The 57671-nt window shown below is 56.9% G+C and carries 48 protein-coding genes and 2 pseudogenes (1 of these 50 running past the window's edge); 28 read left to right on the top strand and 22 right to left on the bottom strand.

The features are described 5' to 3' along the window. A protein-coding gene (gene clpB, locus VB780_RS18795) for an ATP-dependent chaperone ClpB (protein ID WP_323352708.1) crosses the window boundary here: on the top strand, positions 1-1106 show its 3' end. It extends 1597 nt beyond the left edge of the window; only the last 1106 of its 2703 coding nucleotides appear in the window; the start codon falls outside the window, past its left edge; the stop codon is at positions 1104-1106. On the opposite strand, the gene VB780_RS18790 is transcribed toward clpB (VB780_RS18795), so the two are convergent. After that, on the bottom strand, positions 1078-1770 hold the full coding sequence (locus VB780_RS18790) for a class I SAM-dependent methyltransferase (protein WP_323352707.1): 693 nt from the start codon (positions 1768-1770) through the stop codon (positions 1078-1080). The genes clpB (VB780_RS18795) and VB780_RS18790 overlap by 29 nt on opposite strands. Before the next feature lie 462 nt (positions 1771-2232). Here VB780_RS18790 and VB780_RS18785 point away from each other — a divergent pair, with 462 nt between their 5' ends. Next, positions 2233-2418 (top strand): DUF4278 domain-containing protein, encoded by a 186-nt coding sequence (locus VB780_RS18785; protein ID WP_323352706.1) that lies wholly within the window; start codon positions 2233-2235, stop codon positions 2416-2418. Positions 2419-2599: 181 nt separating this feature from the next. After that, entirely contained in the window at positions 2600-4675 is a 2076-nt protein-coding gene (locus tag VB780_RS18780; RefSeq protein ID WP_323352705.1) for a transporter substrate-binding protein, read from the top strand. 27 nt (positions 4676-4702) lie between these two features. Here the strand turns inward: VB780_RS18780 and sufR are convergent, their stop codons facing one another. Further along, positions 4703-5365 (bottom strand): iron-sulfur cluster biosynthesis transcriptional regulator SufR, encoded by a 663-nt coding sequence (gene sufR, locus VB780_RS18775; protein ID WP_323352704.1) that lies wholly within the window; start codon positions 5363-5365, stop codon positions 4703-4705. 202 nt (positions 5366-5567) lie between these two features. Here sufR and VB780_RS18770 point away from each other — a divergent pair, with 202 nt between their 5' ends. The 5 genes from VB780_RS18770 to VB780_RS18750 all read left to right on the top strand — a co-directional run bounded on the left by VB780_RS18770 (position 5568) and on the right by VB780_RS18750 (position 11096). Next, entirely contained in the window at positions 5568-5927 is a 360-nt protein-coding gene (locus VB780_RS18770) for a ferredoxin-thioredoxin reductase catalytic domain-containing protein (RefSeq protein ID WP_323352703.1), read from the top strand. 69 nt (positions 5928-5996) lie between these two features. Next, the gene (sufB, locus tag VB780_RS18765; protein WP_323352702.1) at positions 5997-7436 is read left to right on the top strand and encodes a Fe-S cluster assembly protein SufB; all 1440 of its coding nucleotides are present in this window, start codon (positions 5997-5999) and stop codon (positions 7434-7436) included. Positions 7437-7681: 245 nt separating this feature from the next. Continuing rightward, positions 7682-8470, top strand: a complete 789-nt coding sequence (sufC, locus tag VB780_RS18760) for a Fe-S cluster assembly ATPase SufC (protein ID WP_323352701.1) — start codon at positions 7682-7684, stop codon at positions 8468-8470. Further along, positions 8470-9795: a Fe-S cluster assembly protein SufD gene (sufD, locus tag VB780_RS18755; protein WP_323352700.1), complete on the top strand. Its 1326-nt coding sequence runs from the start codon at positions 8470-8472 to the stop codon at positions 9793-9795. Before sufC ends, sufD begins: the two co-directional genes overlap by 1 nt. Before the next feature lie 29 nt (positions 9796-9824). Next, positions 9825-11096 (top strand): SufS family cysteine desulfurase, encoded by a 1272-nt coding sequence (locus tag VB780_RS18750; protein WP_323352699.1) that lies wholly within the window; start codon positions 9825-9827, stop codon positions 11094-11096. A gap of 53 nt (positions 11097-11149) precedes the next feature. Here the strand turns inward: VB780_RS18750 and VB780_RS18745 are convergent, their stop codons facing one another. Both VB780_RS18745 and VB780_RS18740 read right to left on the bottom strand, forming a co-directional pair. Further along, complete coding sequence (locus VB780_RS18745) at positions 11150-11395, bottom strand: type II toxin-antitoxin system MqsA family antitoxin (RefSeq protein ID WP_323352698.1); 246 nt, start codon at positions 11393-11395, stop codon at positions 11150-11152. A gap of 3 nt (positions 11396-11398) precedes the next feature. Next, positions 11399-11608: pseudogene (locus VB780_RS18740) on the bottom strand (DUF4258 domain-containing protein); the annotation flags it as partial. A 474-nt stretch (positions 11609-12082) separates the two neighbouring features. Between VB780_RS18740 and VB780_RS18735 the strand changes: the two are divergent. From VB780_RS18735 to VB780_RS18700, 8 genes are all read left to right on the top strand, one after another. Continuing rightward, positions 12083-12367: a hypothetical protein gene (locus tag VB780_RS18735; protein ID WP_323352697.1), complete on the top strand. Its 285-nt coding sequence runs from the start codon at positions 12083-12085 to the stop codon at positions 12365-12367. 151 nt (positions 12368-12518) lie between these two features. Next, positions 12519-13127: a Uma2 family endonuclease gene (locus VB780_RS18730; protein WP_323352696.1), complete on the top strand. Its 609-nt coding sequence runs from the start codon at positions 12519-12521 to the stop codon at positions 13125-13127. A gap of 177 nt (positions 13128-13304) precedes the next feature. Continuing rightward, positions 13305-17093 (top strand): NACHT domain-containing protein, encoded by a 3789-nt coding sequence (locus VB780_RS18725; RefSeq protein WP_323352695.1) that lies wholly within the window; start codon positions 13305-13307, stop codon positions 17091-17093. A 64-nt stretch (positions 17094-17157) separates the two neighbouring features. Next, entirely contained in the window at positions 17158-17388 is a 231-nt protein-coding gene (locus tag VB780_RS18720) for a DUF433 domain-containing protein (protein WP_323352694.1), read from the top strand. Beyond that, a complete protein-coding gene (locus tag VB780_RS18715) occupies positions 17388-17750 on the top strand; it encodes a DUF5615 family PIN-like protein (RefSeq protein WP_323352693.1) in 363 nt (120 codons plus the stop codon). Before VB780_RS18720 ends, VB780_RS18715 begins: the two co-directional genes overlap by 1 nt. Before the next feature lie 161 nt (positions 17751-17911). Continuing rightward, positions 17912-19660 carry a dynamin family protein gene (locus VB780_RS18710; RefSeq protein WP_323352692.1) on the top strand — a complete coding sequence of 583 codons (1749 nt, stop codon included), beginning with the start codon at positions 17912-17914 and terminating at the stop codon, positions 19658-19660. A gap of 154 nt (positions 19661-19814) precedes the next feature. Further along, a complete protein-coding gene (locus VB780_RS18705; RefSeq protein ID WP_323352691.1) occupies positions 19815-20012 on the top strand; it encodes a DUF4089 domain-containing protein in 198 nt (65 codons plus the stop codon). Continuing rightward, entirely contained in the window at positions 20009-21382 is a 1374-nt protein-coding gene (locus VB780_RS18700; protein ID WP_323352690.1) for an AtzE family amidohydrolase, read from the top strand. The genes VB780_RS18705 and VB780_RS18700 overlap by 4 nt, the downstream gene beginning before the upstream one ends. A gap of 144 nt (positions 21383-21526) precedes the next feature. On the opposite strand, the gene VB780_RS18695 is transcribed toward VB780_RS18700, so the two are convergent. After that, the gene (locus VB780_RS18695; protein WP_323352689.1) at positions 21527-22417 is read right to left on the bottom strand and encodes a polyphosphate kinase 2 family protein; all 891 of its coding nucleotides are present in this window, start codon (positions 22415-22417) and stop codon (positions 21527-21529) included. A gap of 113 nt (positions 22418-22530) precedes the next feature. Here VB780_RS18695 and VB780_RS18690 point away from each other — a divergent pair, with 113 nt between their 5' ends. Further along, positions 22531-23427, top strand: a complete 897-nt coding sequence (locus tag VB780_RS18690) for a DUF72 domain-containing protein (RefSeq protein WP_323352688.1) — start codon at positions 22531-22533, stop codon at positions 23425-23427. 51 nt (positions 23428-23478) lie between these two features. On the opposite strand, the gene VB780_RS18685 is transcribed toward VB780_RS18690, so the two are convergent. Beyond that, positions 23479-23700, bottom strand: coding sequence for a DUF4327 family protein (locus tag VB780_RS18685; protein ID WP_323352687.1), 222 nt, complete (start codon positions 23698-23700; stop codon positions 23479-23481). Positions 23701-24183: 483 nt separating this feature from the next. Here VB780_RS18685 and VB780_RS18680 point away from each other — a divergent pair, with 483 nt between their 5' ends. Then, positions 24184-24462 (top strand): hypothetical protein, encoded by a 279-nt coding sequence (locus tag VB780_RS18680; protein ID WP_323352686.1) that lies wholly within the window; start codon positions 24184-24186, stop codon positions 24460-24462. A gap of 163 nt (positions 24463-24625) precedes the next feature. On the opposite strand, the gene VB780_RS18675 is transcribed toward VB780_RS18680, so the two are convergent. Further along, positions 24626-26359, bottom strand: coding sequence for a PhnE/PtxC family ABC transporter permease (locus VB780_RS18675; protein WP_323352685.1), 1734 nt, complete (start codon positions 26357-26359; stop codon positions 24626-24628). A gap of 20 nt (positions 26360-26379) precedes the next feature. Here VB780_RS18675 and VB780_RS18670 point away from each other — a divergent pair, with 20 nt between their 5' ends. Genes VB780_RS18670 through VB780_RS18660 form a run of 3 tightly spaced genes read left to right on the top strand, consistent with a single transcriptional unit; the run spans position 26380 to position 29351 of the window. After that, positions 26380-26706, top strand: coding sequence for a hypothetical protein (locus tag VB780_RS18670; RefSeq protein WP_323352684.1), 327 nt, complete (start codon positions 26380-26382; stop codon positions 26704-26706). Positions 26707-26721: 15 nt separating this feature from the next. Then, positions 26722-28116, top strand: a complete 1395-nt coding sequence (gene argH / locus VB780_RS18665; RefSeq protein ID WP_323352683.1) for an argininosuccinate lyase — start codon at positions 26722-26724, stop codon at positions 28114-28116. After that, positions 28116-29351 (top strand): tetratricopeptide repeat protein, encoded by a 1236-nt coding sequence (locus VB780_RS18660; RefSeq protein ID WP_323352682.1) that lies wholly within the window; start codon positions 28116-28118, stop codon positions 29349-29351. The genes argH and VB780_RS18660 overlap by 1 nt, the downstream gene beginning before the upstream one ends. Positions 29352-29568: 217 nt before the next feature. On the opposite strand, the gene VB780_RS18655 is transcribed toward VB780_RS18660, so the two are convergent. The 12 genes from VB780_RS18655 to VB780_RS18600 all read right to left on the bottom strand — a co-directional run bounded on the left by VB780_RS18655 (position 29569) and on the right by VB780_RS18600 (position 47487). Then, positions 29569-30213, bottom strand: coding sequence for a late competence development ComFB family protein (locus VB780_RS18655; protein WP_323352681.1), 645 nt, complete (start codon positions 30211-30213; stop codon positions 29569-29571). 366 nt (positions 30214-30579) lie between these two features. Next, positions 30580-33195: an ATP-dependent chaperone ClpB gene (gene clpB, locus VB780_RS18650; protein ID WP_323352680.1), complete on the bottom strand. Its 2616-nt coding sequence runs from the start codon at positions 33193-33195 to the stop codon at positions 30580-30582. A gap of 119 nt (positions 33196-33314) precedes the next feature. Next, positions 33315-33953 (bottom strand): type I restriction endonuclease, encoded by a 639-nt coding sequence (locus tag VB780_RS18645; RefSeq protein ID WP_323352679.1) that lies wholly within the window; start codon positions 33951-33953, stop codon positions 33315-33317. 151 nt (positions 33954-34104) lie between these two features. Next, positions 34105-36204, bottom strand: a complete 2100-nt coding sequence (locus VB780_RS18640; protein ID WP_323352678.1) for an FAD-dependent oxidoreductase — start codon at positions 36202-36204, stop codon at positions 34105-34107. Positions 36205-36445: 241 nt separating this feature from the next. Continuing rightward, a complete protein-coding gene (locus VB780_RS18635; protein WP_323352677.1) occupies positions 36446-37030 on the bottom strand; it encodes a hypothetical protein in 585 nt (194 codons plus the stop codon). Between the two features lie 1013 nt (positions 37031-38043). Beyond that, positions 38044-40023 carry a PatA/PatG family cyanobactin maturation protease gene (locus VB780_RS18630; RefSeq protein ID WP_323352676.1) on the bottom strand — a complete coding sequence of 660 codons (1980 nt, stop codon included), beginning with the start codon at positions 40021-40023 and terminating at the stop codon, positions 38044-38046. Between the two features lie 74 nt (positions 40024-40097). Next, on the bottom strand, positions 40098-40643 hold the full coding sequence (locus tag VB780_RS18625) for a hypothetical protein (RefSeq protein ID WP_323352675.1): 546 nt from the start codon (positions 40641-40643) through the stop codon (positions 40098-40100). A 117-nt stretch (positions 40644-40760) separates the two neighbouring features. After that, complete coding sequence (locus VB780_RS18620; protein ID WP_323352674.1) at positions 40761-41654, bottom strand: AraC family transcriptional regulator; 894 nt, start codon at positions 41652-41654, stop codon at positions 40761-40763. Between the two features lie 755 nt (positions 41655-42409). Next, positions 42410-43480, bottom strand: a complete 1071-nt coding sequence (locus tag VB780_RS18615) for a 3-deoxy-7-phosphoheptulonate synthase (RefSeq protein ID WP_323352673.1) — start codon at positions 43478-43480, stop codon at positions 42410-42412. A 112-nt stretch (positions 43481-43592) separates the two neighbouring features. Then, positions 43593-44081, bottom strand: a complete 489-nt coding sequence (locus tag VB780_RS18610; RefSeq protein WP_323352672.1) for a GNAT family N-acetyltransferase — start codon at positions 44079-44081, stop codon at positions 43593-43595. A 349-nt stretch (positions 44082-44430) separates the two neighbouring features. Then, the gene (locus VB780_RS18605; protein ID WP_323352671.1) at positions 44431-45027 is read right to left on the bottom strand and encodes a type II CAAX endopeptidase family protein; all 597 of its coding nucleotides are present in this window, start codon (positions 45025-45027) and stop codon (positions 44431-44433) included. 279 nt (positions 45028-45306) lie between these two features. Then, positions 45307-47487 (bottom strand): PAS domain S-box protein, encoded by a 2181-nt coding sequence (locus VB780_RS18600; RefSeq protein WP_323352670.1) that lies wholly within the window; start codon positions 47485-47487, stop codon positions 45307-45309. Positions 47488-47709: 222 nt separating this feature from the next. Between VB780_RS18600 and VB780_RS18595 the strand changes: the two genes are divergently transcribed. Both VB780_RS18595 and VB780_RS18590 read left to right on the top strand, forming a co-directional pair. Beyond that, on the top strand, positions 47710-48426 hold the full coding sequence (locus VB780_RS18595; RefSeq protein WP_323352669.1) for a response regulator transcription factor: 717 nt from the start codon (positions 47710-47712) through the stop codon (positions 48424-48426). Between the two features lie 124 nt (positions 48427-48550). Continuing rightward, the gene (locus VB780_RS18590; protein ID WP_323352668.1) at positions 48551-48946 is read left to right on the top strand and encodes a DUF2294 domain-containing protein; all 396 of its coding nucleotides are present in this window, start codon (positions 48551-48553) and stop codon (positions 48944-48946) included. Here the strand turns inward: VB780_RS18590 and VB780_RS18585 are convergent. Further along, positions 48943-49377, bottom strand: coding sequence for a response regulator (locus tag VB780_RS18585; RefSeq protein WP_323352667.1), 435 nt, complete (start codon positions 49375-49377; stop codon positions 48943-48945). The genes VB780_RS18590 and VB780_RS18585 overlap by 4 nt on opposite strands. 428 nt (positions 49378-49805) lie before the next feature. Here VB780_RS18585 and VB780_RS18580 point away from each other — a divergent pair, with 428 nt between their 5' ends. Together VB780_RS18580 and VB780_RS18575 are read left to right on the top strand one after the other, a co-directional pair. Continuing rightward, entirely contained in the window at positions 49806-51290 is a 1485-nt protein-coding gene (locus tag VB780_RS18580; protein WP_323352666.1) for a TldD/PmbA family protein, read from the top strand. A gap of 200 nt (positions 51291-51490) precedes the next feature. Then, complete coding sequence (locus VB780_RS18575; RefSeq protein ID WP_323352665.1) at positions 51491-52834, top strand: TldD/PmbA family protein; 1344 nt, start codon at positions 51491-51493, stop codon at positions 52832-52834. On the opposite strand, the gene VB780_RS18570 is transcribed toward VB780_RS18575, so the two are convergent. After that, complete coding sequence (locus VB780_RS18570) at positions 52818-53393, bottom strand: hypothetical protein (protein ID WP_323352664.1); 576 nt, start codon at positions 53391-53393, stop codon at positions 52818-52820. The two genes, VB780_RS18575 and VB780_RS18570, sit on opposite strands and share 17 nt — an antisense overlap. Between VB780_RS18570 and VB780_RS18565 the strand changes: the two genes are divergently transcribed. From VB780_RS18565 to guaA, 3 genes are all read left to right on the top strand, one after another. Beyond that, positions 53379-54452 (top strand): hypothetical protein, encoded by a 1074-nt coding sequence (locus VB780_RS18565; RefSeq protein ID WP_323352663.1) that lies wholly within the window; start codon positions 53379-53381, stop codon positions 54450-54452. The two genes, VB780_RS18570 and VB780_RS18565, sit on opposite strands and share 15 nt — an antisense overlap. Beyond that, the gene (gene cbiD / locus VB780_RS18560) at positions 54449-55573 is read left to right on the top strand and encodes a cobalt-precorrin-5B (C(1))-methyltransferase CbiD (protein WP_323352662.1); all 1125 of its coding nucleotides are present in this window, start codon (positions 54449-54451) and stop codon (positions 55571-55573) included. The genes VB780_RS18565 and cbiD overlap by 4 nt, the downstream gene beginning before the upstream one ends. Positions 55574-55930: 357 nt before the next feature. Then, positions 55931-57478 (top strand): glutamine-hydrolyzing GMP synthase, encoded by a 1548-nt coding sequence (gene guaA, locus VB780_RS18555; RefSeq protein ID WP_323352987.1) that lies wholly within the window; start codon positions 55931-55933, stop codon positions 57476-57478. Between the two features lie 79 nt (positions 57479-57557). On the opposite strand, the pseudogene VB780_RS18550 reads toward guaA, so the two are convergent. After that, positions 57558-57671 (bottom strand): annotated as a pseudogene (locus tag VB780_RS18550) (IS1 family transposase); the annotation flags it as partial.

Here is a 57671-nt window from a genome sequence, read left to right as displayed (position 1 = left end):
CCCAGGGCAACACCCTGCTGCGCGAGCAGGTCACCGAGGCCGACATCGCCGAAATTGTTGCCAAGTGGACGGGCATCCCGGTCAACCGGCTGATGGAGTCAGAGCGGCAAAAGCTGCTCCAGCTCGAAGGCCACCTGCACGAGCGGGTGATCGGCCAAGATGAAGCGGTGGAGGCCGTCGCCGCCGCCATTCGTCGCGCCCGCGCTGGCATGAACGACCAGGGCCGTCCCCTGGGTTCCTTCCTATTTATGGGGCCGACCGGGGTCGGCAAAACCGAGCTGGCCCGCGCCCTGGCCGAGTTTCTTTTCGACACCGAAGACGCGTTGATTCGCATCGACATGTCGGAGTACATGGAGAAAAACGCCGTATCGCGGCTGGTAGGGGCACCCCCCGGCTACGTCGGCTACGAAGACGGCGGTCAGCTTTCCGAGGCGGTGCGCCGCCACCCCTACTCAGTGGTGTTGCTCGACGAGGTGGAAAAGGCCCACCCTGACGTGTTCAATATTTTGCTCCAGGTGCTGGACGATGGCCGTATTACCGATTCCCAGGGCCACCGGGTCGATTTCCGCAACACCGTGGTGATCATGACCAGTAACCTGGGCAGCGACCACATTCTAGAGTTGGCGGGCGATGACGATCGCTACGACGAAATGCGTACCCAGGTGCTCAAGGCGCTGCAAAAGCAGTTTCGCCCTGAGTTTCTCAACCGGGTGGATGACCTGATTCTCTTCCACTCGCTGCGCAAGAGCGAGCTGCGCAAGATTGTGGCCCTGCAAATTCGTCGGGTGCAGCGCCGCCTGGCCGATCAAACCATTGGCCTGGAGATTGCCGACCCGGCCATCGACTTCATTGCCGAGAGCGGCTACGACCCGGTGTACGGTGCCCGTCCTCTCAAGCGGGCGATCCAGCGGCTGCTCGAAAACCCGATCGCCACCAAGATTCTAGAGACCACCTTCGCCCAGGGGGCCACCATCGTCGCCGGTTTTGAAGATGAGAAGCTAGTGTTTAGCCACCGCGAGCCTGAGGTTCCCGAGGCCCCAGCCGCCGCAGAGGCTGAGGTAGAAGACGCTGAAGATACTAAGGTTGAGTCGGTGGTCGGCAGTTAGAAGGCGGCAGCGGCTTTTGCAGCAGAATCACGTCTTGGCCCAGAATGGAAAGCTCAGCCTGCCAGCGGGCCGCCAGCCAGGCAAAGGTCTGCACTGAGAAAAAGCAGATGTGGGTGCGATCGCTCTTGTAGTGCCACCCAGCAAAGGCCGCATCGTCGCGGGAAAGTTTGGTCATTATTCCTAAGATGCCGCCGGGTTTAAGGCAGCTCCAAAGACGATCGAGTTCCATCCGAGGCTGGCGCAGGTGTTCGACGACTTCGGTAGCGGTGATGAAATCGTACATTTGAGCAAAAACTGCGCCATCGTCGGCATAGAACGGATCGTAGAGGACGACGCAGTGACCGGCTGCTTCGAGCATGAGCGAGAGGGTTGGCCCAGGGCCAGAACCAAAGTCGAGCCCTTGGCTACCGGGGGCTAAACAATTCAGCAAAGGAATCCCTAAGCGACTCAGAAACCGACGGTAGCCCAGGTCTTGAGCGCAGTTTTGGTGCAGGTCATACTCAGCTTTTTCGGCCTGGAAGGAGAGAAAGCTCGCGGGAAGCACAAAGATTAGATTGCAGCGATCGCAGCGGTAGTAGGCGCGACGATGGCGCATTTCTGGGCGATCGCGGTAGATCTCCTGCCCTTGAACTTCCTCGCAAAGTGGGCACTGCTGTCTGGTCATGGCCTAGTCCTAAGCTCAGTCTTGCTGACTATGGCCATCACTTCAGACCGTTTGTAGGTGCATGCAGCCTACCACTTCAGCCCGCCTCCGTAGACGAGGCATTGGCTAACCCAGCCTGTCAGGAACATCCTTCGCTCCCCGCTCTTCAAATTTCATTTGCGTGGGAGGCGGGCTGCGCTTTATCTAGTCGCTGCGGCAGAAATGATCCTACTGTTCAGAATGCTTGAAATACCTGTGCTCTAAGGATTTTTTACTTTGAATTTTGCATTTTGAACTCCGCGTAGCGGTACTAGAGACTCAAAATTTCTCTCAAGGCATGTGAAAAAACTTCTGTAACAAATTTGTCAATTTAATTCTTATATCAGGACTTCTTAACGTAGTAAGGCCATAATTCTTGTCAACCCTGTAGTGCATTGGTTACGTCCTCGCTTAAATTCACCCCTTAACAAAAGGATTTTCACTATGCGACTACGTTTTCTTGGTGCCGAATACAATTGCCAGTGGTCTAGCGTTGAGACCCGCGACGGTGAAGTGACGGGTAAATATCGGGGAGTCGCCTGGAGCGCCAAACAGCACAGCGCCACCGTGGCCGCGACTACGCCCGTCACCCTGCGCTTTATGGGCCGCGCTTACCAGACTCAGGTCTAGCCCACTAGAGCTACAGCTTTTTGCCACTATTTAGGTTTAAAATGCCGGCGTGTCAGCCGGTTTTTTTTGCCTAGATCTGGGGCCTACATCTAGGCCGAACGACGCAGGTTTAGCTCGCCCGACGGGCAACCGAGGCCGGTCAGTGAACACTCTAGGGACAGTTCCTGATTTTTTGGCGTCAATGGTCACTTCCCAATTCCCTATTCCCATTCGTATCGGTCTATTGCACTCGCTGACCGGCACCATGGCCCTCAGCGAAACCCCTCTGGTAGATGCCGCTCTGATGGCGATCGCAGAAATTAACCAGGCGGGCGGCGTGCTGGGTTGCCCCCTTGAGCCAGTGATTCGCGACGGCGGCTCAGACCCAGCGCAGTTTGCGGCTATGGCCCAGGCGCTGATTGAGGTTGACCAGGTGGCAACGGTGTTTGGCGGCTGGACATCCCTCAGCCGCAAAGCAGTGATGCCGGTGTTTGAGGCCCACCGAATGCTGCTGTGGTACCCCATCCAGTACGAAGGGCTAGAGCAGTCGCCCTGGATTTTCTACAGTGGCTCTTGCCCCAACCAGCAGGTTGAACCGGCCCTAGAGTGGCTGTTAGGTCAAGGCAAGCGGCGCATCTACCTGCTGGGGTCAGACTATGTGTTTCCTCGAGTGGCCAACAAAATTCTCAAGGGCCAGCTGCACCACCACCAAGGCGAACTTGTCGGGGAAGCTTATGTACCCCTGGGGGCCACTGAGTTTGAAACCGTTATGCAAGACCTGGGGCAGGTGCGCCCCGACGCGGTGTTTAGCACCCTCAACGGCGACAGCAACTTGGCCTTTTATCAGCAGTTTGCGGCGGCGGGGCTCACCCCCGATCAGATGCCCGTTATGGCCATGAGCGTGGCCGAGGCCGAGCTTCAGCGCATTGGCCACGCTGCCGCCGGGCACTACGCCTGCTGGAGCTATTTTCAGAGCCTAGATACGCCCGTTAACCAGCGGTTTGTGGCCGAGTTCAAACGGCGCTATGGGGCCGATCGCGTCACCAGCGACCCGATTCAGACCGCCTATACCCAGGTTTACCTATGGCGGCAAGCGGTGGAGCAGGCTCAGACAGTAACCAGCGAGGCCGTACGAGCGGCGGCCTATGGGCAGTGCTGGCGATCGCCCAGCGGCGAGGTGTGTTGCGAAACCAACCACCATCTGCAAAAAGAATGCCACATTGGCCAGGCCCAGGCCGATGGTCAGTTTCGGGTTGTGCACTCCAGTCCGGAGCGGCTGCACCCGCTGCCCTGGCTGGGGGTAGAAGCTGAGTCTTTTCCCGCTGCCGATGTGGTGGTCGAAATGCTGGGGGAGGTCTCGCGCTGCGTGCAGTACAGCTGGGAGCTAGAGCAGCAGTCGCGCCGTCTAGAGCAAACCCTGGCCCAGCTGCGCCTAGAGGTGGCCCAGCGCCAGCAGGCCGAGGCCGCCCTGACCGCCGCCAACGCCGAAATCAACACCCTCAACCAGGCCCTTGAGATCGACAACAGCCGCATGAGCGCCGAGCTAAGCGTGGCCCGCCAGCTCCAGCAGATGATTTTGCCCAAGCCCGAGGAACTGTCGGCGATCGCCCACCTCGACATTGCCGGATTCATGGAGGCCGCCGAGGAGGTAGGGGGCGACTACTACGACATTCTGCAAGACAGCGGCAGTCTGGTGACCATTGGCATTGGCGATGTGACGGGCCACGGCCTCGAAAGCGGCGTGCTGATGATCATGGCCCAGACGGCGGTGCGCATGCTGCGGGCGCTGAACCAAACCGATCCCCTAATCTGCTTCAACGCCCTCAACGAGGTGGTTTACCAAAACCGCCTGCGCATGAGTTCTTTTCGCAACCTGTCGCTGGCGCTGATTGACTATCGCGACGGCAAGCTCTCCATTAGCGGCCAGCATGAGGAGGTGATTGTGGTGCGCGCCAGCGGCACCGTCGAACGCATCGACACCTTCGATCTGGGCTACCCGGTGGGCATGGTGGCCGATATCTCGGCGTTTGTTGCCCAGCACCAGATTGAGCTGGGCGTGGGCGACACGATTGTGCTCTACACCGACGGCATTACCGAGGCGGAGAACTGCGATCGCCAGTTCTACGGTCTAGACCGCCTCACCCAGGTGGCGCAGCAGCACTCGGCCCAATCGGCCCAGGAGATGCGGGTCGCCATCATGGCCGACGTGCATGCCCACATTGGCGACCACACCATCTACGACGACATTACCCTGGTGGTACTCAAACGCAGACTCTAACCCGATGAGCGCGGCTCATGATTGCCCCTAGCCGCGCTCCTGAACCAGGTAGCCGCAGCGGTGTTCGCCTTTGACCAGCCAGTGGGTGCGCTGCACTGTGCAGTCGGTCAGCGCCACCTGAAACATCTCTAGCTCGTGGCCGCACACGCTGGGGAATGACTCTGCGATGTGGGAAATGGCGCAGTTGTATTCCGTAATGACGTAGCCGGGGCCAGTCTGGCGAATATCGCCGTCGCTGACCTCGTGCCACTCAGACATATAGCCCTCGGCCTGGCGCAGCTGCACCAGCCGCGCCACCCGTTCAGCTAAACTGCCAGTGCCGACGCGATCGCGATACTCCAGCGCCTTGCGCTCCCACTGTTTGCGCAGCACAGTGCCCACCTGGTCTTGGCTCAGGGTGGCTGCCAGGGTGTCGAGCAGCGAAATGGCGAATTCGTCGTACTTGGCGGGGAAGCGATCGCGCCCCTTAGCACTGATCTGATACAGATGGTTGGGTCGCCCCATGCCCTCCTGCACCGCCCGATGCTCAATCAGCGCCTCGGCTTCCAAATCTTTTAGGTGACGGCGAATGGCCTGGGCACTCATCTCAAAGTGCTCTGCCAGGTCATGGGCTGTCGCTTCGCCCTGCCGGAGCAGGTGCATCAAAATGTCGTCTTTTGTAGAGGTGGAGGGTTGCTGCACAGAGGTCATGGCGTTGGCCCACAGTAAGACTTATAGAGGACATGGCCACAGCAGACTATACCTACCCAGACCAGGTCAATCCCAGTCCATCGGACGATAATCTACTTTGACAACCTTTATGTTGCTAAACTAGTCTAAGATCTAGTTAGACAACTTAAATGTTGCTTTAATTGTATAAAATTATTGGGCTGTGTAGCGTACCGATCCCGTAATGACTGACCCCAAAACCACCCAGGCCACCGACAAGAACCTAGAGCTCATGCGCAATTTTGCCCAGAGCTACGCCAAGCGCACTGGCACCTACTTCTGCTCCGACGCTGGTGTAACGGCGGTGGTGCTTGAAGGCTTAGCTAAACACAAAGATGATCTCGGCGCACCCCTGTGCCCCTGTCGCCACTACGAAGACAAAGGGGCGGAGGTCAAAGCCATCTACTGGAACTGCCCCTGCATTCCCATGCAGGAGCGTAAAGAGTGCCACTGCATGCTCTTTCTCACACCCGACAACCCCTTTGCGGGCGAACAACAAGACATCTCCTTCGACACCATTCGTGCTGAAACCAACAAGTTTTAGGCACTGGGTTCCGGGTTTTTACCCGCACCGTATCTGCCTCGTCCCTAGCCCGTTCAATAGAGTCGCGTCATGACTGCTTCTGTTCAAACCCTCGTCAGCCAGCCCTATAAGTACGGCTTCACCACCGACATTGAGGCCGACGCCATTCCTCGCGGCCTCAGCGAAGACGTGGTCAGGATGATTTCGGCCAAAAAGAATGAGCCCGCCTTCATGCTGGAGTTTCGGCTGAAGGCCTACCGCAAGTGGCTGACCATGAAAGAGCCCACCTGGCCCAACGTCAAATATCCGCCCATCGACTACCAAAACATCGTCTACTACTCAGCTCCCAAGACTCAGGCCAAGAAGCTGGGCAGCCTCGATGAAGTCGATCCGACGATGCTCGAAACCTTTGAGAAGCTGGGTATTCCCCTCTCGGAGCAAAAGCGGCTGGCCAACGTGGCTGTAGATGCCATCTTTGACAGCGTTTCGATCGCAACCACCTACAAAGAAAAGCTGGCAGAATCCGGCGTGATCTTCTGCTCGATCTCCGAGGCGCTGCAAGAGCACCCCGACCTGGTAGAGAAGTACCTAGGCACCGTTATCCCCATTGGCGACAACTATTTTGCGGCGCTGAACTCGGCGGTGTTTAGCGATGGGTCGTTCGTCTATATTCCCAAAGACACCAAGTGTCCGATGGATTTGTCTACCTACTTCCGCATCAACAATGGCGACTCAGGCCAGTTTGAGCGCACGCTGATTGTGGCGGAAGCGGGCAGCTCGGTGACGTATTTGGAGGGCTGCACGGCCCCCATGTACGACAGCAACCAGCTCCACGCGGCGATCGTTGAACTGGTGGCTATGGATGATGCCAGCATCAACTACTCAACCGTGCAGAACTGGTACGCGGGCGATGAAAACGGCAAGGGCGGCATCTACAACTTCGTCACCAAGCGCGGCCTCTGCGCCGGCAAAAACTCTAAAATCTCCTGGACTCAGGTAGAAACCGGCTCGGCCATCACCTGGAAGTACCCCAGCTGTGTGCTGGTGGGCGACAACTCCGTGGGCGAGTTCTACTCGGTGGCGCTGACCAACAACATGCAGCAGGCCGACACCGGCACCAAAATGGTACACGTGGGCAAAAACACTCGCAGCACCATTATCTCTAAGGGCATTTCGGCGGCAAATTCAAAGAACAGCTACCGGGGCCTGGTGAAGATTGGGCCGAAGGCTACGGGGGCGCGCAATTACTCCCAGTGCGACTCGATGCTGATTGGTGACACTTCCAGCGCCAACACCTTCCCCTACATTCAGGTGCAGAACAGCACCGCCCAGGTCGAGCACGAAGCCTCAACCTCCAAAATTGGGGAAGACCAGCTGTTCTACTTTGCCCAGCGGGGCATTTCGCCGGAGGATGCGGTGTCGATGATCATTAGCGGGTTCTGCCGCGATGTATTCAACAAGCTACCCATGGAGTTTGCCGCCGAAGCGGACAAGCTGCTGGCCCTGAAGCTAGAGAATACCGTGGGGTAGATGGGCGGATGTGGCCCTCCCTCACCCCCAACTCCTCTCCTTGGGGGAAAGGGGAGCAGGAGTTCCCGGTAGAATGGGCACTGCCCACCACTTGAGAATTTCTACAAGCGGGAAATTCGCCAACACAGAATCTCTAACGTTGACAGAGGTGGATGGTAGGCAGTGCCCACCCTACGAAGACAAAAAATCAAAATTTCATCGCGCAGGAGCATGGTGGGCGGTGCCCACCCTACGGGAAAAGAACCATGATTAACGACAACAGCGAAATCATTCTCTCGGTGCGCGACCTCCGCGCCACCGTAGACGGCACCGAAATTATCAAGGGCCTCACCTTGGAGGTGAGGGCCGGGGAGATTCACGCCATTATGGGCCTCAACGGCTCGGGCAAGAGCACGTTTTCGAAGGTGCTGGCGGGCCACCCCGACTATGAGGTGACGGCGGGAGAGATCCACTTCAAAGGGCAAGATCTTCTAGAGCTAGACCCCCACGATCGCGCCACCGCCGGTATTTTTCTCGCCTTTCAGTATCCACTCGAAATTCCCGGCGTCAGCAACCGCGACTTTTTGCGGGTGGCCTTTAATGCCCACCGCAAGGCTCGGGGCGAAGATGAAATTGATGTGTTCGACTTTGACGACCTGATCGAAGAAAAGCTGGACGTGGTCAAAATGGATGCGTCTTTCTTAGATCGCAGCGTCAACGAGGGCTTCTCGGGCGGCGAGAAAAAGCGCAACGAAATTTTGCAGATGGCGCTGCTAGAGCCGGTGCTGAGCGTTCTTGACGAAACCGACTCGGGTCTAGATATTGACGCGCTAAAGACCGTAGCGGGTGGGGTCAACCAGCTGGCTAACGCCGACAACGCCGTGGTGCTGATTACCCACTACCAGCGGCTGCTCGACTACATCATTCCTGACTTTGTGCATGTGATGGCCGATGGGCGCATTGTTACCACGGGCGGCAAAGACCTGGCTAAGCAGCTAGAGTCACGCGGCTACGAATGGGTGCTGGAGGAATTTCGGACGGGGGTGACGGCGTAATGACCAGTTCCGTATCCGAAGTGAGCGTGTTGGGGACAGTCAACCAGCGCGATGCCTACCTGAAGAGGCTGGTGCAGACAGTGCAGGCGGCGGTGCCTGAGGACCTGGGGCTGGGGGAGGTGCGATCGCGCGCCGCCTCCTTCCTCAATGAGCAAACCTGGCCCTCGACCCGCCAAGAAGACTGGCGCTTCACTGACCTGTCGGCCATGTTAGCTATCGACTTTGCCACCCCTGGGGAAGCGGCTGTCACTGAGGCCGATGTTGCCGAGCTGCGCCTGCCAGAAACCGCTGGCGCTCAGGTGGTAGTCGTCAACGGACGGGTGAGCCGCGAGCTGTCTCAGCTCAGTGGATTGCCCGAGGGGGCGATTGTCGGTTCGCTGGGCGATCGCCCCGAACTCCAGAGCCAGCTGCGCGATCGCCTCGCCCAGGCCAGCGGCAGTCACGAAGTTTTCACCGCCCTCAACACCGTCGGCTTTGTGGATGCTGTGGTGGTCTGGCTGCCTCGCAACCTAGTGATCGAGACACCGCTACAGATTATCTATGTATCTCAGACCGGGGAAAAGCCTCTCGTCGCCCAGCCCCGCTGCCTAGTGGTGGCTGAGTCGGGTAGCGCTCTTACCCTGATAGAAGATTTCTGGGGCGAGTCCACCGCCGCTCACTTCACCAATGCTGTTACCGAGCTGTGGCTCGACGCCAACGCCCAGATTACCCACAGCCGCATCGAGCGAGAGGGGGCAGGCACCACCCACATTGGCAAAACCGCCGTCACCCAGGCCCGCGATAGCCAGTACGTTGGTGTCGCCGCTGGGTTTGGGGCCAAACTGGCCCGCCACCACTGGGAAATCTACCAAACCGGCGAACAGACCACCACCAAGCTCTACGGTTTAGCGGCCATCACCAATACTCAGCACGCTGACACCCACAGCCTGGTAGCCCTGAGCCATCCCCACGGCATCGTGGCACAAGAGCACAAGGCGATTGTCGATGGCCGAGCCCACAGCGTTTTTAACGGACGCATGGCCGTGGCCCAGAAGGCCCAGCTTACCAGCGCCAGCCAGCTCAACCGCAACCTGCTGCTGTCGGATACCGCTCGGGTAGACACCAAGCCCCAGCTCGAAATCGTGGCCGATAACGTGAAGTGCGCCCACGGAGCCACTGTCAGCCAGCTCCAGGCCGACGAAATCTTCTACCTGCAAAGTCGCGGCATTAGTGCCCCCCAAGCCCAGCGATTGCTGATCTATGGATTCGCCATGGAGATTTTAGACAGAATACCGGTTGAGACGTTGCGATCGCGCCTCGCCCAAACCATCGCCCAGTGGCCCTGACCCCCTACCCATCCAACCCCCTCACCCCTATGACCGTCGCCCAGGAACTCACCCTCGCCGCCAAGGTTCGTGCCGACTTCCCGATTCTGCATCAGGAGGTGAATGGGCATCCGCTGGTGTATATCGACAACGCTGCTACTTCGCAGAAGCCTAAGGCGGTGCTGGATGCGCTTCAGCACTACTATCAGTACGACAACGCCAACGTGCATCGGGGGGTGCACAACCTCAGCGCTCGGGCCACCGAGTCCTACGAGGGTGCGAGGGATAAGGTTGCCGCCTTTGTGAAGGCCACCAGCCGCGACGAGATTGTCTTTACCCGCAACGCCAGCGAAGCCATTAACCTGGTGGCCTACGCTTGGGGCATGAGTACGCTCAAAGCCGGGGATGAAATCATTCTCTCGGTGATGGAGCACCACAGTAATCTGGTGCCCTGGCAGTTCGTGGCCCAACGAACCGGGGCGGTGCTCAAATTTGTGGGGCTCACCGCCGATCAATCCTTTGACCTCGACCAATACCGTGCGCTGGTCAGCGACAAGACTCGCCTGGTGGCGGTCAACCATGTTTCTAACACCCTGGGCTGCATCAACCCGGTGGAGGAAATTATTGCGATCGCCCACCGCCACGGGGCCAAAGTGCTGATCGACGGCTGCCAAAGTGCGCCTCACCTGCCGCTCAACTTGCCCGCCCTGGGCTGCGACTGGTTTGTTGCCTCGGGCCATAAGATGTGTGCTCCCACTGGCATCGGGTTTCTCTACGGCAAGCTGGATGTGCTGGAGGCCATGCCCCCGTTTATGGGCGGCGGCGAAATGATCGCCGATGTGTTTCTCGATCACTCCACCTATGCAGAGCTGCCCCACAAGTTTGAGGCGGGCACTCCGGCGATCGCAGAAGCGATCGCCCTGGGGGCAGCGGTAGACTACCTCTCGGCCCTGGGCATGGACAACATCGCTGCCTATGAACACGAGCTGACGGCCTACCTCTACCAGCAGATGCAGACCATTCCCGAAGTCACCCTCTACGGCCCGCTTCCCCAGGCCGACGGCAGCGGACGGGCGGCTCTGGCAACCTTCACCGTTGAGGGGGTGCACGCACAAGATCTCTCGACTCTGCTCGATCAGTCGGGCATTGCGATTCGCTCGGGACACCACTGTACCCAGCCGCTGCACCGCATTTTGGGCGTTGACTCCACCGCGCGGGCTAGTCTGTATTTCTACAACACTAGGGACGAGATCGACAGCTTTATTGCTGCACTCAAAGATACTATCGAGTTCTTTAAAGGCGTGTTTGAAGACGACGACTAAGATCTGTCCTGGTCACTGCTGTTAAAGCTAGCTTGCGGCGACCAAGGCGATGTTCACATCGATTTAACAGGAACCTGAAGATATTCGTCAGGGGTCTCGGTGTGGTTGCGAATGGCAAAAAACTGCTTCTCAATGTCTTTGAGCGCTTCAGCTCTGTAATAGACCGTGCCGCAATCGCTACAAATTTCTACAGGGGTGTTGGGGACAATCAAATACTGCCCCTGGTGGCTATACAGATAAGTGATGCGGCGTTCTTCGTACTCGGTGCTGCCGCAGGTATTACATCTAATATCTTGCATTGGTTAAGCCCTCATCTGTGGATTGATGAACTTGGGTGGCCCAGGGATATAGACGGTGATAATGGCAATTCGCTCGCCTCGCCAGCCGCAAACAATATGGATGGGTAGAGTGCCGGAATAGCCCAAAATAAGGCAACTTTCGCCACGACCTGTATCGAGATACTGCTCTAAAATGTCGCCACTCAGCAGAGCTTCTTCAACCTGCATCAGGGTTAGGTCGTCGGCTTTGCGCTCATATCAGCATGGGATGTGTAGAGATACTTGTCAGCTCGAATTTTGTCTTTAATCTCATCAAGATTCATTCTGACACCTCATCCCCCCATCACCCACTTACGTATCCCCTCTTCTAGAGCCACAGCGCACCTACCTGGCGCATGGCAGCTATGACACCGCACAGATCTGCAAATACCGTTTTGAGCAACGGTAACAATTCTTACTTGCGTCCGGTGCGCGATTGGATTAGATTACTGAGCTAAGGCTGTGTGAGTGCAGTCTGAACATCCCAAAAATTTGGTCTAACGCCACTGGAAGGTGCGTCAACACCAACCAGCGGCTAACCCCGTCGACAGGGTCTAGCTGTCTCGGAGGCTAAGGTGATTTTACCTGGCCGTCCTGAACTGCAACATGTCTGGGGCGGCCAAGTTTTTGGGTTTCTTACCCGTCGTTACATTCGGAAGGAACCCGATTATGTTGTGTTTGCCATATTTGGTGTCGTCGGCCCAGAACCGGGAGGCGACGAGTCCGCTGTTGTTGACGAATCCGGTCGCCCAGCCGGGGCGCGAGCGATTGCGCCATTTGGTGATTGGCTCAACCGAGGGGGTGCAGGGGGCCATTAATCACCTACATCTACTGAACTACGCCGAGCGCCTGGAGTGGAGCCGCCTGTTTACCATCCCCGCCTCTGGGATTTTGATCACCCCAGAGCAGGGTGAGGTGTTTAGCTACCTGCTGCGATATCGACAGTTGAATTAGCGGCAAATCAGATCCCTGGGTTCTTGCAGAACCCAGGGATCTTCTCTATAGGCATTAGGTATCCTAGGGGCAGGCTCTCTTAGAGACGACGCCTAATGACCCTACCAGAGTCAATACAAGAGGCTCAGCGTACAAGGGATTGGCAAAACCTATGATCGCAAAGCTCAATGTCACTCCAATGGCTCCCGAGGAGTACCTGGAATGGGAATCTACCCAGGACGTTAAATACGCCTATGTGAACGGGGAAGTCTTTGCCATGACGGGGGGGACGATTCCCCACAATCAAATTGCGCTGAATTTAGCCTCTGCACTCAAAGCCCATCTGCGAGGCAAGGGCTGTCTGGTGGTGATGGCCGATGTCAAGGTGGAGGTCTCTCAAAACGGGCCTTACCATTACCCTGATGTAATGGTGAGCTGTGATGAGCGCGTTGGCGCAGCCTGTCCAGAGGACATTCGCAATGCGATTAAACTCATTCGCTACCCCAGTTTAATTGTGGAGGTGCTGTCGCCAAGCACTGCCGACTATGACCGGGGCGACAAGTTTACGCACTATCGCCCAATACCCACCCTGCAAGAATATGTTTTGATCAGTGCTGACCAAATTAGTGTTGATCGCTATCGTCGTATCTCGTCTCGCCATTGGGATTTGCAAACCTACATAGAGACAGAAACCCTGAGCCTCGCCAGTGTGGATTGGCAAGCCCCGATCGAATTGCTCTATGAGGAGGTGCGGTTTGCTGAAAATGCGGAAGAGGGGTAGAGATTGCGGTTAAGCCAAAGGTGCGATCGCACCCCTAGCGTTTTCTGATTGCGAGATTGCTGTGCGGGAGTTTGTGCGATCGGGAGAACCACAATAGAGAAAGGGCGCTTGATGCTGACCACTGCCATAATTAGGGCAACAGGGACTTAACTCGCCCCGACGGGAGTATTGCCGACCATGAGCCACTGCCGCAAAACCTTCAGCTACCAGGGATTGGCCGGACTGTTCGCGCTCACCCTGACGTTATCGGTCATCTACGGTTCTTATCTTCCCGGTTATTCCCAATCTTCGCCCTTGCCCCCTCGGGAAGCGCTAGAAGCCCAAATTCGTAATGATGTGAAGCGCCACCTAGACATTCGAGAAGAGCCACTGAGTCATAGCGATATTGAAAGAAGCTATTCTGAGGCCGCCGAGGCCGCCGAGATAAGCTACAGCGCGTTGATTCAGCTCTATGAAGAAGAATATGCCGAACAGAAAGCTGCTATAAAGCCTAGCCCTTGGGAACAGTTTTTCCCTAACGCGGGTTGGTTTTTTGGATTTCTTGCCCTTGGTATTGCAGCCTATGTAACAGTTCTTAAGAAGTGGCTGGAGGCGCGCTATCAGGCTATCGGTAATTGGGTTTACCAGCGGCTGTCCGGTACGCGCTTATTTCGGAATGTAGCCTTACGGAAATATCGGGCCGCTCTGGTGCAGAACTATCAGCACTTGCCCATGCCCTTTCTCAAAAACCGAGACCCGCTGAACATGAGCGAGGTCTATGTACCGCTTAAGGTTTCGGATATTAGGCAGGGTAAACAGCCTGATTTAGACGGCATAGACACCAAGCATGAGTCTACAGATGCCTTAAAGGCCATAGCAAACCACCGTCGCTTAATGGTGATTGGCGAACCGGGTTCAGGCAAGTCGGTGCTACTGAAATATTTGGCCTGGGCCTACGGCTTGGGTGAGTTAGATACCTTGGCCGAGCGCCCCACAGTGGTTTTGCTAGAGTTGTATCGCCTCAGCGATGCCAGCCTCAACGAAACTAAGCTCATACAAGCTCTGGTAGACACCTTTGATCGTAACCAGCTCCCCAATGCGCAAAACCTCGTACGCCAAGGGCTGGACTCTGGCACATTGATGCTGTTGCTAGATGGCCTAGACGAGGTAAACAGCGGTGTGCGGCCCCATGTGGTGGGTGTGATTCGCGATTTGTTAAGAAAGTTTGGTCAGTGCCAGGCAGTGATTACCTGCCGTACACAAGTCTATGAAGACGAGTTTTCAGACATTGTTGACCATAAGCTAGAGGTGGTGGAATTTACCGACCAGCAAATGCGGCGCTTTCTCAAAGCCTGGGAGCCAGAAATGGAGCAGGCGAGAAAGTCTATTAACCAAATGATGGCGGCTCTACGAGAACGGCCTCTAATTTTAAAGTTAGCTCGCAACCCCCTGTTGCTAACGCTCATTGCCTATTTATATACCGAACCGGCTTTTGTGCTGCCCCGCTCTCGGGCGGAGTTTTACGACAAATCTACCGGCATTCTGCTAGAGCAGCGGGAATATAAAGGCGATGATGATTACAAGCACAACCGCTACGAACCCAATGAAAAACGACGGGTGCTGCAACATCTAGCCCTTTACACCCAGGACCACAGTGCCGAACTGCAAGACCGTCGCAGTCTAAAAGCAGAGATCGTCCGTGAGCAAGTCAGACAAGTCTTACCCAGCCTAGACATTCCCGAAGAAAAAGCCAAAGACATTTTGGATGAGATTGCCGAGCGCAGCGGCTTATTTATGAAAATTGATGGGGGAGAGCGCTATCTATTTCCCCACCTGACGATTCAAGAATATTTTGCTGCTGCTGCCCTAAACGATCGAGAACCTGAGTTGGTCAGCCGCTTTGTATCTGACCCAACGGCCTGGCGGGAGGTAGTTAAGCTTTGGTGCAGCTTGGCCAACGACAGTTCTTCTCTAGTAGCGGCGGTGTATCGCCAAGACCCCATTACCAGCTTAGAGTGCCTAGCCGAGGCCCGCCAAGTAGACCAGGCCCTAGCCAGCCAAATTATTGATCACTTTCAGAAAGAGCTAGACCAACCCCAGGCTGATGACACCCTGTCTCGCGCCTTTGGGGCCGTTGCCGCCAACGACCGCTCACGCGGAAAGGCGGTATTTGTCTTCTTAGAAGACACTTTGCTTAACCCACAAGCCTCAGATGGTCGTCGAGCCTTTGCCGCAGAAGCCCTATCGAGAACCAATTTGCCTAAGGCAGCGACAGTACTGATTCATTGGGATCAAGATAGCCAACCTATTGTGCGCATGGGCGACCTGGCAGTACCAGGGCTTTCGAAACTAGCTCAAAAGGGTGTCTTGAAAGCGCTAGATGATCTCTACGCTATTGCAACACCGGATGCCGCTACTGCTCTGGTGCCTTTGCTTTGGAGTGAGCATGATGTAGTGAAAGGTCGGGCAGCTTGGTATCTAAGTGGGTTGCTGACGCAGCCTGATATAGAGGAAACACTGAGAGACTATCTTCTAACATCCCAGCAGAGACAATCTGAAACGCTGAGCTGGATTTGGCAACCTTTTGGTGAACCAGCCACCTCAGCCTTACCTATTATTGCCGGAAGAATTGCCTATGCCCTTCAGCTCTCTCAACAAAACCTATCTAAAACCATACCAAACATTGATCCCACGCTAGATCCTCGATTGATAGTACCTCTTTGTACCATTGTATTAAAGCCAAGCCAACTACCAGATGCATTTCCTTTAGAGGCCACGGCACTTCTAGAGCAACCAGGTCAAACACCTGAACTCGCGATTCAATGCAGCACAATAGTTCGCCAATTACTGAACACATTGCACCATGCTGATGGACAGTGGGAATTACTCGTAAGTAGGCTAAACCCGATTACTGAACAGTGGGAATCACTACTAAGTAGGCTAAATCCAAAACTGCAACTTGATTTATTAAGCCGCCTCATAGGTCAAAACCCACCCACCCGTAACCACTGGCGCAGCCTGTTTGAAGTAGTTGACTATGACCTAAGGACCAGCTGGCATTACCGAGGCACATTACTCATCGCTACTATGCTATCAATCATTGCTGTAGCCAATTTGGGGGTTAAGGCGTATACCCATCCTGAAGACGCACTAAATGTGGGCTCGTTTGGCTTTACAACTACAATTATTCTGGTTTTTTGGCTAGCGCTTTGGCAAGGAATAGAAGTCTCCCTAGAACCCACTTTATTTTCTGAATTCGGTTTTTGGGGGGGGACTACATTTGTCCGTCAAGTCACTCAAGGACTCAGTAAGCACATCATTTGGCCTGGTATTGAGTCTATTTATGAAGCTCTGACAAGCAAAGCTGTCGTTGGCGCTGTCGCTGTCGCTGTCACTTTCGCTGGCTTTGTCTCTATTGCTGTCGCTGGCTTTGTCACTGTCACTGTCGTTGGCTTTGTCGCTATTGCTGTCGCTGTCACTTTCGCTTTCGCTGGCGCTTTCGCTGGCGCTGGCGCTGTCTCTGGCGCTGGAGCTTTCATTTTCGCTGCCTTTGTCACTGCCTTTGTCACTGTCTTTGTCACTGTCTCTGGTGCTTTCGCTTTCGCTGGCGCTTTCTTTGTCGCTATCGTCAGCGCTATCTCTGGTGCTGGTATTGGCACCTGGTCTCAACTCAAGTCTAACTCTGACAAAGGGTATCCAAAGTTTTTGACTGTACTAGCGTTTCCCTGGTTTTGTTGGTTGCCTATTGTCTCTGTTCTTAGCACTTGGGCACTCTACGACTACCTCAGCCAATTTTCTCCGATAGGCCGCTTTCCTATCTGGCTACAAACGGCTCTGGGCGTTGCCATTGTTGCTGGGGTGTGGGCTGCACTCTGGCATCGTGGTCAGTGGCTCGATGCCAGAGCAAGAAATCCGTTTCATGGGGGTGCTTTGGGCGCAGCCCTAGGGGTCAAGCGTTTGAGCCCTAAAAAACTTTACCAACTTTAGAAAAACTGCGCCCACCACCAGCCCCGCCAATTTTTCAACCCTATTGAAGCAGGAGAATCTTGTCATGTTTGGCTTTGATCGCATCACCTTCGACCCTAAAATTATGGCAGGGCAAGCCTGCATTCGCGGCATGCGAGTGCCCGTCTCACTAATTTTAAACCTGGTTGCTAATGGTCAGACACCAGAAGCAATCATGGAAGACTACCCCTACCTAGAGCCTGAAGATATTCAGCAATCGCTTCAGTACGCTGCCTGGCTGGCCTCCGATCGCATCTACTGGGCTGCGGGTGCTTAATGCGATTTCTAGCCGACATGGGCATCTCACCCCGTACCGTTGAATGGCTGCGACAACAGGGCTATGACTCAGTTCATCTAGTCGATGAAGGGCTAAACCGCCTCTCAGACGAAGGCATTATCGACAAAGCCAGAACTGAAAATCGAATCGTACTAACAATTGATCTCGATTTTGGCTACCTCCTAGCCATTAGCCAAGCCAAACTGCCCAGTGTTGTTATCTTTCGTTTAGGCAACGCTAGCCGCAGTGTAGTTCAAACCAGGCTGTCAGAAGTCTTAAATCTGTGCTCAGAAGACTTACTCTCTGGAGCCTTGATTTCTGTTAACGAGAAGAATATTAGAGTTCGTCAACTACCCCTATAAAACCTAGCGTGGCGTAACGTCTATCCAAAGCTGGGGCTTCATCCGATGCCCCCGAGGGCAGACACTACCCAAATGGAAGACAGCCCAAAAATCTGGCCGTGCGATACTTTAAGGGCAGGCTAGCCCCAGTTGCGGCCTCATAGGTATTCAAGGAGACCGCCGTGGCCAGCCAAATTATTGACAAAAAGCTCCACGCCTACCGCGACGACCTCGATCGCTTGCTAGAGCGCGTGCAGGCCCTGGCCACCGCCATCAACAACCCCAACTTGCAGCGCACCACCCACAACCTGCGTCGCAACATCAACGAGCCATTTTTGTTTGTGGTCGTGGGCGAGGTCAAGGCGGGCAAAAGCAGCTTTGTCAACTCTCTGCTCGACGCCGAGGTGTGCGCCACTGATATTGAGCCCTGTACCGACTCAATTCAGCAGATTGTCTACGCCGAGCAAGAGTTTGTCGAGCAGGTAGAGCCAAGCCTGCGCAAGATCGGGCGACCGATCCCCATTCTGCAAGACATCTCGATTGTGGATACGCCGGGCACCAACACGATGGTGGCCGAGCACCAGATCATCACCGAGCGCTACATACCCAACAGCGACCTGACGTTTTTTGTGCTGTTTGCCAAAAACCCCTATCAAAAGAGCGCCTGGGATTTTCTCGATTTTGTCAGCGCTGAGTGGCGCAAAAAGGTGGTGTTTATTCTTCAGCAGGCCGACCTGCTGCGCCCCGCCGACCTGCAAACCAACATCGAGCGGGTGAAAGAATACGCCTACCAAAAGCAGATCAAAGCGCCGATCATCTTTCCCACTTCGGCGGCGCTGGAGCAGGAGGGCGATACGGCCAACAGCGGCTTTGAGCCGGTGCGGCAGTACATTCAGGCGATGGTGTCGTCGGGGGAGAGCTACAAAATTAAGCTGCGCTCCGTCAGCCAGACCACCCAGCAGATTATCGACCTGCTCAATGGCGATGTGGAGGGGCTAAACCGTCAGCTAGCGATCGATCGCGCCACCGCCCAAAGCATTCGCGGCAAAATTGATGCCGGGAGGGCGCGATCGCGCTACGAGGTCAACACCCTGGCCGATCGCCTGGCCGCCCGCTACGAGGTGATTTCGGCCCGCATTAAGCGCGACTTTCGCGAGAGCCTGACGGTGCCCATGGTGGTGCGGCGATCGTTCGTTGGTATTTTTAACCAAGACGCCTCCATGAAGGCCTGGATTGACGACTTTCAGGAGCGGTGCGCTCGCGACCTGCGCACATCGCTCGAAGAAGTCTCCCAGGAGGGGGCGCAGCACTTTGTCGACGGCATTCGCCAGCTCTTCGACGGGCTCAACCAAGATCTGGAGAGCGTGAAGACCCACCGGGTGGAGAGCAGCCACATTTCACTCAAGGTGCTAGAGCGCCGCCAGGAGGTGATCGACAGCGTGCGGGCCAAGGTTAACAACCTGATGGCCGACCAGGGCTTTGGCGATGTGCTGGTCACTCAGGCGGGTGATATGGCCAACGAAATTGTCGGCGGGGCGGTGATGGCAGTGGCGGGCACCATTCTGCACATTATTGAGTTTGCGGTAGCCGAGGCGATCTTGAGCGCGATCGGCATTGCCTTTGCCGGGGTAGGGGTGATCGTGCTGGCGATCGGCATGCTCTGGCAGCGCAGCCGCATTATCGCCAAGTTTGAGCACGCCCTCGACAGCGAGAAAGACCGCTTTCAAGAAGAAATTGCCACCCGCCTCAACGAAAAGCTAGGGATTATCTACGAAGAAGTAGAGCGCATTTTTACCCAGTTTTACGATTATGTGGAACGCGAAGAGGCGGCAGTGCAGCCGGTGATCGACCAGTACACCGCGATTCAGCAGGAGGCGGAGGGGCTGTTTAGCTCGAATATATTGGGCGGGGCTGGGGCCGAAAAGCAATAGGCAAAGGGGCTAGGCGAATACATAAATGTGCCAGCCAGACTGGGTCAGCTTCCGAGCGTGGCGGCCATAGTTCTTGGAACTGTAATCCCCAGTGATGCAGATGGCCAGGGGAGATGAGATTCTGGGAATGTACCTTACTGCTGGGCACAGCAATATGAATAGAGAAACGCCTGGGGCTGTGGATTACACTGCCTATGTAGAGGCCATGTCAGCAGCTCTGGATCTCCCTATCCCCGATGAGATTAAGGCGGGGGTGGTGGCGAATGTGGAGCATATTTTTGCGATCGCCCAGCCCGTGCTCACCTTCCCGCTACCCGACACCGTAGAAAGCGCCGCCACCTTTGAGCCATGACCCAATTGCCCGACGCCCTGGCCCTGGCTGCGGCCATCAAAGCCGGGAGCCTATCTGCTGTGACTGTGCTGGAGGCAACCCTGGCGGACATTGCCGATCGCAATCCAGCGCTCAACTGTTTTACAGCGGTGACGGCGGAACGGGCGCGATCGCATGCCCAAACCATCGACAGCGCGATCTCCCTTGGCGAAGACCCCGGCCCCCTGGCCGGGGTTCCCTTTGCGGTCAAGAACCTGTTCGACGTTGAGGGCATCACGACCGTTGCTGGGGCCAAGCTCAACCAGGGCAATCCCCCAGCGGCGCAAGATGCCACGGTCGTCACTCACCTGCAACAGGCCGGGGCCGTGCTGGTTGGCGCGCTGAATATGGATGAGTACGCCTACGGCTTTGTCACCATCAACGCCCACTACGGCACCACCCCCAACCCCCACGACCCCACCCGGATGTCGGGCGGGTCTTCTGGTGGATCGGCGGCGGCGATCGCAGCGGGCCTAGTTCCCTTCACCCTAGGTTCCGACACCAATGGTTCGATTCGGGTGCCCGCTTCGCTGTGCGGCGTGTACGGGCTGAAGCCCACCTACGGGCGGCTGTCGCGGGCGGGGGCGTTTTTATTTTCGAGCAGTTTAGACCACGTGGGGCCGCTGGCGCGATCGCTCCCCGACCTCGCCACAATCTACGACATCATGCAGGGGCCAGACCTAATTGACCCCGCCTGTACCCAACGTCCCCCAGAACTTGTGGCACCTTCTCTTGCCCAAGGAATTGAAGGGCTGCGGATTGCTCAACTCGGCGGCCATTTTGAACGCGGCATGGAACCACTGGTGCGAGACGTTCTGGCTGAGGTGCTTCAGGCATTGAGTGTTTCTGAGGTGGTGGAGTTTCCTGAAACCCACCGAGCCAGGGCGGCGGCCTACATCATCACCGCCTGCGAGGGCAGTCAGCTCCATCTCGATCGCCTGCGGCAGAGCCCGATGGAGTTTGACCCAGCAACGCGCGATCGCTTTTTGGCCGGGGCGATGATTCCCTCCGCCTGGTACGTGCAGGCGCAAAGGCTGCGGCGGTGGTACCGCGATCGCGTCCGCGAAATCTTCCAGCACTACGACGTGCTGATTGCCCCCACGACCCCCTGCGTCGCCCCACCCCTCGACCAGACAACGCTAGAAATCGATGGCGAAACCTATCCCCTGCGCCCCCACCTAGGTTTCTACACCCAGCCCCTCTCGTTTATAGGGTTGCCCGTGCTCTCCATCCCCATCCATCGTCCCGGCAATCTTCCCGTAGGCATTCAGCTGATCGCCGCACCGTATCAGGAGGTGAAGTTGTTTCGAGTGGCAGCCTGGCTGGAGGGAAAGGGAATGGTGAGGAGATGAGGAAAATGAGGTGGTGAGGAAGGGGAAGTTCAAAGCTCAAAGTGCAAAATTGAAAGTTCAAAATTTTGAACTTTCAATTTTGAATTCATCTATCCCAGCCTTCAGAAAGCCGCTTCACGTCTACATCCCCTTACCCTTATCCTTCTACTCTTCGCTTTCCAACATCACCCGCGCCTCCTGTAGCCGCTCTAAATGGTTGTCCTCCAGTACGGGGTAGGTCAGGTCTAGGGATGCCAGCTTTTGTTCGATCAGACTGGCTACTGCCAGGCGAGTAAACCACTTGTGGTCGGCTGGAATCACGTGCCAGGGTGCCCAGTCGGTGCTGGTGTGGGTGAGGGCGGCTTCGTAGGCGAGGCGGTAGTCGTTCCAGTGGCCGCGCTCTTTGGCGTCGGCGACGGAAAATTTCCAGTTTTTCTCGGGCCGATCGATGCGGCTCAAAAATCGTTCTTTCTGCTCTTCCTTTGACACATTGAGAAAGAACTTCATCACCACAATGCCGTTGTGGGTCAGGTACTTTTCAAAGTTATTGATGTCTTCAAACCGCTGCTTCCAGATGTGTTCGCCCCTGGCGCTGGCGGGCAGTTGTTGCCGGTCAAGGATGGCAGGATGCACCCGCGCGATCAGCACTTCTTCGTAGTAGGAGCGGTTGAAGACGCCAATTTTGCCCCGCTCAGGCAGGGCTTTGCTGGCTCGCCACAGGTAGTCGTGGTCGAGTTCTTCGCTGGAAGGCTGCTTAAAACTCACCACATGGCAACCCTGGGGGTTGACGCCCGACATCACGTGTTTGATGGTGCTGTCTTTGCCCGCCGCATCCATCGCCTGAAAGATCACCAGCAGGGCGTAGGTATTTTGGGCGTAGAGCACGTCCTGATGGCGAGCCATCTGCTTGACGGTTTTCTTCAGCAGCTTTTTGGCGTTCTGTTTTTCAAAGTCGCCGGTAAAGTCGGGGTCAAAGGTGGCGAGGTTGGCTTTGGTGCGAGGCTCAACCCGCATAGCATCTGGATTCAGGGCCTCCAGAAGAGATTCAAAATTCATAGGATGGTTAGATAGGGCATCCCTTTCAGGTAAACGCGTTTTAGGGTGACTTCCCCGAGGCTTAATAAACGTTTAGGGTGAAGGGGATTGTTGTTGGGCGGGGCTAGGGATGCATGGCGGGGGCTTACTTTACTGGGTGTGCGGTGTGGGCGTTTAAGGAATGGGTGGGGGATTTTTACCCCAAAGGCAGCAAGGCGGGGGATTTTTTGCGGCTGTACGGCGATCGCATGACCGCCGTCGAGGGCAACACCACCTTCTACTCCATGCCCGACGCCAAAACCATCGATCGCTGGGCCGCCACCATGCCCCCCGGCTTTCGCTTTTGCCCCAAACTGCCCCGAGCCTTCTCCCACCAGGGCAAGCTGGTGCCCTTCATCGAAGAATCTCACCGCTTTCTGCAAACCCTAATGCCCTTGGGAGACCGACTGGGGCCGCTGTTCATTCAGCTGCCGCCCACCTACAGCCCCGAGCAGATTAGCGATTTGAGGGAATTTCTCGCCCGGTGGCCTCGGCAAACTCATGCGATCGCGGTAGAAGTGCGCCACCTGGAATGGTTTGCCGAACCCCACGCCACGCGCCTAAACCAGATGCTCACCAGCCTGGGCGTAGGCCGCGTTCTGCTGGATACGCGCCCCATCTACGACTGCATCAACACCCCCGACGATGACCCGCAAATTGGCTCCGAACGCAAGAAACCCAGGGTGCCGCTTCAGCCTGAAGTGACCGCCCCCTTTACGATCATTCGCTACATCAGCCATCCCGACTTGGCCTACAACCGGCCCTATTTCGACGAATGGGTGCCCCGACTACACCAGTGGCTTGAGGCCGGTACCGACGTGTACTTTTTTGCCCACTGCCCTCAGGAGGCCAAGTCGCCAGCGGTGGCCCGGGAGGTGTACCACCAACTTCAGCAAGTCGGAGTCACCCTGCCCGAGCTGCTGTGGGATGTGGCCGAACAACAAAAAGCCGAAGAAGACAACTCCTCGGCTCAGCTCAGTTTGTTTGGATAAATCTGTTTGTATGAATAGTTGGCCCTGATTGGGCGATGACCTCAACTATGACTAGTCATTTTCCCAATCTTCGCGGCCCATGAGGTCGCCGACGCGATCGCGCAACAAAAATCCCGAAGACTCTAGCTCGGTCTCCACCAGCACCCACTCACGGGCGGGGATGTGGCGGCAAAGGGTATAAATCGGCTGCTGACGGCTGACTACACCCTTTTGAACCAGCTGTCGAGCTTCGTCACGGATGATGTCAATTGAGTAGTGAAGAGACTGAAGCATAGCTAAACCCAGTAACAACGAGGAGCTGCGAAGGCAAAAGTCAAGTAAGCCAGACAAGAATCTTTAGATTCCGTATCCCAGTTTACTGATACTTTTTAGGATTTGGCTAGCAGCTCTCGCTTATTCTCGCTTTAATCTTTGGGCGGTGCCATTAACAAATGATGTAATTTTATCCGTTACCACACTCTCGAATGTAACAGTTCTGCAACATGCAACTCTAGCTCAAACCCATGCGGTCACTGCATAGCAGGTTGCCAGGCGGCCCCAAAAGCCTGCGGATAGCCTTAGATTAAGGGGCAAGGGCAGGAGTTTGACATTGCGGCCTTTAATTTTTTCGGCATCGTCGGGCGTGGTTGGGTAGTCTAGACCTAAGGGCCGACGCTGGCGCTGTCTGGGTTAGCGGCTGGCCCACTCCTTTAGCTTTAACCTCAGTCGTTGCTGGTGCCAACCTGCGCCATCCACCCCCTACAGGGAGAATAGGTCATGAGCGTGACCGACGAGCTCTTTCACCGGGCCAACGATTTATGCCGCCGCCGGGCCTACGAACAGTGGCACCGCAAGCAGAGCAAGCAGCAGATTTTGCGATCGCAGGTCGGCTTCCAATCCCTGCCGCCGACTCGTCCCCAACCCTGCCAGGGCTGCGCCAACTACCACGGCATCGCCTACGGCACCAGTCGCGCCAAGCGCTGTACGCTGGTGTGCGCGATCCATCCCCAGGGGTGGCAAGGGGGTGGGGAGTGTCCGGATTGGCGGGGGGAGTAGATAGGTGGGTAGGGAAATGGATAAATTCAAAATTTTGAATTTTGAACTCCCCCTTCCCCACTCCACTACTCCCTACTCCCTACTCCCTACTCCCTACTCCCTACTCCCTACTCCCTACTCCCTACTCCCTACTCCCTACTCCCTACTCCCTACTCCCTACTCCCTACTCCCTCAAAACTCCCCGCAGCCGCTGACTCACCGCGTCTACCCCAAAGGTCAGCACCACGAAAACGCCTAGGGTGATCGTCACGCCGCTGTAGTCGAAGCTGCTGATCTGCTCGGTGAGCAGGCGACCTAGCCCTCCGGCCCCCACCAGGCCGACGATCACGGTTTCGCGCAGGCAGACTTCCCAGCGGTAGAGAATGTAGGCCAGAAAGCGGCCCAGGTTCTGGGGCAAGATGCCGTAGGCCACGACGGCGCTGGGGCTGGCCCCCAGGGTGCTGAGGGCGCGGACGGGGCGGTCGTCCAGGTTTTCATTTACCTCGGCCATGAGGCGACCCAGGATGCCGAAGTTGTGCAGGGCGAGGGCCAGCGCCCCTGGCAGCACGCCGGGAAACAGCATATAGAGCAGCACCAGCGCCCAGATGGGGGCGGGGATGGCGCGGCTGACTAGCAGCACCATCCGGCTCAGGCCCAGTAGAGTGTAGGCCACCCAGGCGGAACCTTCCCGCTGACCAATGGGACGCAGCAGGCCGCCCGGCAGCAGAAAGTTTTGGGCGGCGGGCAGTGAGAAGAGTATGCCGCCGAGACCAGCTAGGGCGATCGCCACCATTGACATTGCCACCGTTAGCCAGGAGAGCCGGGCTAAATTCACCAGCTCAGACCAACTCGGCAGGGGTGGCCAACCGGTGCCCAGCAGTTCCCCCAAGAGGCGCTGGGTACGGGCCGACCACAGTGCTCCTACATCTAGCCGCAGCCACCACCAGCTCAGGGGGATAGCCAGGGCGGCTCCCATCCATGACAGCCGCAGAAACCAATCTTGGCTAGGCGCTTTGATAGCGGGGCGAGACGAGGTATCGCCTGGTTTGCGGTTGATGTCGAGGCGGCTGGTAAAGCCCATGCGGCGGCGCACCACCGCGCTCCAGGCATCCACTGCGCCGTTGAGCACAATCAGCGCGTAGAACCCCGTCCACAACTGCTCGTAGCGCAGGGATTGCAGACTGAGAAAAATCTCGTAACCCAGGCCCCCGGCCCCGATAATTCCTAAAACGGCAGAGGCTCTGAGGGAACATTCAAAGCGGTAAAAGGTGTAGGAGAGCAGATTGGGCAGCGCCTGGGGCAGCAGCCCGTAGACAAAGGCGGCGAGGGGCGGCGTACCGGCGTTGAGCAGGGCGTGGAGCGGTTCGGGGGGTGTCTCATCTAAAATTTCTGAGAAGACTTTGGCGACGATCGCCCCAAAGGGAATCGCGATCGCCAGCACCCCCACCAGCGGGTTTAGCCCCAGCACTTGCAGCAGCACCAGCCCCCAGATCAACTCGTGGATGGCGCGGGGAAAGGCCAGCAGCCCCCGCACCCCCAGCCAGAGACTGCGGCGCAGGCCCGAGGCATTGCCAGGCAAAACCGTCTGCCACCACACCGCTGAGGAAAGCAGCCCACCTACTATCCCTAGCCCCACACTCAGGGCCGTACCCAGCACCGCATAGGCCAGGGTGACTAGGGCGGCGCGGCCCATGAGAGCGACAAACTCGGGGCTAAGATCGGGGCGCAGGCTGGCGACCAAAAACTCGCGCAGCTGGGGCCACCCGCCCAGATTTATTAGGTCTACCCCAGGTCGCCCCAGGCCCGCCTGGTAGGCCGCTAACCCCAGGGCCGCCAAAACCGCTAGAGCACTGACGGTTTTTGGGTTCCAGAGGCTCGGTCGCAGCGGTATGGTGATAGTCTGTTGGGTGTTAACCATGCTCAGGTCGTCACCCCGCTATGGATGTCATGCTCCAGACCCACGGTTTTCTTTCGCAAGATGCTTCTTTGCCCTCTTTAGACCAGTTGCTGCGCCCCATTACCCTGGGCGACGGCGACAGTTTCAGCGGCTATTTTACCGGAGTTGAGCTACCTGCCGTGGCCGGAGTGGCCGAATTTACGGTAGATACCGAGGCGCTATCCCCAGTGCTGGCCCAGCAGTTTGACCAAGACATTTTGGGGGATATGGTCGAAATCTGGAACAATTTTGTTGAGTCAGGACAGTTGTGGGCGCTGCTCTTCGGTATTGTGCTGGGATATTTCATCCGCAACCTGACCGCCTTTTAACCAGACTGCACAACAATGCAAACGTCCTCTCCCCAAACCTGGAGTCAGCGCTTTGAAACAGCGCTGCATCCTGCGATCGCGCTCTTCAACGCCAGCATCGGCTTCGACATTCAGCTGATTGAGTACGACCTCACCGGCTCTGAGGCCCACGCCAAAATGTTGGTCAAAACAGAGATCATTAGCCCCGAGGAGGGCGAGGTGATCGTCACCGGGCTCGAAACCATTCGCCAGGAGTACCGCCGGGGCGAGTTCAATCCTGGGGTTGAAGCGGAGGATGTACACTTTGCCGTAGAGCGGCGGCTGACGGAGCTGATTGGTGATGTGGGCAAAAAGCTGCACACCGCCCGCAGCCGCAACGACCAGGTGGGCACCGACCTGCGCCTCTACCTGCGCGCCCAAATCGAAGCCATCCAGACCTTGCTGCGTCAGTATCAGCAGACCCTGCTGAGCCTCGCCGAAGAGCATGTGGAAACCCTGATTCCCGGCTATACCCACCTTCAGCGAGCTCAGCCGTTGAGTTTGGCCCACCACCTGCTGGCCTACTTCGACATGGCCCAGCGCGACTGGGAGCGCCTCCACGACCTGCAAAAGCGGGTAAATATTTCGCCCCTGGGCTGCGGTGCCCTGGCGGGAACGACGTTCCCCATCGATCGCCAGTATGCTGCCGAGCTGCTGGGGTTTGAGAAGGTCTACGGCAACAGTTTGGACGGGGTGAGCGATCGCGACTTTGCGATCGAGTTTGCCTGCGCCGCCAGCCTGATCATGGTGCACCTGTCGCGCCTGTCCGAAGAGATGATTCTCTGGGCGTCGGAGGAGTTTAGCTTTGTCACCCTCAACGACAGCTGTTCCACCGGCTCCAGCATTATGCCCCAGAAGAAAAACCCCGATGTGCCCGAGCTGGTGCGGGGCAAAACCGGGCGCGTGTTTGGCCACCTGCAAGGCCTGCTGGTGATGATGAAGGGCCTGCCTTTAGCCTATAACAAAGACCTGCAAGAGGACAAAGAGGCGATCTTCGACACGGTCAACACCGTGCGCGGCTGCGTGGAAGCCATGACCATTCTGCTTTCTGAAGGGGTCAACTTCCGGGTGCCGCGCCTGCGCCAGGCGGTGAACGAAGACTATTCCAACGCCACCGATGTGGCTGACTACCTGGCCACCAAAGGGGTACCCTTCCGCGAGGCCTACAATCTGGTGGGCAAGGTGGTGAAGACTTCCCTGGCGGCGGGCAAGCTGCTGCGAGAGCTGACTTTAGAAGAATGGCAGGCCATTCACCCTGCCTTTGAGGACGACATCTATGCGGCGATCGCGCCCCAGCAGGTGGTCTCGGCCCGCAATAGCTACGGCGGCACCGGCTTTGAGCAGGTGCGCCAGGCGATCGCGCGGGCACAGCAGACCCTAGGAGAAGGCTGATGATTAGCCTCTGCATGATTGTGAAGGACGAGGCCGTTACCCTGGCTCGCACGCTTGAGTCGGTGCAGGGTGTGGTGGACGAAATCGTGGTAGTCGATACGGGGTCGGTGGATGACACTGTAGCGATCGCCCAATCCTACGGGGCCAAAGTCCACAGCTTCGACTGGGAAAACGATTTCGCCGCCGCCCGCAACGAATCCCTGCGCCACGCCACAGGCGACTGGGTACTGGTGCTCGACGCCGACGAGGTGCTGCTGCCGGAGACGGCCCAGGTGCTGCAACAGCTCGACGCAGGAAAACCCCTGGGGGATGTCGCCGCCGAGGACGTGCTGGCCGTGAACCTGTTGCGCCTAGAGTTGGGTGCTCCCCAGGCTCCCTACACGCTGATTACCCGCTGCTTTCGCCGCCTGCCCGAGATCACCTTCAACCGCCCCTACCACGAAACCGTGGACGACAGCGTGGCGGCGCTACAGGCCCAGAATGCTCGCTGGCAAGTGATTACCCTGGGCGAAGTCGCCTTACACCACACCGGCTACGACCCCGCTGTCGTTGTAAAGCGCGGCAAGTTCGATCGCGCCCGCACCGCCATGGAAGGCTACCTGGCAGAGCACCCGAATGATGCCTATCTGCTGAACAAACTTGCGGCCCTGTACGTCGAGTCGGATCAGGCTGAAAAGGCTCTGCCACTGCTCGATCGCGCCCTCGAACAGGCCGATACCTTAGACGAGCTGACCTGCTACGAGCTGCACTACCACCGCGCCCTGGCTCAAGTTGACCACCCCGCCCAGGCCGCCCTCGACTACGAAGCTGCCCTGGCCGGGGCCGTGCCCCCCATGCTCAAGCTGGGCGCTTGGATCAACTACGGCAGCCTCAAAAAGGCCCGGGGCGATCTGGAGGGCGCGATCGCCCTCTTTCAGCAGGCGATCGAGGCTGACCCAACTCTGGCGATCGCCCACTACAACCTGGGCACCGCCCACCGCGCTAGAGGTTATCTGGATGAGGCGATCGCCGCCTACCGTCAGGCGATCGCCCTCAACCCCAGCTACGCTGAAGCGCACCAAAACTTGGGGGTAGCCCTGTTTAAGCTGGGGCAGCTGCCCGAGGCGCTGCGGGCGTTTCAGCGGGCGATCGCCCTCTACGAAGCCACTGACCCAGACATCGCCAACAGCCTACGCAAGGGCGTCAGCTCCCTAGGCATCTCACCGCTGCTGCTGGCCCAGACAGGTTTTGTGTAGGCGGGCAGCACCTCAAAACATCAGCGGAATGAGGCACCGGGAGATGCAACAATTTCCAGGCTAGATTTACTCCTGTACGTAGGATGAGCAAGGGCGAGGCCCTTTGCCCATCCTTAGACATTTCATTTGATGGGCACGCTAGCTTTGCCGATCCTACGGGGATAGCCAGAAATCATCTGAAACGTCCAGTTCACCAATCGCCTGTTTCAGGCCACCGCTACTTAGAATAGCGGTTGTCGTTCCAGTCAAAATTAGAGCTTGACGGGGCTGAGCTAGGATTGTGGTTTTTCTTCCACGAGACCTCAGAGCCGTAGGTGCCCGGTCGCCAGTAGTGACCGTGATCGGGATCAGCTTGCTCGGCATTGGTCATATCAGGGGCCTCGCCGCGGTAGCGAGTGCGGTGTGATGCCTCTTGGGCCGGAGCCGTGGGCGGTTGGTCGCCGCGACGGCCAAGCAGGGATCGCAGGCGGTTGATAGCTCCATCCCAATTGAGGTCGGGCTGCTTAAGCAGATCGCGCAGGGCACTGAGGGCCACGCTGGCCGCGTCGTCTTGCTGGCTGCGCAGCGGCTCAGACGCCCGAATCGGATCGACCTGCACAGCGGCAAAGGCCTGGCGCACCGCGCTCTTAATTTGGTTGTGGAGTTCTCGCTTGGCCTTTTCGTATTGGTGCTGCCACCCCTTCTCGCTAGAGGCGTAGAGCGAAGGCAAACGGTTGAGGGCGTAGGTCTCGACTTCTACCCGCTTGAGATACTTCAGCATGCGGGGCTGCATGGTTTTGACCTGCTTTTCTACCTCTTCAGAAACGAGCAGTTCCATTACATTCATGTAGGCCTGTCTTGGAACGCCGTGATCGATTTTCATAGGGAACCCCACTTGATATTGAACGAATCGGCGTACTCCGGAGAACTCCCGGCTCGCCACTAAGATGCTCCTGATTGGTCACTCACTGCCGAAACCACAAAATCAAAAAATGAAATCAGGGGTGAACGGATAACGGCTACATTGACCAGCACGCCCATTAGCAACAGCTTGCCCAAATAGATTCCGCAAACCTACGGAAAAATATCCGTGCTTCCATACTAACGCTGCCAGTAAAAATGCCCATGCAGCTATATTGCCAAACCCCCCAGAGCCCTGCAACCGTAGCCGTTTAAAATGCCCTAGCTTGTTTCAAAGGTTCATATCCCAGGGAAAGGGAAGTGCCGCTTTCCCTAGGAATTAAGCGGTTTATACCGTCAGCAGGTCGGCGTTAAGCCGTTTGAAGGCTAAACGCTCGTTTTCAACATCCACCACAATGGTGTCGCCCTCGCCAAACTCACCCCGCAAAATGGATTTGGCAATCTGGGTTTCCAGCTCGCGCTGGATCGCTCGCTTCAGCGGACGCGCCCCATAGACCGGGTCGTAGCCAACCTCGGCCAAAAAGTCGAGGGCCGATTCGCTGAGTTTGACCGCCATCTTGCGGTCGGCCAGGCGCGCTTCGAGGCGGGCCACTTGCAGTTTGACAATTTCCCGCAGCTGCGACTTGAGCAGCCCGTGGAAGATGATCATTTCATCCACCCGGTTGAGAAACTCGGGGCGGAAGTTGCCCCGCAGGGCATCCATCACCCGCGATTTCATTTCGTCGTACTGGGCGTCGTCGCCCGCCACGTCGAGAATGAACTGGGAGCCGATGTTGCTGGTCATGATGATGATGGCGTTTTTGAAGTCCACCGTGCGGCCCTGGGCGTCGGTGACGCGACCATCGTCCAGAATTTGCAGCATGACGTTAAACACATCGGGGTGGGCCTTCTCGATCTCGTCGAAGAGAATCACCGCAAAGGGGCGACGGCGAATCGCCTCGGTGAGCTGGCCGCCCTCGTCGTAGCCCACATAGCCCGGAGGCGCACCGATCAGGCGCGAGACGGCGTGCTTCTCCATGTATTCCGACATGTCGATGCGCACCAGGGCCTCTTCGGTGTCGAACAGGTAGGCGGCCAGAGCCTTGGCCAGCTCGGTTTTACCCACCCCGGTGGGGCCGAGGAAGATAAAGCTGGCGATCGGACGGTTGGGGTCAGCGAGGCCAGCGCGCGATCGCTGAATCGCATCGGCCACCGCCGTCACTGCTTCCTCCTGGCCAATCACTCGCTGGTGCAGTTCGTCTTCGAGCAGCAGCAGTTTCTGCATTTCCGACTGCACCAGCTTGCTGACCGGAATGCCCGTCCACTTGGAGATGATTTCGGCGATATCTTCTTCAGTCACCTCTTCGCGCAGCAGGGTTTTGCCAGTGGTCTGGGTGTCTGCAAGCTGAGTTTCGGCGGTTTCGAGCTGGCGCTGAAGTTCGGTGAGCTTGCCGTACTTCAGCTCGGCGGCCCGATTCAAGTCGTAGTCGCGCTCGGCCTGCTGAATCTCGATGTTGACGCGATCGATGTCTTCTTTGATCGACTGGATGTGGTCGATGGTGTCTTTTTCAGACTGCCACTGGGCATTCAGGGCGCTTTGCTGCTCTTTGAGGTCGGCCAGCTCGCGCTCGATGCGCTCCAGACGCTCTACGGAGGCGGCGTCCACTTCTTTTTTCAGCGACAGGCGCTCCATTTCGAGCTGAAGAATCTTGCGATCGACTTCATCCAGCTCCTCAGGCTTGGAGGTGATCTCCATTTTGAGCTTAGCGGCGGCTTCATCCACCAGATCGATGGCCTTGTCGGGCAGGAAGCGATCCGAAATGTACCGGGTAGACAGCGTCGCCGCCGCCACCAGGGCGCTATCGGAAATTTTCACCCCGTGGTGCGTTTCGTAGCGATCTTTGAGGCCGCGCAGAATGGAAACCGTGTCTTCCACACTGGGCTGATCCACATAGACCTGCTGGAAACGGCGCTCCAGAGCGGCGTCTTTCTCGATGTATTTGCGGTACTCGTCTAGCGTCGTTGCGCCAATGCAGCGCAGCTCGCCGCGGGCCAGCATGGGCTTCAGCAGGTTGCCCGCATCCATCGCCCCCTGGGTCGCGCCCGCGCCAACCACAGTGTGAATTTCGTCGATAAAGAGCACGATCTGCCCTTCGGAGTCGGTGACTTCTTTGAGCACGGCTTTGAGGCGCTCTTCGAACTCACCGCGGTATTTGGCCCCGGCAATCAGCGCGCCCATGTCGAGGGCGATCAACTGGCGGTCTTTGAGCGATTGGGGCACGTCGCCGTTGACAATGCGCTGGGCCAGACCCTCGGCAATCGCAGTCTTACCCACCCCCGGCTCGCCGATCAGCACCGGATTATTTTTGGTGCGCCGCGAAAGAATCTGGATGGTGCGGCGAATCTCATCGTCGCGGCCAATCACCGGGTCGAGCTTGCCCCGGCGGGCGGCATCGGTAAGGTCGCGCCCATATTTTTCGAGGGATTGATACTTGCCTTCGGGGTTTTGATCGGTCACTTTTTGGGTGCCTCGAATATCTTGAATTGCCTGCTTGAGCTTGGCTTCGCTCAGACCTAGCTCTTGAAACAGCGCCTTCCCAAAGCGGGTGTCGCCAGGGTAAGCCAAGATCAGGTGCTCGATGGAAATGTATTCGTCACCATAGTCTTTTTTGTAGCGGTCGGCCCGGTCGAGCAGAGTATCGAGGGATTTGCCCAGGTACACTGACGAGCCTGACCCAGAAACCTTGGGCTGGCTGTTGATAAAGGCTTCGGTGCGATCGCGCAGCACCTGCCCATTGACGCCCAGCTTGGCAAAAATGCTGCTGGCCAGACCATCCTGGTCGAGCAGCGCCAGCATTAAGTGGTCGCTCTCGATCTGCTGCTGCTGCGACTGCTTGGCAATATCCTGCGATCGCACAATGGCATCCCAGGCTTTCTCAGTAAATTGGCTTTGGGTGGGTTGCATAGGCTCCGCTCTCCCGTGGTTACTCCATAAAATCTCTGTATGGTTGCATTGTAGGAAGACTGGCCTGCTTAGCAGGATCGGTGTTCACGATTGTTCTCAGGCGGGTTGCCGTCTTTGCCTTAAATTTCGGCTTCTAAAACCTGTGAACCCCACTGCTTGAGAACTTGCAGCACCGAGTAGAGTTCATTGTTGGGGTTCAGCAAAGAAAACAATCGAGAATTAGCGTACTGGGCCACTGGCTGCCGAGTCGCCTTGAGAAACAAAAACTCATTGCCGTTGGTAATTAACCCAAAGGTTGGTTTCACCAGATTGGGGTTGCTCAGCATATAGGCCAGCGCCTGGGGAATCGCCCGCGCTACGGCGAAATCACTGCGCTTAGACTCAATTACCAGTAGCCAAAACTGTTCTTTTAAGACCAAGACGTCAATACGTCCTCGAATGACAATACCGTCGTCTTCTAGCTCTAAATCGATGCTGGTTTCAGTTTCGATCCGAAAGGGTTTGCGGTAAAATCCAGCCAAATCAAGCAGGGGAGATAGAACCACCATTTTGACGCTGTTTTCTAGCATTGGTGGATCTTCCATCAATGCCATGAAATTTGCTTTGACGCGATCGAGTAGGAGCTGTTCCGCTTCGCTTAGTACAACTTTTTCTGCCTGCCACTCGGGGAAAAACTTTGGATCTAGGGATTGCTCTAGCCCCAAAGCCTGTTTGAGGTCGCGCAGGGTTGCTGTAGTTGCTGCAATCGTTTGCACCATAGTTCAAACCCTAAGTCTCGATTTCTAATTTTATACGTAGGCCGACGGGTTCCCAAAAACATACAGGGTTCAGGATCGCTCAAAATCCTGAACCCTGCTGATGGGTATCGCTCAAGGGCGACTGCTTTGGTTCACAGCTGGCGCGATCGCCCTACCAAGGCCGCCAGTTGCCCCAGTCTTCGTTGAAGATCGAGGTGTTCGGAAACTGCACCGGGTTGCCGCTGCCCTGTAGCTCGGCCCGCAGCTGGTCGAGCAGCGGTTCGTAGCTGGGCAGCTCATCCACTAGCTCGTAGGGCAGCACCCCGTTGCGCAGCGAGAAGTCAATGGAGTGGGCCGCTGCCGCCCCCACCGACCACTCAAAGGAATGCACTCGATAGGCGGCGGCGGCGCTGTAGCTGGCGGCAATGCTCTTGCTGGCCACCAGCATGTTGTCAATCCGCTGGGGAATCATCGCCCGTAGGGGAATTTGGGCGGGGTAGGCCTGGCCATGGGCCTGACGCACGCCCGGCCGCTCGATGTTGCCGGGGGCCTCGGCAGGGTAGTCGCGCATGCAGGGGTGAAAGTCGATCGCATATTGGGCAATGCCCACAGTGTCGGGGTAAAGGCGCGATCGCATCCGAATGGGGAAAGTATTGGGGTCGGCATCGGGGTCAAAGGTGCTAACCGTACCTAGCCCCGCCAGGTAGCGCCGCAGCGATGTGTAGGTTTCCTCATCCAGATTTTGCTGGTAGTACTCCGAGGTAAAATCGTTCCACGAAAAGTCGATTTCGCTAATCATGAACCCATTTTCGTAGCCATAGGCGGGCCGACCGATGATCCGCCGCGCCTCGCGAATGTAGGGATACTTCGACAGGCCGTGGGCCGTATTCATCGGCGAATCTAGCCCCTGCATGTAGACGTTGTAGGGCTCGGGCTCTTTCCACGAGTTGTCGATCTGCGAGTCGGTGGTGCCGGTAGTGAGCCAGTAGAAAAAGCCGATCGCATTTTCTTCCCCCTTGCGCAGGGTGTCGGTGCGCAGCCCCCCCAGCCAGCCCCCTGGCTCTAGCTGTCCGCTGGCTGCTAGCTGATCTTCAGTGAGAATCAAGTTATCCAGCTCGGTGCCGGGGCGGTAGTCGTTGCCCCAGGTCCAGTTCTGCATTGAGATATCGCCAACACTGGGGCGAGACACGCCAGCAATGGTGCCCTCCGCCTGGGGCGAGGCATTCCACAGGCGGCGATAGGTAAACACAAAGTCGAAGTGGTCTTGGGCAGTTTTCAGCGAGTCGCGCTCGCGCTCCCAACTGTAGTAGGGCTGGTAGGTGCTGTAAAACTCAGGGATGTCGTAGGTCTGGGGTTCGGCGGTGCGCTCCATGGCAAAGGTGTAGGTAAAGCCCTGAGTGCAGTAGGGGTCGCGCTCCAGCACGGGCGACGAGGGGTTGAGGGGCGATCTTGGGTCGAGGCCCAGCTCGTAGGGCACATCGGCCAGGGCAATCAGCTCGCCGGTTTCGGTGGCCTCGACCACAAACCAGTCCACCCGGCTATTGGGGGCGTTCTCTACCCGCTCTAGCTCAATGCCTGCGGGCACAAACTGAATAACTTCCTTCGACAGGCGGGCGGAGTCGTCGTAGGTATAGACGTCTTCGATAATTTCGGAGAGAAAGTCGGTGTTGAGGGGGGCGGTGCCCGGTGCGGGGCTGTGGCGAATGGCGACCACCTCTTCAATCTGGGTGCCATCGGCGCTCAGGCTCAGGTCTTTGACCACCGTATTGGGAAACCACTTGAGTTCGCCGCCGCCCTCGCGCTCGGCCTCGGCCAGCATCTCCATGAGAATAGCGTTGGCATCGGCGGGCAAAAAACAGGAGGCGCTCACCCAGCAGTCGCCGGGGTTGAGCTCGCCGTACTTGGCTTCGACGCGATCGCGCAGTTCCTTATACCCCCGTGAGTAAAACAGCTGCCGTCGCTGCTCCCGCGACTCATCTAGCGCCGTGGTGCCCTGGGAAGAGATTTGACCCCCCACCCAGTCGGTCAGTTCGGTCATGCAGACAGTGTGGCCCATTCTCAGGCTTTCGTAAGCGGTGGCGGTACCGGCGAGGCCGCCGCCGACAATCAGCAGCTCACACTCCACGACCTGGTCGGGAGTCTGGGGCACCTGGGCCACGCGGGGCGACACCGACTCCTGGGCCTGGGCGTTACCAATGGGGAGCGGTATGGAACCGGCAAACAGCGTGGAGGCTAAGAGGGGAGCAGTGAGGGCGCGAAAGAAGCGTTTCATAGCGAACCAAGGGACCATATCGATTGCACCCTCTAGCTTATCGGCTGTTTGTAAGGTTCTGCTATGTTGGGCGAAAGGTTATAGGGCTATGGGTACCGAGTAACTATCTGCCGCAGGTTGGGCGCAATGGATGCGATCGGCCACCGTTGTGGAGTTGGCCAGGGGTATAGAGAACGGCAGTATTCCCTAATGGCGCGAAGACCAGCAGCCCAAATAAGCTTTGAATTGGCATTCCCAGAAATCACAACAATTTTGCTTTATTAAAATATTGTTTCACCATTCTTCGGAATACTTTAAAATAGCTTAAAAATACCATTATTGCCATTAACAAATAGATCACAGCATGGGTGGCATTGGAATTCAGCAAGACTACAAATGGTACACAGGTAACCGCCAAGGCAGAAATTGCTGCAAATGCTCCAAATGTCAAACGAAAAGTCTTAATGAACTTCGTTTCTTTTTCAAGATTTAGACAAAAAATCTGTGCATCTCCCGCTTCGTTAAGTATTTTTCTGATTTCTTTTTCAAATCCCTGGAGGTTAGAGACACAGAATAGTACATAGGATTGTTTGACCAGATTCATGAAGCCAATTATGGCCACAGTTAAGAGCAGGCTTAGGAAGCCGAGGAATAGGAGATTGCTGTAATTCATTTGAGGATTTGCCAACGCAATCAGATCGGCGATAGGCTTCCAAAGAACTACAACGGCCCCAATTGCCCCTAGAAATTTGAAGTCTTCATACGAGTGCTTAATGTGCTCCTCAACTTTTTCATTAAGGCGCGTATACTCTTTATAAAGATAGTCCATTCTCTGTGTGGAATCCATCTCAAGGCATGGCTCCATCTAAAGCTTAGTATTCATCCTACTGGCAGCTAATCTATACCACTGCAGAAAGTGATTTACGTTCTAGCGATCGCCAATCCACGTTCTGCGTGAACGATAGCTGTTTATCCATTGGATACCAGATCATTCCGTAGCCCTTGGGAACGAATTCCCTACTACTTTGGGCAATTCGTTTGGGTAGGATAGGCGATCGCCCACCCTACCCAAACGAATTGCCGTCCAATGCATCTTCAAGATCGACGATCGCACCATATTAAGTTGAACGAAAACCTTGTACATCGTGTCCCACTATGAATCCAGGGAACAAAGAGTCACAACATGGACAATTAACTGGCGATACACAAAGACAGTTGGGTATGCAGTTTGATGTAAACACATTCTCGACTCCATATTGCTGTGGGGCAATTTTCTTGCAATTTTCTTGAATGCCTTTAATGCTAAAAAGGCTATAGCAACTGACATTATTTGATTGATTCGGTAGCCTCATCTTATCCTCCTAATGTATTTGAGATTGACGGTTTGGCTCACCCCTTAACAGTAAAGTTTTCACTGATTTAGCGAGCAAAAATCTGCATTTAACAAATGAACTTTCCGCCTTCAACGCAACCAGCAGGGCAGCTAAGGGCAACACAGTTAGGGGAGATGCAATTACAGCCGTTTAGCATCATCCTCAGCAAAGTATGGTCCATAGACACAGTTGGCGGCGCTGCTGCGGATATAGGGCGAACGGAGAGCTGGTCTACATCTCGAATTACTACCTGGCGAGAGGAATTAGGATAGACACCATTCCTCTTTTTTGCAACGACTACAGAGTTTGAAAAACGTTGGCGTGTGACACTATCTGATTGACTTGGAATCTTCATTTTCGTTTTCTCCTAAATAGTGAAAGACTTGTTTTTACAACGAAACTTTAGGCAACAGGGTTTAAATCAAAATTGCCGTCTCACAAACTGTAAGTACATTGTTTCAATAAGCTTACCGAAGTGATAAATTCACTACCGCACAAACCACGATCGCACTCTCCCCACACTCACCGGACACACATCACTCACATCGACTGTGAAGCGATATACTTTTCGAGCTTGCTCAAACACTCGTCTGGGATGGAAAAATGTCAGCTTGACATCCCAGCAATCGGAACCTGGACGACTAACGGGACTGCGTTCTACCTCAATGCCTTCTAGATCAATTTCTTCTCGCATTGCAAATTCAAAGATACGTTCAATGTTGAAGGCATTGGTTGCCGCGTAGTTAATCGCCCGTTCTTGAGATGTGATGCCAAGATTGCGAAGCTCGTAATAAACGCGCTCCAGAAAATTGCTTACAGATTCTGCTCGCTCCCCATACACCTCTCGATCTTGATCTGAGGCTGACTCAGCCAGAGGACTGCCACAGACGGCTTCAATCAGTGCGGCTGTTGTCCAGCTATACATGCAGCGAAGCGTTGGCAGAATTATAGGCACAACTTGACCCGACATCAGCATCGCTTGCCCCACGATTACACCAGGAATTGAAACTCGCTCAACCCCTTCTGTGAGTTGCTCCGTGAGAAACTGAATCAACCTTGCGTAGGCGCGATCCGCATAAGCTCCCTGAGGCTGAATGGCATAAATTGGTGTCGCATCCAGATTCAATGTCCAAATCATGGCTTCTGCGTCCGACGGATTCTCATTAAGGTAATGCACCAGTTGCCGGGGGTCTTGAGGATTTGCCCCCTCGCCCATGTGCTGCTGAATCGAGTCTCGACGGGCCTCTGTCCCAAAGTCGTACCCTAACTCTCCTAACGCATAAACCAACTGAGCTGGTGTGCCATTGCCACCACCACAACTACAAGCAGCAGGCATTATCGCACCAGGATTTGTCTGATTTGGTAGTTGAGACGAGGCGGGCAAGGATTGCACAGATTGAGGTGTAACTTCCAACGCAGAGGGACTGTAGGTTGCCGCTTGAACAGCAGGAATTTGCGGTTGGGTGGGCGGCGGGTTAGATGTCTCCCTTGGTTCAGATTGAATCGTTGCTAATTCTAGATTGTCATTCATGGGTTCTCCTAATTGACCAATAATTGACATTGCTCCTCTGACATTGAGACGACCCGCTAAGAGTCGGCGGCAGTCAGGGGCAGGCTCGTCGTCACAGGCGATCGCACTCTGCAAAATGGCATCTCGAACCGCACGAGGATTGGGGGCTTGACCTCGCTTCACTTGCAGGCTCAGCAGCAACGCTGCAATGCCAGACACAACTGCGGTCGCGTAACTCGTGCCACTGTTGGTCGTGATCCCTCCTCCGGGGATGGCTCCGGGAATGTTTTCACCCACTGCCAAAATCCCCTGGGTGCGATACGATTCGCCCCAATTGCTGAAATCTAACGGCAATCCTGCCGCATTCATTGCGCCCACAGTCAAAACCGAAGGCAGCGCACCGGGAATATGCAAACAGTTGCAGCCATCGTTGCCCGCCGCTGCCACAATCAAGATGTTTTGGTCTATGCAATGACGAACGGCATTGGCTAAAAGTAAATCGGCTTCACCACTGGCGGTCAGTTGTCCGCCACTAATGTTGATAACGTGAGCACCATGATTGGCGGCTAAAAGGATGGCTCTAGCCAGATCCAATTGAGAGCAAGGGGCGATCGCTCCTGAGAACGGGTCTTCGGCCAATGTTTCTTTTTTGCCATCGGTAAAGATAGGAACTACCAAACCTCGACATTGGGGAGCAAGACCTTTGAGGGAACTGTGATGCTGACCCAAGATAATACTCGTAACTTGAGTACCATGCTGCGCGGCTGACCCTTGAGAAGACACATTTGGGAGGAGGGGTTTTAATTGCGTGAGTTGGGCATCTGCAAGACTGGGGTGAGATTGATCGACCCAACCATCTAAAACTGCGACACAAATTTGAGGCTCTCCTAAGGTTTCTGCCCAGAGATCGGGTAGCCCAGAAATTGCAGGAGTTGTGGTATCGATCGCGACGGACATAAGGGATGGCCTCAAAATCTGATTGAGGGCTGATCAGAGCCTTCGGCTTAGCAATCAGGACATCTCAACCCCGATTACCCAAACGGGTTGGCAAACAACAGAACGAGTTGATCTGAATTTTGCTCAACAAAGAATGCTGGCAGTGTGCGATCAATGGAACTTTCAGAATTACTCGTGCCTCTGACAGTAGCAAGTTCTGCAGAAAATTCCTCTTGTAGGCGTGGGAGAGTGTCTAAAGAAGCTGAGCTGACAGGGAATAGTCCTGAATAAGCTCTCAATATTCTTGACGTTCCTGTAGATGATTCTTCTTCAAGTAGTGAGTTGTTGAAGTTCAGAATCAGCGTCCCTCGAATTACGCTTCTAGCCTCAACAGAGGACGCTCTATCCCCGGAGGCAATTGATCCAACGATCGCTCCAACCGTGCCGAGCAGTTCATCTGTAGCTCCATCAGTACTGTTGCTTGATCTTCTAACATCACCAAAACGAATACTCCACGCCAGGCAGCCTTCTGCTGTGGTGGTTGTCGGTGCTGGGAGCACTCCTAGCAGATCATCGGGAATCTGATCTTCGGAAACCATAATGTCGATCGTTCTGGTGTCTTGGTTTAAGGTGATTTTCATTGGTTTACCCCACGATCTACCTCTTCAGCGAATACGTTGACTGTAGATCGACTCAGCCACAAAGTTCTGCACAGTCGTGCGGTTCTTGCACAATCTTGCGATCGGTTGAGCAAAGTTTTATGAATTAAGAAATTTTTTAGGCGTCGTCCCAGTCAGGCGCTTGAAATGGCGGTGCAGATGGCTTTGATGGGTAAAGCCACAGGCGATCGCTACAGTGCTGAGACTCATCTCACCTTTTTGTAGCAATTGCTTGGCTCTCTCTACCCGTTGTCGAATTAAGTACTGATGCGGGCTTGCCCCAGTCATTTGCTTAAACGCACGGCAGAAATGATATTGGCTCATTTGGGCGATCGCCGCCAATTCTTTTAAACTTAACTCACGCTCTAAATAATCGTTGATATAGTCTGTCACTAATTTCAATTTGTGTTGAGGAAGTCCACCATTGCAGGTTGTGGGACGATAGGTTTGGGAAGAGTAATGTCGTAACAGATGAATTATTAGGGTATTTGTCAGTGTTTCGGCATATAAAAGACTACCACAACCCTGCGATTGCAGTTCTGCTTGCAGTGCTAACCCGATTTGATAAATCAGCCCGTCTTGAAAGGCAAAGTGAGGAATCAACTCTACCTGTTCGCGTTCTAGCAGTTCGATAGCATGTAAGTTTAATAAATCTGGCTTGAGGTTTAAGGAGAGTATTTGAAGCTCACTATTCCAACGGAAAGAGTGACTACTATGAATGGGACAGATCACAGCCGTCCCTTGAAGGTAGGTTGCCTGGCGAATGTTTCCGCCTACAATATGATCTACTTGAAGTCGCTGCCCTATATTGATACTGACTACATGGTGATCAAGGCAGAATTTGGGTGTTTCTCCCGGTGGAAGACAAAAAGCTTCCAGAGTAATGGTGCTCCATTCAGCATTCAAGCTTGTGAGCGTAGGCGTTTGCTCAAAAACCTCTGGTAAATGCTTGGGATACTTTAAAGCAGTTTCCAGCGGTGGTTGTGTTGGCATTGCTTACCCTCCTTTTGCTTAAGGGGCAGTCAGTTCAAGGCTCGCAGTTCTATGCCATTTCAGACAGCTTCTTACTAGATTACGTATCTCTTTTTCTAATAGTTCAGCCAACTGCCAGGAAGCACGTCCAGACCTATAACAAAGGCGTTGGGGCAAATATCCTCGCAGCACATTTCCTGAAGTGCTCGTCTCATTCAGCCACAGGCTTTATTATACAAATCGCATATGAGATCTGTTATTACCCACAGGGGTACTGTTTGGCCAAGCTGCGATCGCCTCACCCTTAAAACACAAATTCACCAACGATCTACTGCTAATGCTAACTAAACCTGAAAACACAAATAGGTGGGCTTTTGGCTGTAGCGATAACCCGGGATCGGGTTCCTGCCGCTGCCACCTAGGGATGCAGGCATTGCAAAGGGATCTGAGCCCTACTCGAACGGGTGCGCCACCTGCTCCTAGACCGCACCATCAAAATACTCCACGCCTGTAGCTACGCTGACCCCAACGATTGGAGCAATCCTGCCCAGCGGCAGTGTTCTGAGTAAAGCCGCTGGAGCGGCTGCGCCAATGCCGAGCGGAGTCGAGGCATGGACGGTGATTCTCACCAAGACTCTGCTCATGGAGTAAGTGACTCTTGCCGAAGAATCAAGGTGCTGTAGGGTGCGATCGCAGTTCAGCCAACTTTAGAAAACCGTCAAAGCCCCTGGCTGGACGCACAACACCGCTCACCCATGCGAATTATCCCAACGGGCTTAACCCAGGGGTGCGGCCTGCAACGATGGCTCTACCGCGCTGGCCAACTGGCGCAGCATGGCAGCGGTGGTGTCAAAATCCACACAGGCATCGGTAATGCTCTGGCCGTAGGTGAGCTGCCGCAAATTGTCGGGGATAGATTGATTGCCCGCCTTCAGGTGACTCTCAATCATCACGCCTAGGATGTGGCGCGAGCCGCCGCTCACCTGGGCGGCAATGTCATCCAGCACGTTGGTTTGGCGGTTGTGGTCTTTGTTGGCGTTGGCGTGGCTGCAATCAACCATCATGCGGTGGTTGAGCTTGAGTTTGGCCATCTCTTCGGCGGCTGCGACCACGTGGTCGGTGCTAAAGTTGGGGCCACCCTTGCCGCCTCGCAGCACCAGATGCCCGTCGGGGTTGCCAGTGGTGGTGACAATGCTGGCTAGGCCGCTTTGGTTAATGCCCAAAAAGTGATGGGGGCGGCTGGCGGCCACCATGGCGTTCATTGCCGCCTGCAGGCTGCCGTCGGTGCTGTTCTTAAAGCCGATGGGCATCGAGAGGCCCGAGGCCATTTCGCGGTGGGTCTGGCTCTCGGTGGTGCGAGCGCCGATCGCAGTCCAGGCAATCAGGTCAGCGATGTACTGGGGCGTTACCGGGTCGAGCAGCTCGGTGGCGGCGGGCAGCCCCAGGTGGGCCAGGTCGAGCAGCAGCTTGCGGGCCAGGCGCAGGCCGGTGTTGATGTCGTAGCTGCCGTCAAGGTGGGGGTCGTTGATCAGCCCCTTCCAGCCCACGTTGGTGCGGGGCTTTTCAAAGTAAACCCGCATGATGATTTCGAGCTGGCCCGACAGCTCGTGGCGCAGGTTGACCAGCTTTTGGCCATACTCGTAGGCGGCGTCGATGTCGTGCACCGAGCAGGGGCCGACAATCACCAGCAGGCGGCGATCTTCGTTGTAGAGAATGTGGCGAATGCGATCGCGGGCGTCCGCCACCAGCGTGGCCGCCTCTGCCGACATCGGCAACTCGTGGTGCAGCAGCGCCGGGCTGACTAGGGGACGAGTCTCAACAACGTGAAGATCCTGGGTTTGGTGCATTGAATTTGGCCTAATTGCCTAGTTAATTAACAAAGGCTCCACAATGGAGCCTGGTCTACAAAATGGTAGCGTACCTTACTCTCCCCAGGGGTTCGGCAGCGGGGGTGAGTTCTTAACCAACCGTGACCTCGCTAGGCTGACCCAGGGAAGGCAGCATCTCGATCTCGGCACTGTTGTAGAGCACCATGGTGGTCGAAGCATTTTCTTCAAAGCCGATGCGCTTGTAGAAGCCCTGCTGGTGGGTAGTCATTAAATAGACGCGCTCGACTCGGCTCATGTGGGGGTGGGCCACCAGGGTTTCCACCAGCCTGCGGCCCAGACCGCCCCCCTGGTAGTCGGGCGAGATCACCACATCCCAAATGGTGGCGCGAAACACACCGTCGGAGGTGGCGCGGGCAAAGCCGATGAGGGTGGCACCGTCCCAGGCGGTAACAATCGGGTAGCTGTGGGCGATCGCGGTTTCCATATCGGCGCGGGTGCGATCCTTCGCCCAAAACGCCGCCGCCTGAAACAGGCTCACCAGCTGGTCTAAATCAGCGGCAGAAAACTGGTCGCTGTACTGAAATTGAATAGCGCTGCAATCCATCGACAACCTGCTCATATCCCAATCGGGGCTAAGGGTTTAGTGGGGTTAGCTTAATCGCAAAAATTACGCGGGTTCTGTCGCTTAGCTAGCGAAGCCCCTTGCCAAAGTAGACATTCACAACAGAATCGCGATCTACCGGCCTACAGATTTGCGAGAGCAAAGTCGAGGGTGCGCCCAGCGCTATGCTCTTCAGACAGAATAAACAGAATTTTTGGATAACGGTATACCAAAACCCGAATTCCGTTGACATTGCCATGAAGCCCTGACAACTGCATGCACAACAGTCTCCCTCGCTCTGTTGCAGACGCGCCCCGCCCCGCGCCCTTCGACTCCGCTCAGGGCGCGGGGCCATATCGGTTCTCTTCTAAGCCGCCGTGCTCGGCTGTCGCAGCTTCCACATCGCGCTCGACACCAGATTGGTCACCGTGTGGGCCACAATCGGCACCAGCAGGTTCCCGGTCAGCACCGCCCCGATCGCCAGCACCAGACCAATGGCCGTGGCCCACACCACGTAGGTCCACTGCTGCAAACTGCTCAGGTGCAGCACCCCAAAACTCGCCGCCGACACCACAATACCCAGGGTGTTCATGCCGATGGCGGGCAGCATGACGCCGCGAAACAGCAGTTCTTCGCTCAGCCCCGGCAGCAGCCCTAGCCAAATCAGGTCGGGCCACTGCAAGGGCTGAAGCACCATAGTCAAATAGGTATCAGCACTGTGGCGGTAGGCGGGCCACAGGCGATAGATGACGCCGCTGGCCGCAGTGATGGCCAAGCCCAGCCCCACTCCCAGTAGCCCATCCTGCCAAGAGAGCCGCATCGGCATTAGCTCTGCTGGGTCAAAGTACAGCCAGGCCTTCGAGATCAGCAGCAGCACCACCGCTGTTACGCCCATGGCCGCCAGCACCTGCATTCGGGTCAGCGGCTCAAGCTGGGGGTCGGGGCTGGGGGTCGGCTGGGTCACAAAGATCTCAACGCTAAGGGCATTGTTATCTTAGCGAAGCGATCGCAGAAACCCGTTTTAATTCGCCAGCCGAAAGTCCCAGCCGAAAGTCTTAGAAGCTTTGCCTGCCAGATCTCGGGCCTCAAGATCAAATTAAGAGCCCAATGCCAATCAGGCGCGGGCCTAGGACAACTCAGGATGCCAGACCCCAGGCTGATCCAGCATTGCTTCTGGTTTTCGTTCTCTACTTTTCGCTCTTTTGCTCAGGACACAGACGCTATCAGGGAGTGACCGGAAAGCCTACAGGTCTTCATCCTCAGCGGGCAGGGTTTTGGTAAAGGGCCAGGTGAAGTAAAAGGTGGTGCCCTCTCCCAGGGCAGAGGTGAGCCACACGCGGCCCTTTTCGGCTTCGACAATTTTTTTCACTATCGCTAGGCCAATGCCGGTGCTTTCAAAGTCATCGCGGGCCTTGAGGGTTTGAAAGATGGTAAAAATTTTCTCGTGGTACTGGGGGGCAATGCCGGGGCCGTCGTCGGCGACGGCAAACTCAAGCCATTTGCCCTGGTTTTTCCAGGTAATGCGCACGGTGCCGCAATGGCCTTTTGGGTCGGCTTCGCCAACACTCTCTGGGTCGGCTTCGCCGACCCGATGGTGGTGTTTGATAGCATTGTTGATCAAGTTGGCAAATACCTGCCCCAGGGCCGTTTTGTGGCTGTAAAGGGTGGGTAGATCGGTGGGCACCTCTAGGTGAACCTGCTCCGGCGGGTCGAGGGAATCGATCACGTTGTCTAGCAGCAGATTGAGGTCTACGGCGACCATGCTGCGCTGGCGACGGCCCACCCGAGAGTATTCCAGCAGGCCGTTGATCAGACCCTCCATGCGCTGCACGCGGCTGCGCAACAGATCGAGCTGACGGCGGTTTTCGGCCGGTATTTGCCCCTCCAAGTCTTCGCCAATCCAGTCGGCCAGGTTAGAAATCGCCCGCAGCGGGGCCTTCAGATCGTGGGAGGCGACGTAGGCAAACTGGTCGAGCTCGGCGTTGCGCTGCTCTAGCATGGCGGTGGTGTGGGCCAGCATCAGGTTGGTGTGGGCCATTTCGTCGGCCCGGCGCAGCAGCTCTTCGCGGGCGGCCTTGCGGTCTTCGATGTCTTCGATGATGGCAATCAGGGCCGATGGGCCGGCAGCGTCGTCGCTCTCGACCGATATTGTCACCAGGGTCCAGAGGGGGGTGTTGTCTTGGCGCAGATAGCGTTTTTCAAACTGGCAAGAGGACTGCTGACCGGTGATCAGCTGCTGGTAGTAGTGCTCATCCTGAGCTTTGTCGGCCTCGTAGGTAATGGCCTGGAAAGGCTGATGGATCAACTCCTCAGGCTGATAGCCGAGGCTGTCGCAGAGTTTGCGGTTTACCTGAATCCACTGGCCCTGCAGATTTAGCCGGGCCATGCCCACCGCCGCCTGCTCAAATACCGCCCGAAACCGGGTTTCGCTAGCCCGCAGCGAAAGTTCGGCCTGTTTGCTGGTGGTGATATCTTGCACAATGCCTACCAGGCGCTGGCTGCGTCCGTCTTTGACCTCCACCACCCGGCCGTAGACACTCACCCAGTGCGCGGTGCCGTCAGGCCACTGCATGCGGTACTGTCCAGCAAATTCGGTGTGGGTGGCGATCGCCCGCTCGATCAACGCCTCGATTTTCGGCAAATCCTCCGGGTGCACCCGCTCGGCCCACACCTCGGCACTGTGGGTGGCCGTCCCCGGCTCAAAGCCCATAATGCGCTCGGTCTGAGGTGACCAAATCTGGGTGTTGGTGTCGATCTGCCAGTCCCAGGAGCCCATCTGGGCGGCGCTCAGGGCTAGGTTGAGGCGCTCCGCCGTCTCTTGCAGGTCGGTGGTGGTGGTTTGTAGGGAGATGCGGGCCTGGCGCTCTTGCTCCAGCAGCGTTTCGATCTGCTGATTGGCAGCTTCGAGCTGGGCGGTGCGGCGCTGCACCCGCTCTTCTAGGGTTTGGTTGAGCTGGCGCACCTCTTGCTCGGCGGTGCGCAGGCTGGCTTCGGCCTGCTTGCGATCGCCAATCTCCTCCTGGAGCGCCCGGTTCATATCCATCAGCTGGGTGGCATTGGGCAGGGCCAGGGCCAGCGGCAGCCGCGGCACCAGCTCTAGCGCCGTGGCCAGCGATACCAGCGCCGTCAGCGCCTTCACCGCTCCCGACACCCAATAGGTCGGAAACCACAGCGTCCACACCGAGAGCAGGTGGGTGGCCCCACAGGCCGCAATGAAGGTCGCAAACAGCCAAAACAGGGGCTTAAACGGTACATCGGGCCGCCGCTGCACAAAATACACCAGCGCCCCGGCAATCATCCAGTACGACAGCGCAATCAGCGCATCCGAGAGCAGGTGCAGCCACACCAGACCTGGCTGCCACAGGTAGCAGTGCCCGTGGGGAATGTACGGCCCCAGCATCAGAGACTGCCAGTAGTCAACCATGGCCCTATCCTTATATCTGTAGAGATGTTAATTTCGACCGCTAGGTTCTGGCGCAGCATGCCCTTGGGTAGAGTAAGGTCTATCCTGGGATAGAGACCCCGCCCGACGTAGGTCTGCCCACGGATACGTGCCAGCACCTTAGAGTTGTTCCATAATCGTTGCACTCTGGGCGATGACGAGCCGCCCAAAATCTTTTTAATGCCTCGTTTAGGAGGCTACCTAATGACAGACATTCGCATTGTACTCATTGAAGACCACGACCTGACTCGACTGGGCCTCAAAGCTGCCCTCCAGCGGGTGCCTGGCATGACCGTGGTGGGTGAAGCCGCCAACGGCGCTCGGGGGCTGAGCCTGCTTGAAACCGAGCGCCCCGACATTGCCATCGTTGATATTGGCCTGCCCGATATTGATGGCATTGAGCTGGTAGAGCGCCTGCGCCAAAGCCAGAGCGGTCTAGAGGGCGATCCCACCCGCGTGCTGATGCTCACCATGCACGACAGCGAAGCGGCGGTGATGGCCGCCTTTGCTGCCGGGGCCGACTCCTACTGCATGAAGCAAACCGAGCTTGACGACCTAATTGTGGCGGTGCGTGAGACCAACGAAGGCAATTCTTGGATTGACCCCGCCGTGGCCAGCGTGGTGCTGCGCCAGGTGCGCAAGACCCCCGCTGGGGCCATGGCAATTGGCAATCGCACGGTCTCTATCGAGGCGATCGAGCCTGAGTTCGAGCAAATTCTAGAATCGTACCCGCTGACCGAGCGTGAGCTAGAAATTTTAGAGCTCATCGTCGGCGGGTGCAGCAACGCCGAGATTGCCGAGCGCTCCTACATTACGGTGGGCACGGTTAAGACCCACGTGCGCAGCATTCTCAACAAGCTAGGGGTAGACGATCGCACCAAGGCCGCCGTGCGTGCGCTGCGATCGGGGCTAGTCAACTAGGCTCGTCGTACCCAGGTATCCATACGGCCATGTCTCATTAGAGACATGGTTAAATAGTTTTACGGTTGGCTATGCCCCCTTCAAAACAGGGCTCATAGCCGACTGTTCAATTCTAAAGCACCCCATGGAAACCACTCCCTCTGCTCAGATTCCCACGGCCGGTCAGCTTCAGCGACACCTCACTCAGCAGTTTCAGCGGCTGTACCGCGAACAGCTCAACCACGCTACCGGCAAAATCACCTGCCAAATTATTGACGAGAAGCTGCTCCTTGTCATCGAAGATTCGGTCACTAAGCCTGAACAGCTGCTAGTTCAAAATGGGGATGCAGCCCTCGCCGAACAGGTGCGGGCTGACCTAGCAATGGCCCTGCGTCCTCAAATTGTCGAAATTGCCGAGCAGACCCTCGATCGCAAGGTGGTTGACATCATGACCGATGCGACCCTAGAGACAGGCCGCACCGGCATTGTAATCGTTCTGTCCGATCCTCCGGATATTCGACCCGCCGCTAAGGCATCTTAGATGTGGCTAGCCGACGAGCTTAGGCCAATGAAACGGCCAATCAGCTGTTCGACAGACTGTATCAAGAAGGGCTTGCTGATGTAGTCATCGAACCCGGCCGCTAGGATCTTGTGGCGATTGTCGCTACCCGCCAGGGCCGTTACGGCTACCACCGGAATGTCGTGGGTGCTGCCGTTGGCCCGCAGCTGCTGCAGCAGGCTGTAGCCATCCACATCGGGCAGATAAATATCGGACAAAATTAAGCTGGGGCGCTGCTGTTGGGCGGCCACCAATGCGGCCAGGCCATCGGCCACAAAGCAGGCCTGGCAGGAGAGCTGCTCTAGAATGTAAGCCATCAACGTGAGGCTATCGTCGTCGTCGTCGACAACCAGCACCAGCGGCACTTGAGACGGAACCAAATTCGACACGGGCGCTGTTGTTTGCACAGCCACAGGAACATCTCCTTGTTGGGGCTTGGGGCGCAGGCTAGTCGGCACTAAACGCTGCTAAGGAGGCATTCTGTCCGTGGTCAACAGAGCACGCGAAGAGACTGGCTTGGGGTGACTTTAAGGTCTACCTAAGCCCTCAGCGTAAAAGCTGAAAGGTGGCGGCAGAGCTTCAAAAAACTTTTGTTTTTCTTAATCTTTAGGCCATGCTAACACGATCATTTTCATTTATGGATACAGCTTTCAACAATAATTAATCTCTTCGCAACAGGTCTTCGCAGTAGGGGTTGACAGTCAGATAGATCGGGCGCAGGCGGAATCGCCCTAGCACCTGCCATCTATGCTCCGCCCGATCCGGCTTCGAGTCGGCAGGTTTGTTAGACTGAGGAGGTTCCCATGGGACGATCCCTCACCCCACCAAGGATTCTACTGGCATGACGGTTGCACCCTTCCCAGCCCCGCTGCTTAAGACTAATGACCTGCTCCAGCGGGACTATGCTGCCCCTCGCGATCGCTTCGACAGCGCCTGGGAGGCCACCCTATCGACCCTGCTCGGCCTAGGTCGTGCCGCCGGGGCCGACTTTGTTGAATTTTTCCTAGAGCGCAATAACTACATTAGCTGCCAGGCCGAAGACGACGCCATCACCAGTCTTTCGCCCCGTTTAGTAACCGGGGCCGGGGTGCGAGTCTTTCTCGGTAAGGCCGACTGCTACGTCAGCACCAACGACCTCACCTTTAACGGCCTCAAGGCCGCCCTCGACAAAGCCCTCGCTATTATGGGGCTGACCCTGCCCGGCCCCCACACCAACCTGGCCGAAATCAACCTAGAGCTGCTGCGCGACTACGCCACAGCCAAGGGCAAAGACAGCTGGCTAGGCCAGTGCAGCTCAATGCAGGAAATGGGCGACGTGCTGCTGGCCGCCAACGGTGCCCTGGGCCAAAGGGCCAGCCACGTGCAGTCGCGCCGCGCCGTCTACTTCCGCGACTGGCAGGAGGTGCTGGTGGCCGCTAGCGACGGCACCTTTGCCCGCGATATTCGCCTCACTCAGTCGGTGGGCTACAACCTGCTGTGCGCCGACGGCGAGCACCGCTCCTCCATTGGCCAGCGGGCCGGCGACACCAGCGACCCAGCCTTTTTGCGCCAGTGGGATTACGCTACCGCCGCCGCCGATGTAGCCGAGTCGGCGGGCAAAATGCTCTACGCCGACTACGTTGAGTCGGGCAGCTATCCGGTGATTATGGCCAACAAGTTCGGCGGCGTCATCTTCCACGAGGCCTGCGGCCACCTGCTGGAGACCACCCAGATCGAGCGGGGCACCACCCCCTTCATCGACAAAAAGGGCCAGAAGATCGCCCACGAAAACCTCACCGCCTGGGATGAGGGGATTTCGCCCGACGCCTTTGGCACCATCGACATGGATGACGAGGGCATGCCCGCCCAGCGCACCCTGCTAATTGAAAACGGCGTACTGAAGAACTTTTTGAGCGATCGCGCTGGCTCTATGCGCACCGGCCACCCCCGTACCGGCAGCGGTCGCCGCCAGGGCTTTACCTACGCCGCCGCCAGCCGTATGCGCAACACCTACATCGCCCCCGGCAACTATTCCCTAGATGAGCTGTTTGCCTCGGTGGAAAAAGGTATTTACTGCAAGCAAATGGGCGGCGGCAGCGTTGGCCCCACTGGCCAGTTCAACTTTGCCGTGTCGGAAGCCTACCTGATCGAAAACGGCAAAGTCACCAAACCCCTCAAGGGTGCCACCCTGATCGGCGAAGCCACCGAAATCATGGACAAGATCTCCATGTGCTCCAACGATTTGGATCTGGCGGCGGGCTTCTGCGGCTCGATCAGCGGCAGCATCTACGTCACCGTGGGGCAGCCTCACCTAAAGGTTGACTCGATTACCGTCGGCGGAAGGTAGGAGATGGTGAGGGGATGGGGGAGATGAGGAAAGTGGGGAAGTAGGCATTCTGCTGGTGAACTGCCCCCCTGACCTTTTGAGAAAGACTGTCCCGGCTAGGAAACCTGCGGCGATCGCAGTTTTTTCCCGTCCTCCCCCCCCTCATCCTCCCTACCTCCCCCACCCCATCACCCACCCACCCCATTACACCCCCACTCCCCATGCCCACCATCCAAGACATCGCCGCCTACGCGGAATCTAGCGCCAAGAAACTCGGCATTGTTAAATATGACGTGTACGGGTCGTCTGTAGACGAGACCAGCGTGCAGGTCGATAAGGGCGACCCCAAGCAGGTCAAGGCCTCGAACCGCTCCAGCGTGATTGTGCGGGTGTGGAACCCGGACGGCAAGGTGGGGGTGACTTCCACCAGCGATGTTGACCCGCTGGGAATGGATTTGGCGCTGAAAACGGCCCAAGAAGCCAGCGACTTTGGGGTGAGCGACCACATCCCCGACTTTAGCCCTGAATCGGTGGCCCCCACCGCCGATGTGCAGGTGGAGACGGTGCCAGCGGCTCCCGTAGGAGACCTGATTTCGACCCTGATAGATGTCGAGAAGCAGTTGTTGGCCGCCCATCCGGCGATCGCCAGTGTGCCCTACAACGGCCTCGCCCAGCGGGCGATCGATCGCTTCTACCTCAACAGCGCCGGGGCCTTGCGCCAAGAGGCCCGCTCCTACACCTCGCTGTATCTCTACAGCAAAACCGAGCAAGAGGGGCGCAAACCTCGCTCTGCCGGGGCCATGCGGGTCAACCGGGGCCTACCGTTGCTCGATATTGAGGGCTGCCTGAAGGAAGCTACGGAAAAGACCATCAGCCACCTCGACTACGACAAGGTGGCCTCGGGCAAGTACCGGGTAGTGTTTTCCGGCGAGGCGTTTTTGAGTCTACTGGGGGCGTTCTCAAACATGTACAACGCCCAGAGCATTCTGGATAACCGCAGTTTATCCACGGTGGATTCCCTCGGGACGGTGGTGGCGTCAACCCTGCTGTCGGTGTACGACGACGCTCTGCACCCCGAGAATGTCAGCGTCGAAACCTTTGACGGCGAAGGCACCCCCACCCGGCGGGTGCCGATTATTGAGCAGGGCGTGCTCACCCAGTTTTTGCACAGCGCCGGTACGGCCAAGCGCATGGGGGCCAGCCCCACGGGCCACGCCAGCATTGGGGCAAAGGTTTCTGTCAGCCCCAGCTATTACCAGGTGCTGCCGGGGGCTGAGGCCTCGACTGAATTCAGTCTGGAGAATGCTAAGAACGTGATCTTCATCGATGACTTGCAGGCGCTCCACGCTGGGGTGAATGCCCTGCAAGGGTCATTCTCGCTGCCTTTCGACGGGTGGTTAGTGAATGGGGGAAGCCGCACCAGTATCGAGTCGGCCACCGTAGCGGGGGACTTTCGCGAGCTGCTCAAGGCGATCGTTCACGTTGAGCCCGAGGCCGAAATCACCCCCGGCGGTCTGTGCCCGCGCATTTGGGTCGATGCGCTGTCGATTACTGGAGAAGGCTAGGGGCCACCCAGTTCTGCACGCCGGCCTGTACCAGGCCAATGCCCACCTGCACTAGGGTAAAGCCCACCCCGGCCAGCAGGGTGGCTTTGACCAGACCAATGTTGAGCCCAGCGCGGACGGCGGCGATCGCCCCCAGCAGCGTCCACCCCGCTAAGGCCAGGGTAATCGGTGGCCCCAACAGCGGAATCACCGTCAGCAGATTGAGTACCTGAGGCGTGTAGGCAAACCCAACGGGGATCAGCAATTCTCGGTAGGGGGGTACGGGCGGCGCAATGTAGGCGTTGAACTTCCAAAGTGCATAGGTCCAGAGGTAGTAACCGGCCACCACACTCAGCGCGTTGATCAGCACCCCGACGACAAGCTGAGGCAGCGAAGGCCGGTAAAGCAGCAAAATTAGGCCGCTGCCCAGCCCGTGGGACAAGGCCGCCAGCCCGACAATGCCCCGGGCAAACCGTGCGGCCTTAGGGTAGTGGTGGCTGTGCTCATAGAAATCTTGGTTGAGCGTTAGGGCATCGGCCAGCACCCGCCTCAACCACCTGATAGAATGCCGCTGACCCATAGCTGTATCCATGTCTACCTGGCTCAGTCTATCCCTGGGGCGCTGATAATGAAGTCTTTGCTGCAAACTCTAATCGCGCGATCGCTCGGCGACACCAGCAAATTGCTGACCGCCCTGGGCATATTCTTTTTAGCCTGGGGCACGATATCGCCGATTAGCACCCTGTCGTGGTGGCTGCGCGATGGCGACGGCCTGGCTCAGCAGCGCCCAGAACTGCCAGAAGGATCGGTCACGCCGGGGGCGGGTGCTCGCTGCTACCTGGTGTTTTTAGCGGGGGTCGGCAACGTGGCCGATGTTGACCTCGACTCTGGGGAAGACGCTTTTTTAAATGCCATGGGGACGGCGGTGCCGGGCTGTGTGGTGGTGCGAGGGGTGTTTCCCTACTCGGCGGTGAGTGACAATGTCGGCAGCCAGCCTTTCTTTCGCTGGCTGTGGCAGCTCAGCGATCGCCCCGGCCAAGAAGATAACCTAGCCCGCCTGATGCTCAAAATTCGCAACCTGTGGCGGCTGGCCCTCTCCGCCGACGACCGCTATGGCCAAGCCTACAACCGAGGGGCAGCCGCCACAATTCTAGAGCGCATGGGCGAGACCGAGGCAATTCCGCTCAATGCCGACTCACCCATTCAGCTAGTGCTGGCGGGCACCAGCGGCGGCGCGCAGGTCGCGCTGGGGGCCGCGCCCTATCTAAAACAATGGCTGCCGGTAGAGATTACGGTGCTCTCGTTTGGGGGCGTATTCGACGGCCAGGAGGGGTTTGAGTCCGTCGAGCAAATCTACCACTTCCACGGCGAAAACGACTGGATCGACAACCTAGGGGTAGTGCTGTTTCCCTCCCGCTGGGGGTGGACGGTGGGATCGCCCTACAACCGGGCGCTGCGGGCGGGCCAGTATGAGGCGATCGCCAGCGGCCCCCACGACCACGACGGCGATCGCGGCTACTTCGGCCAAGACCCCGTGGAGGGTAGTGCCATCCAGGACACTACCTATCTCGACCTCACCCTACAGCAGGTTCAGGCTCTACCTCTTTGGCCAAACTCAACGACCGACGGTGCTCCATGAATTCTGCCGTGCCCTCTCCCCGCGCTGGCTATACGCTGCCGGTGTTTGCCTGTGCCGGGGCGATCGCAGCCCTGCGGCGGCTAGTCGATCCTCAAGATATGCCCCAAGCTATTACCCTCGATCTGCTCAACCCGCCCCAGCCCGCCGACATCCCCATCGCCCAACTGGCACCCCTGCCCGACGGCTCCGTGCTGGCCATTACCCACAGCGATCCCGGTGACAATTTAGACCTCACCCGCCACACGCCGCTCTGGTCGGTGGTCGCCTGGGGGAATGACGATCAAATCGACCGAATCCAGCTAGAGGGGGGCGAGGGCATCGGCAAGCAGCTTGAGCAGGACGGAGCCCCCGCCATCTATCGCTACGCCAAAGCGTTGATCGCCGACAACCTGACGCCGCTCATTCCTTCAGGAAAGACCCTGCGCGTCACCATCATTTTGCCCGAGGGCCGCGCCCTGGCCGATCGCACCTCCAACGCGGCCTTTGGCGTGGTTGAAGGACTGTCGCTGCTGGGCACCGCCGGTATCTCTGAACCCCTCAGCGCACCGGGGCAACTCGATCAGTCGAGGGAAGTTCTGCGAGACAAGGCTGCCCACCATGCGCACCTGGTCTTTTGTCTAGGCGAAAACGGGCTAGACCTGGCGGTGAAATTGGGGATCGACCCCGACTGCCGGGTCAAAACCGCCAACTGGCTGGGGCCAATGCTGGTGGAAGCGGGCCAGCTTGGGGTGTCTGGGGTGCTGCTGCTGGGGTACCACGGCAAGCTGATCAAGCTGGCCGGGGGGATCTTTCATACTCACCACCACGTCGCCGACGGTCGCCAAGAAATTCTCGCCGCCTGCTGCGCTGCGGAGAATGTACCACTGCCGATAATTCAGCGGCTGCTTCAGGCCGCAACCGTCGAGGCCGGGCTGGGGATTTTGCGGGAGTTTGATAAAGCGATGACGCAGCAGGTGTATCGGCACATCGTCGAACGCATTGACAATCGGGCTGCCGCCTACGTTCACACCCACACGGGCCATGCTCTAACGGTGGGATCGATGGTGTTTGACCGCCAGCGGCAGATCGTGGGGAGGAGCGATCGCGCCCAGACCCTCTTCGATCAAGTTTTGGTAGACTAAGAGGAATATTTTTTTTACAAAACTCCCATAGCAGCCTTGTATTTGTCTATGGTTCGCGCTGCGCTAGGGCAAGACGCAGTTACCGCTCGTTTTCTTGTCTGTCTCTGATTCAGGGTTGCCCGTTTTAGTCTCAAAGCCAGGCCTGTCTTGGCCATCAGTCTTAACCCACAGCATTTGTAGAATGCGTATCCTGTGGCATCCTTAGGTACCCTCAACTTTTGGCCCAGCAGAGCACCTATAGCCTGATCTCACCGCACCCGAGTCCACTATCACCCGCAGGATTAACCCATCGTGACCCTTCAAACTGAACCCACTGCCAACCTTGGGGAAGCCTCTCTCCCAGATCTCAATCGCCAAATGCTGGTCATTTTAGACTTTGGCTCCCAATATTCTGAGCTGATTGCCCGCCGCATTCGCGAAACCGAGGTGTACTCAGAGGTGCTCTCCTACCGCACCACCGCCGAGCAGCTTAAGCAGCTCAACCCCAGGGGCATTATTCTCTCGGGCGGGCCTAACTCGGTGTACGACAGCGGCGCGCCCCACTGCGACCCAGCCATTTGGGAGTTGGGTATTCCGGTGCTGGGGGTGTGCTACGGCATGCAGCTGATGGTGCAGCAGCTTGGGGGCCAAGTCGATCGCGCTGAGCGGGGCGAGTATGGCAAAGCCGATATCTTTATTGACGACCCCACCGACCTGCTCACCAACGTCGAAGACGCCACCACCATGTGGATGAGCCACGGCGACTCGGTGACTCGCCTGCCCGATGGCTTTGAGGTGCTGGCCCACACCGACAACACCCCCTGCGCCGCCGTCGCCGACCACGCCCGCAAACTCTACGGGGTGCAGTTTCACCCCGAGGTGGTGCACTCGAAAGGGGGTATCGCCCTAATTCGCAATTTTGTCTACCACATCTGCGAATGCCAGCCTACCTGGACTACCGAGGCCTTTGTGGAAGACGCCATTCGCGAAGTGCGAGCGCGGGTGGGCGACAAACGGGTGCTGCTGGCCCTCTCGGGCGGCGTAGACTCGTCTACCCTGGCCTTTTTGCTGCACAAGGCGATCGGCGACCAGCTCACCTGCATGTTTATTGACCAGGGCTTTATGCGCAAGGACGAACCCGAGCGCCTGGTGAAGCTTTTCGCCGAGCAGTTTCACATTCCGGTAATTCACGTCAAGGCGCGCGATCGCTTCCTGGCCCAAGTCGAGGGCGTCACCGACCCCGAGGTCAAACGCAAGCGCATCGGCCACGAATTCATCCGCGTGTTTGAAGAAGAATCTAAGCGCCTCGGCCCCTTCGACTACCTGGCCCAGGGCACCCTGTACCCCGACGTGATCGAATCTGCCGACACTAACGTAGACCCCAAAACCGGGGAGCGGGTGGCGGTAAAGATCAAGAGCCACCACAACGTGGGCGGCCTGCCCAAAGACCTGCAATTCAAACTGATAGAACCGCTGCGCAAGCTGTTTAAAGACGAAGTGCGCAAGGTTGGTCGCTCCATCGGCCTGCCCGAGGAGATCGTGCGCCGCCAGCCCTTCCCCGGCCCCGGCCTGGCCATTCGCATCATCGGTGAAATCACCAAAGAGCGGCTGAAAATTCTCCGCAACGCCGACTTTGTGGTGCGCGACGAGATTGCCAAGCAGGGCATGTACCACGACTTTTGGCAGGCCTTTGCGGTACTGCTGCCGGTGCGCAGCGTGGGCGTGATGGGCGACCAGCGCACCTACGCCTACCCCATCGTGCTGCGCCTGGTCAGCAGCGAAGACGGCATGACCGCCGACTGGTCGCGGGTGCCCTACGACCTGCTGGAGACAATCTCAAACCGCATCGTCAACGAGGTGGAGGGGGTGAACCGGGTGGTCTACGACATCACTTCGAAGCCGCCTGGCACCATTGAGTGGGAATAAGCTGTAGGGGCGCAGCATGCTGCGCCCCTACCTCCACCTGAATTAAAACCTAACCGTAGGACAGGCGGCGTTGCTGAATTCAGGTATGAATTGACTTTGGAATGGGCACGTCACCGAACTTGAGGTAGTGAAGTAGCAAACGAACAGAGTGCTTCAGCATGTCTACGGACTTGGAATAGCACAGAGTCTTCCG

The sequence above is a fragment of the Leptolyngbya sp. CCNP1308 genome, from assembly GCF_034932455.1.
GTDB lineage: Bacteria > Cyanobacteriota > Cyanobacteriia > Phormidesmidales > Phormidesmidaceae > Nodosilinea.
This window is presented reverse-complemented; position numbering and strand designations above follow the sequence as displayed.

What these genes read in the sequence shown, in the direction of transcription:
- VB780_RS18620 (WP_323352674.1), bottom strand. Translation starts at nt 41,654, where the DNA reads ATGCCAACACAACCACCGCTGGAAACTGCTTTAAAGTATCCCAAGCAT.
- VB780_RS18635 (WP_323352677.1), bottom strand. Translation starts at nt 37,030, where the DNA reads ATGGATTCCACACAGAGAATGGACTATCTTTATAAAGAGTATACGCGC.
- VB780_RS18770 (WP_323352703.1), top strand. Translation starts at nt 5,568, where the DNA reads ATGACTGACCCCAAAACCACCCAGGCCACCGACAAGAACCTAGAGCTC.
- VB780_RS18630 (WP_323352676.1), bottom strand. Translation starts at nt 40,023, where the DNA reads ATGTCCGTCGCGATCGATACCACAACTCCTGCAATTTCTGGGCTACCC.
- cbiD (WP_323352662.1), top strand. Translation starts at nt 54,449, where the DNA reads ATGAATTCTGCCGTGCCCTCTCCCCGCGCTGGCTATACGCTGCCGGTG.
- VB780_RS18580 (WP_323352666.1), top strand. Translation starts at nt 49,806, where the DNA reads ATGACGGTTGCACCCTTCCCAGCCCCGCTGCTTAAGACTAATGACCTG.
- VB780_RS18675 (WP_323352685.1), bottom strand. Translation starts at nt 26,359, where the DNA reads ATGGTTAACACCCAACAGACTATCACCATACCGCTGCGACCGAGCCTC.
- VB780_RS18570 (WP_323352664.1), bottom strand. Translation starts at nt 53,393, where the DNA reads ATGGGTCAGCGGCATTCTATCAGGTGGTTGAGGCGGGTGCTGGCCGAT.
- VB780_RS18720 (WP_323352694.1), top strand. Translation starts at nt 17,158, where the DNA reads ATGTTTGGCTTTGATCGCATCACCTTCGACCCTAAAATTATGGCAGGG.
- VB780_RS18640 (WP_323352678.1), bottom strand. Translation starts at nt 36,204, where the DNA reads ATGAAACGCTTCTTTCGCGCCCTCACTGCTCCCCTCTTAGCCTCCACG.
- VB780_RS18750 (WP_323352699.1), top strand. Translation starts at nt 9,825, where the DNA reads ATGACCGTCGCCCAGGAACTCACCCTCGCCGCCAAGGTTCGTGCCGAC.
- VB780_RS18615 (WP_323352673.1), bottom strand. Translation starts at nt 43,480, where the DNA reads ATGCACCAAACCCAGGATCTTCACGTTGTTGAGACTCGTCCCCTAGTC.
- VB780_RS18700 (WP_323352690.1), top strand. Translation starts at nt 20,009, where the DNA reads ATGACCCAATTGCCCGACGCCCTGGCCCTGGCTGCGGCCATCAAAGCC.
- VB780_RS18600 (WP_323352670.1), bottom strand. Translation starts at nt 47,487, where the DNA reads ATGGTTGACTACTGGCAGTCTCTGATGCTGGGGCCGTACATTCCCCAC.
- VB780_RS18780 (WP_323352705.1), top strand. Translation starts at nt 2,600, where the DNA reads ATGGTCACTTCCCAATTCCCTATTCCCATTCGTATCGGTCTATTGCAC.
- VB780_RS18790 (WP_323352707.1), bottom strand. Translation starts at nt 1,770, where the DNA reads ATGACCAGACAGCAGTGCCCACTTTGCGAGGAAGTTCAAGGGCAGGAG.
- VB780_RS18670 (WP_323352684.1), top strand. Translation starts at nt 26,380, where the DNA reads ATGGATGTCATGCTCCAGACCCACGGTTTTCTTTCGCAAGATGCTTCT.
- VB780_RS18610 (WP_323352672.1), bottom strand. Translation starts at nt 44,081, where the DNA reads ATGAGCAGGTTGTCGATGGATTGCAGCGCTATTCAATTTCAGTACAGC.
- VB780_RS18690 (WP_323352688.1), top strand. Translation starts at nt 22,531, where the DNA reads ATGGCGGGGGCTTACTTTACTGGGTGTGCGGTGTGGGCGTTTAAGGAA.
- VB780_RS18575 (WP_323352665.1), top strand. Translation starts at nt 51,491, where the DNA reads ATGCCCACCATCCAAGACATCGCCGCCTACGCGGAATCTAGCGCCAAG.
- VB780_RS18685 (WP_323352687.1), bottom strand. Translation starts at nt 23,700, where the DNA reads ATGCTTCAGTCTCTTCACTACTCAATTGACATCATCCGTGACGAAGCT.
- clpB (WP_323352680.1), bottom strand. Translation starts at nt 33,195, where the DNA reads ATGCAACCCACCCAAAGCCAATTTACTGAGAAAGCCTGGGATGCCATT.
- VB780_RS18680 (WP_323352686.1), top strand. Translation starts at nt 24,184, where the DNA reads ATGAGCGTGACCGACGAGCTCTTTCACCGGGCCAACGATTTATGCCGC.
- sufD (WP_323352700.1), top strand. Translation starts at nt 8,470, where the DNA reads ATGACCAGTTCCGTATCCGAAGTGAGCGTGTTGGGGACAGTCAACCAG.
- VB780_RS18590 (WP_323352668.1), top strand. Translation starts at nt 48,551, where the DNA reads ATGGAAACCACTCCCTCTGCTCAGATTCCCACGGCCGGTCAGCTTCAG.
- VB780_RS18565 (WP_323352663.1), top strand. Translation starts at nt 53,379, where the DNA reads ATGCCGCTGACCCATAGCTGTATCCATGTCTACCTGGCTCAGTCTATC.
- argH (WP_323352683.1), top strand. Translation starts at nt 26,722, where the DNA reads ATGCAAACGTCCTCTCCCCAAACCTGGAGTCAGCGCTTTGAAACAGCG.
- sufR (WP_323352704.1), bottom strand. Translation starts at nt 5,365, where the DNA reads ATGACCTCTGTGCAGCAACCCTCCACCTCTACAAAAGACGACATTTTG.
- sufC (WP_323352701.1), top strand. Translation starts at nt 7,682, where the DNA reads ATGATTAACGACAACAGCGAAATCATTCTCTCGGTGCGCGACCTCCGC.
- VB780_RS18785 (WP_323352706.1), top strand. Translation starts at nt 2,233, where the DNA reads ATGCGACTACGTTTTCTTGGTGCCGAATACAATTGCCAGTGGTCTAGC.
- VB780_RS18595 (WP_323352669.1), top strand. Translation starts at nt 47,710, where the DNA reads ATGACAGACATTCGCATTGTACTCATTGAAGACCACGACCTGACTCGA.
- guaA (WP_323352987.1), top strand. Translation starts at nt 55,931, where the DNA reads ATGCTGGTCATTTTAGACTTTGGCTCCCAATATTCTGAGCTGATTGCC.
- VB780_RS18735 (WP_323352697.1), top strand. Translation starts at nt 12,083, where the DNA reads ATGTTGTGTTTGCCATATTTGGTGTCGTCGGCCCAGAACCGGGAGGCG.
- VB780_RS18715 (WP_323352693.1), top strand. Translation starts at nt 17,388, where the DNA reads ATGCGATTTCTAGCCGACATGGGCATCTCACCCCGTACCGTTGAATGG.
- VB780_RS18625 (WP_323352675.1), bottom strand. Translation starts at nt 40,643, where the DNA reads ATGAAAATCACCTTAAACCAAGACACCAGAACGATCGACATTATGGTT.
- VB780_RS18695 (WP_323352689.1), bottom strand. Translation starts at nt 22,417, where the DNA reads ATGAATTTTGAATCTCTTCTGGAGGCCCTGAATCCAGATGCTATGCGG.
- sufB (WP_323352702.1), top strand. Translation starts at nt 5,997, where the DNA reads ATGACTGCTTCTGTTCAAACCCTCGTCAGCCAGCCCTATAAGTACGGC.
- VB780_RS18645 (WP_323352679.1), bottom strand. Translation starts at nt 33,953, where the DNA reads ATGGTGCAAACGATTGCAGCAACTACAGCAACCCTGCGCGACCTCAAA.
- VB780_RS18730 (WP_323352696.1), top strand. Translation starts at nt 12,519, where the DNA reads ATGATCGCAAAGCTCAATGTCACTCCAATGGCTCCCGAGGAGTACCTG.
- VB780_RS18745 (WP_323352698.1), bottom strand. Translation starts at nt 11,395, where the DNA reads ATGCAAGATATTAGATGTAATACCTGCGGCAGCACCGAGTACGAAGAA.
- VB780_RS18705 (WP_323352691.1), top strand. Translation starts at nt 19,815, where the DNA reads ATGAATAGAGAAACGCCTGGGGCTGTGGATTACACTGCCTATGTAGAG.
- VB780_RS18660 (WP_323352682.1), top strand. Translation starts at nt 28,116, where the DNA reads ATGATTAGCCTCTGCATGATTGTGAAGGACGAGGCCGTTACCCTGGCT.
- VB780_RS18725 (WP_323352695.1), top strand. Translation starts at nt 13,305, where the DNA reads ATGAGCCACTGCCGCAAAACCTTCAGCTACCAGGGATTGGCCGGACTG.
- VB780_RS18655 (WP_323352681.1), bottom strand. Translation starts at nt 30,213, where the DNA reads ATGAAAATCGATCACGGCGTTCCAAGACAGGCCTACATGAATGTAATG.